Annotated in this window: 41 protein-coding genes (2 of these 41 running past the window's edge); 13 read left to right on the top strand and 28 right to left on the bottom strand. The window is 74.9% G+C overall.

Going from position 1 to position 57671, the window contains the following annotated elements:
• The 4 genes from AB0A69_RS23485 to AB0A69_RS23470 form a co-directional block, all read left to right on the top strand.
• Window positions 1-459, top strand: the 3' portion of a protein-coding gene (locus AB0A69_RS23485; RefSeq protein ID WP_361425245.1) for a polysaccharide deacetylase family protein. 330 nt of this gene lie to the left of the window's left edge; 459 of the gene's 789 nt are visible here — the last part of the coding sequence; the start codon falls outside the window, past its left edge; the stop codon is at window positions 457-459.
• A gap of 525 nt (window positions 460-984) precedes the next feature.
• Complete coding sequence (locus AB0A69_RS23480; protein WP_361425242.1) at window positions 985-2094, top strand: methyltransferase domain-containing protein; 1110 nt, start codon at window positions 985-987, stop codon at window positions 2092-2094.
• Between the two features lie 47 nt (window positions 2095-2141).
• The gene (locus AB0A69_RS23475) at window positions 2142-2567 is read left to right on the top strand and encodes a DUF6153 family protein (RefSeq protein WP_361425239.1); all 426 of its coding nucleotides are present in this window, start codon (window positions 2142-2144) and stop codon (window positions 2565-2567) included.
• Between the two features lie 86 nt (window positions 2568-2653).
• A complete protein-coding gene (locus AB0A69_RS23470) occupies window positions 2654-3295 on the top strand; it encodes a DUF305 domain-containing protein (protein ID WP_361425236.1) in 642 nt (213 codons plus the stop codon).
• Between the two features lie 65 nt (window positions 3296-3360).
• On the opposite strand, the gene AB0A69_RS23465 is transcribed toward AB0A69_RS23470, so the two are convergent.
• The 7 genes from AB0A69_RS23465 to AB0A69_RS23435 all read right to left on the bottom strand — a co-directional run bounded on the left by AB0A69_RS23465 (window position 3361) and on the right by AB0A69_RS23435 (window position 13149).
• Window positions 3361-4431 (bottom strand): serine protease, encoded by a 1071-nt coding sequence (locus tag AB0A69_RS23465; RefSeq protein ID WP_361425233.1) that lies wholly within the window; start codon window positions 4429-4431, stop codon window positions 3361-3363.
• 10 nt (window positions 4432-4441) lie between these two features.
• The gene (locus AB0A69_RS23460) at window positions 4442-5575 is read right to left on the bottom strand and encodes a trypsin-like peptidase domain-containing protein (RefSeq protein ID WP_361425230.1); all 1134 of its coding nucleotides are present in this window, start codon (window positions 5573-5575) and stop codon (window positions 4442-4444) included.
• Entirely contained in the window at window positions 5572-8643 is a 3072-nt protein-coding gene (locus AB0A69_RS23455) for an AAA family ATPase (protein ID WP_361425227.1), read from the bottom strand. The genes AB0A69_RS23460 and AB0A69_RS23455 overlap by 4 nt, the downstream gene beginning before the upstream one ends.
• Window positions 8624-9757: a hypothetical protein gene (locus AB0A69_RS23450; RefSeq protein WP_361425224.1), complete on the bottom strand. Its 1134-nt coding sequence runs from the start codon at window positions 9755-9757 to the stop codon at window positions 8624-8626. The genes AB0A69_RS23455 and AB0A69_RS23450 overlap by 20 nt, the downstream gene beginning before the upstream one ends.
• A gap of 64 nt (window positions 9758-9821) precedes the next feature.
• Complete coding sequence (locus AB0A69_RS23445) at window positions 9822-10757, bottom strand: hypothetical protein (protein ID WP_361425221.1); 936 nt, start codon at window positions 10755-10757, stop codon at window positions 9822-9824.
• Window positions 10758-10884: 127 nt separating this feature from the next.
• Complete coding sequence (locus tag AB0A69_RS23440; RefSeq protein WP_361425218.1) at window positions 10885-11976, bottom strand: ABC transporter permease; 1092 nt, start codon at window positions 11974-11976, stop codon at window positions 10885-10887.
• Window positions 11977-11991: 15 nt separating this feature from the next.
• Entirely contained in the window at window positions 11992-13149 is a 1158-nt protein-coding gene (locus tag AB0A69_RS23435) for a DUF6777 domain-containing protein (RefSeq protein WP_361425215.1), read from the bottom strand.
• A gap of 133 nt (window positions 13150-13282) precedes the next feature.
• Between AB0A69_RS23435 and AB0A69_RS23430 the strand changes: the two genes are divergently transcribed.
• Window positions 13283-14614 (top strand): streptophobe family protein, encoded by a 1332-nt coding sequence (locus AB0A69_RS23430; RefSeq protein ID WP_361425212.1) that lies wholly within the window; start codon window positions 13283-13285, stop codon window positions 14612-14614.
• Here the strand turns inward: AB0A69_RS23430 and AB0A69_RS23425 are convergent.
• Genes AB0A69_RS23425 through AB0A69_RS23410 form a run of 4 tightly spaced genes read right to left on the bottom strand, consistent with a single transcriptional unit; the run spans window position 14591 to window position 19450 of the window.
• Window positions 14591-15595, bottom strand: a complete 1005-nt coding sequence (locus AB0A69_RS23425; RefSeq protein WP_361425209.1) for a serine/threonine-protein kinase — start codon at window positions 15593-15595, stop codon at window positions 14591-14593. The two genes, AB0A69_RS23430 and AB0A69_RS23425, sit on opposite strands and share 24 nt — an antisense overlap.
• Window positions 15595-16458 (bottom strand): hypothetical protein, encoded by an 864-nt coding sequence (locus tag AB0A69_RS23420; protein WP_361425206.1) that lies wholly within the window; start codon window positions 16456-16458, stop codon window positions 15595-15597. Before AB0A69_RS23420 ends, AB0A69_RS23425 begins: the two co-directional genes overlap by 1 nt.
• 7 nt (window positions 16459-16465) lie before the next feature.
• A complete protein-coding gene (locus AB0A69_RS23415) occupies window positions 16466-18862 on the bottom strand; it encodes an FHA domain-containing protein (protein WP_361425203.1) in 2397 nt (798 codons plus the stop codon).
• Window positions 18863-18871: 9 nt separating this feature from the next.
• The gene (locus tag AB0A69_RS23410) at window positions 18872-19450 is read right to left on the bottom strand and encodes a TetR/AcrR family transcriptional regulator (protein WP_361425200.1); all 579 of its coding nucleotides are present in this window, start codon (window positions 19448-19450) and stop codon (window positions 18872-18874) included.
• 105 nt (window positions 19451-19555) lie between these two features.
• On the opposite strand from AB0A69_RS23410, the gene AB0A69_RS23405 reads away from it, so the two are divergent.
• From AB0A69_RS23405 to AB0A69_RS23390, 4 genes are all read left to right on the top strand, one after another.
• On the top strand, window positions 19556-19975 hold the full coding sequence (locus AB0A69_RS23405; protein ID WP_361425197.1) for a nuclear transport factor 2 family protein: 420 nt from the start codon (window positions 19556-19558) through the stop codon (window positions 19973-19975).
• 90 nt (window positions 19976-20065) lie between these two features.
• Window positions 20066-20956: an SDR family oxidoreductase gene (locus tag AB0A69_RS23400; RefSeq protein WP_361425194.1), complete on the top strand. Its 891-nt coding sequence runs from the start codon at window positions 20066-20068 to the stop codon at window positions 20954-20956.
• 134 nt (window positions 20957-21090) lie between these two features.
• Complete coding sequence (locus AB0A69_RS23395; RefSeq protein WP_361425191.1) at window positions 21091-22194, top strand: aromatic acid exporter family protein; 1104 nt, start codon at window positions 21091-21093, stop codon at window positions 22192-22194.
• Window positions 22195-22315: 121 nt separating this feature from the next.
• The gene (locus AB0A69_RS23390; protein ID WP_361425188.1) at window positions 22316-23710 is read left to right on the top strand and encodes an NADP-dependent succinic semialdehyde dehydrogenase; all 1395 of its coding nucleotides are present in this window, start codon (window positions 22316-22318) and stop codon (window positions 23708-23710) included.
• Between the two features lie 6 nt (window positions 23711-23716).
• Here the strand turns inward: AB0A69_RS23390 and AB0A69_RS23385 are convergent, their stop codons facing one another.
• Window positions 23717-24700 carry a glutathione S-transferase C-terminal domain-containing protein gene (locus tag AB0A69_RS23385; RefSeq protein ID WP_361425185.1) on the bottom strand — a complete coding sequence of 328 codons (984 nt, stop codon included), beginning with the start codon at window positions 24698-24700 and terminating at the stop codon, window positions 23717-23719.
• A 290-nt stretch (window positions 24701-24990) separates the two neighbouring features.
• The gene (locus AB0A69_RS23380) at window positions 24991-25851 is read right to left on the bottom strand and encodes a helix-turn-helix domain-containing protein (RefSeq protein WP_361425182.1); all 861 of its coding nucleotides are present in this window, start codon (window positions 25849-25851) and stop codon (window positions 24991-24993) included.
• Between the two features lie 346 nt (window positions 25852-26197).
• On the opposite strand from AB0A69_RS23380, the gene AB0A69_RS23375 reads away from it, so the two are divergent.
• Window positions 26198-27313 carry a hypothetical protein gene (locus AB0A69_RS23375; protein ID WP_361425179.1) on the top strand — a complete coding sequence of 372 codons (1116 nt, stop codon included), beginning with the start codon at window positions 26198-26200 and terminating at the stop codon, window positions 27311-27313.
• Window positions 27314-27586: 273 nt separating this feature from the next.
• On the opposite strand, the gene AB0A69_RS23370 is transcribed toward AB0A69_RS23375, so the two are convergent.
• From AB0A69_RS23370 to AB0A69_RS23335, 8 genes are all read right to left on the bottom strand, one after another.
• The gene (locus tag AB0A69_RS23370) at window positions 27587-30898 is read right to left on the bottom strand and encodes an SAV_2336 N-terminal domain-related protein (protein WP_361425176.1); all 3312 of its coding nucleotides are present in this window, start codon (window positions 30896-30898) and stop codon (window positions 27587-27589) included.
• A 3-nt stretch (window positions 30899-30901) separates the two neighbouring features.
• On the bottom strand, window positions 30902-31939 hold the full coding sequence (locus AB0A69_RS23365; RefSeq protein WP_361425173.1) for an AAA family ATPase: 1038 nt from the start codon (window positions 31937-31939) through the stop codon (window positions 30902-30904).
• Window positions 31940-31967: 28 nt separating this feature from the next.
• Window positions 31968-34190 carry a trypsin-like peptidase domain-containing protein gene (locus AB0A69_RS23360; RefSeq protein WP_361425170.1) on the bottom strand — a complete coding sequence of 741 codons (2223 nt, stop codon included), beginning with the start codon at window positions 34188-34190 and terminating at the stop codon, window positions 31968-31970.
• Window positions 34187-34642 (bottom strand): CU044_2847 family protein, encoded by a 456-nt coding sequence (locus tag AB0A69_RS23355; protein WP_361425167.1) that lies wholly within the window; start codon window positions 34640-34642, stop codon window positions 34187-34189. The genes AB0A69_RS23360 and AB0A69_RS23355 overlap by 4 nt, the downstream gene beginning before the upstream one ends.
• Window positions 34643-34849: 207 nt before the next feature.
• Entirely contained in the window at window positions 34850-36988 is a 2139-nt protein-coding gene (locus AB0A69_RS23350; protein ID WP_361425164.1) for an FG-GAP-like repeat-containing protein, read from the bottom strand.
• Window positions 36989-37168: 180 nt separating this feature from the next.
• Window positions 37169-37648: a hypothetical protein gene (locus AB0A69_RS23345; RefSeq protein ID WP_361425161.1), complete on the bottom strand. Its 480-nt coding sequence runs from the start codon at window positions 37646-37648 to the stop codon at window positions 37169-37171.
• 34 nt (window positions 37649-37682) lie between these two features.
• Window positions 37683-38708 carry a PHP domain-containing protein gene (locus tag AB0A69_RS23340; protein WP_361425158.1) on the bottom strand — a complete coding sequence of 342 codons (1026 nt, stop codon included), beginning with the start codon at window positions 38706-38708 and terminating at the stop codon, window positions 37683-37685.
• A complete protein-coding gene (locus tag AB0A69_RS23335) occupies window positions 38708-40777 on the bottom strand; it encodes a SpoIIE family protein phosphatase (RefSeq protein ID WP_361425155.1) in 2070 nt (689 codons plus the stop codon). Before AB0A69_RS23335 ends, AB0A69_RS23340 begins: the two co-directional genes overlap by 1 nt.
• Window positions 40778-40937: 160 nt before the next feature.
• Between AB0A69_RS23335 and AB0A69_RS23330 the strand changes: the two genes are divergently transcribed.
• Both AB0A69_RS23330 and AB0A69_RS23325 read left to right on the top strand, forming a co-directional pair.
• The gene (locus tag AB0A69_RS23330; RefSeq protein WP_361425152.1) at window positions 40938-43508 is read left to right on the top strand and encodes an alpha-L-arabinofuranosidase C-terminal domain-containing protein; all 2571 of its coding nucleotides are present in this window, start codon (window positions 40938-40940) and stop codon (window positions 43506-43508) included.
• Window positions 43509-43596: 88 nt separating this feature from the next.
• Entirely contained in the window at window positions 43597-44694 is a 1098-nt protein-coding gene (locus tag AB0A69_RS23325) for a LacI family DNA-binding transcriptional regulator (RefSeq protein ID WP_361425350.1), read from the top strand.
• Here the strand turns inward: AB0A69_RS23325 and AB0A69_RS23320 are convergent.
• From AB0A69_RS23320 to AB0A69_RS23300, 5 genes are read right to left on the bottom strand one after another with little or no spacing between them, the layout of a single operon-like run.
• Window positions 44681-46906, bottom strand: a complete 2226-nt coding sequence (locus AB0A69_RS23320; protein ID WP_361425149.1) for a glycoside hydrolase N-terminal domain-containing protein — start codon at window positions 46904-46906, stop codon at window positions 44681-44683. The genes AB0A69_RS23325 and AB0A69_RS23320 overlap by 14 nt on opposite strands.
• A 50-nt stretch (window positions 46907-46956) precedes the next feature.
• Window positions 46957-48930, bottom strand: a complete 1974-nt coding sequence (locus AB0A69_RS23315; protein WP_361425146.1) for a beta-galactosidase — start codon at window positions 48928-48930, stop codon at window positions 46957-46959.
• A 33-nt stretch (window positions 48931-48963) separates the two neighbouring features.
• The gene (locus AB0A69_RS23310) at window positions 48964-49890 is read right to left on the bottom strand and encodes a carbohydrate ABC transporter permease (RefSeq protein ID WP_361425143.1); all 927 of its coding nucleotides are present in this window, start codon (window positions 49888-49890) and stop codon (window positions 48964-48966) included.
• Entirely contained in the window at window positions 49887-50852 is a 966-nt protein-coding gene (locus tag AB0A69_RS23305) for an ABC transporter permease subunit (protein ID WP_361425140.1), read from the bottom strand. The genes AB0A69_RS23310 and AB0A69_RS23305 overlap by 4 nt, the downstream gene beginning before the upstream one ends.
• The gene (locus AB0A69_RS23300) at window positions 50849-52525 is read right to left on the bottom strand and encodes an extracellular solute-binding protein (RefSeq protein ID WP_361425137.1); all 1677 of its coding nucleotides are present in this window, start codon (window positions 52523-52525) and stop codon (window positions 50849-50851) included. The genes AB0A69_RS23305 and AB0A69_RS23300 overlap by 4 nt, the downstream gene beginning before the upstream one ends.
• A gap of 216 nt (window positions 52526-52741) precedes the next feature.
• On the opposite strand from AB0A69_RS23300, the gene AB0A69_RS23295 reads away from it, so the two are divergent.
• Window positions 52742-55681, top strand: coding sequence for a glycoside hydrolase family 3 C-terminal domain-containing protein (locus tag AB0A69_RS23295; RefSeq protein WP_361425134.1), 2940 nt, complete (start codon window positions 52742-52744; stop codon window positions 55679-55681).
• On the opposite strand, the gene AB0A69_RS23290 is transcribed toward AB0A69_RS23295, so the two are convergent.
• Both AB0A69_RS23290 and AB0A69_RS23285 read right to left on the bottom strand, forming a co-directional pair.
• On the bottom strand, window positions 55675-56136 hold the full coding sequence (locus AB0A69_RS23290; RefSeq protein ID WP_361425132.1) for a hypothetical protein: 462 nt from the start codon (window positions 56134-56136) through the stop codon (window positions 55675-55677). The two genes, AB0A69_RS23295 and AB0A69_RS23290, sit on opposite strands and share 7 nt — an antisense overlap.
• 45 nt (window positions 56137-56181) lie before the next feature.
• Window positions 56182-57671 carry the 3' portion of a hypothetical protein gene (locus AB0A69_RS23285; protein WP_361425129.1) on the bottom strand. Its footprint extends 43 nt past the window's final position, so only the last 1490 of its 1533 coding nucleotides appear in the window; the start codon falls outside the window, past its right edge; its stop codon occupies window positions 56182-56184.

Here is a 57671-nt window from a genome sequence, read left to right as displayed (position 1 = left end):
CCCAGGCCGCTGCGCGACGCGCGGGACCTGGCGCGCACCACGGAGCTCGTCACCGAGGCCGCCGGTCAGCGGCCCCTGTGGTACCGGCCCCCGTACGGCGTCCTCACCGGCGGGCGGTGGGCCGCGGCGCGCGCCGCCGGGCTGCGCCCGGTGCTGTGGTCGGCGTGGGGCCGCGACTGGACCGCCGACGCCACCCCCGCCGACGTCCTCGCCGAGGTGACGAGGACCCTGCGCGGCGGGGGCACGGTCCTGCTCCACGACTCCGACGTGACGAGCGCGCCCGAGTCGTGGCGGGCCGCCCTCGGCGCCCTGCCCGCGCTCGTCGCCGCGTGCCGGGCGCGCGGCCTGACGGTCGGACGGCTCGCCGACCACGGCCTCGCCGACCACGGCCTGGGCCCTTCGGGTCAGGAGCGGCAGACCTCCGGCGCCCGGTCCTCCAGGCCGAGCAGCCGGAAGTAGTTCTGGCCGAGCGCGATCCCGCGGAACGCCGCGTCACCGAGCTAGCTTCTGGCCGATGCCGAACACATTGGCGTAGCGCACCCCGCTCTTCCGCAGGTACGCGGTGACTTCGTCGAGCCGCGGCGGAACCGGCGCCCGCCGGGGAGGCGGCCACGGAAGCGGCGGCCAGGGCGGCGACGGCGGCGCGCCTGCCGACGCGCAGCCGCCGTACGGTGTGGGGGGTGTTCATGGGTGACCAGGGGTCCTCTCTCGGGCGGTGACCTTGCCAGGCATAACCGGCCCGGCCGGACGCGGGCGGCTCCGCCGCGCCGGGACACCCGACCGGATGCGGGCAGGCCCCCGGGCCGGACGGGTGACGCCGCCGCGCGTCCGGCCGCGCATCCCGTCCCGTGGCCGGCCCGGCCTGGCAGGGTGGAGCCGTTAACTCCCAAGCGCCCCCGCCACAGGGGGCTGCTGGGCCGGGCCCCCGGGGCGGCCGTCGTCGCGCCGGGGGCCTTGCCTTGCCCGAGGAGAGGCATGACGCGAATGGAATCAGAGCCCGGCGCATCGGGTCCGGCGGAGCCGTCGGGATCCACGGAAGCGTCGGGTTCCGCGGAAGCGGGGGCGTTCGCGGCCCGGGTGGCCGACGTCCTCAACGACGCGTGCCTGGCCCTGCTCACCAGCGTCGGCCACCAGACCGGCCTCTTCGACACCATGAGCACCCTGCCGCCGGCCACCAGCCGGGCCATCGCCGACGCGGCCGGGCTGCACGAGCGGTACGTACGCGAATGGCTGGGCGGCATGGTCGTGGGCGGCTTCGTCACGTACGACCCCGACGGCGGGACCTACCGACTGCCGCCCGAGCGCGCCGCCTGCCTCACCACGGCGGCGGGTCCCGACAACCTGGCCGGCATGATGCAGTACATCGCGCTGCTCGGCGAGGTCGAGCAGCAGGTCGTCCACTGCTTCCGCGAGGGCGGCGGCGTACCGTACTCCGCCTACCCGCGCTTCCAGGCCCTCCAGGCCGAGGAGAGCGCCCGCGTGTACGACCGGGCGCTGGTGGACACGATCCTCCCGCTCGCCCCCGGCGTCCTCGACCGGCTCCGGGACGGCATCGACGTCCTCGACGTCGGCACGGGGCAGGGCCACGTGCCCGTGATCCTGGCCCGCGCCTTCCCGCGCAGCCGCGTCCACGGCCTGGACCGCTCGGAGGAGGGCATCGCCGCGGGACGCGCGGAGGCCGGCCGCCTCGGTCTGGACAACGTCCGCCTGACCGTCGGCGACGCCGCGGACCTCCCCGGCACGTACGACCTCGTCACCGCCTTCGACGTCATCCACGACCTGGCCGAACCCGCCCCCGCGCTGGCGGCGGTCGCCGGGGCGCTGCGCGAGGGCGGCACGTTCCTGATGGGCGACATCGCCGCCTCCAGCAGGCTGGAGGAGAACATCGGCCACCCCTTCGGCCCCGCCCTCTTCGGCTTCAGCCTCTTCTACTGCATGACCACCTCCCTCTCCACCGGCGGGGCCGGCCTCGGCACGGTGTGGGGCGAGCAGACCGCCCGCCGCATGCTGCGCGAGGCGGGCTTCACCGAGGTGGAGGTCCGGTCGGTCGAGGGCGACCCGATGAACGTCTACTACGTCGCCCGCGCGCGGTGACGGACCCCGGCGCCCCGGGCGCCGCACGGCCGCCTACGATGGCGCACGTGAGTCCCGCGCAGCACCGCCGACCCGTACGCCCCACGGCGTACCGGCGGATGCTGCTCATCCTCGCCGTGCTCGCCGGGGTGTTCGCGATGCACGGGCTGGCCGCCGGTACGGCGGCGCCGCAGGCCCACGCGCCGCACGGCGGGCACGGGGCACACGCCGTCGCGTACACCGTCCACGTCGCGGGCGACGCCTGCGAGCACCTGGACGAGGCCGGGGCCGGACGCGGCGGGGCCGGTCACCTCGACCACGCGGACGCCACGTGCGCCGCCGGCGGCGTCTCCACCGCGCCCGCCCCCGTGCCCCTCGCCCCCAGCGGCGTCGAGCCGGAGCCGGACCTCACGCCGCCGGGCCGCCCGGCCGCCGGCGCGGCCACCGACCGGGCCCCGCCGGACCTGGCACAGCTGCAACTCCTGCGCATATAGCGGCGCCCGCGCGGCGCGCGGCCCTGACGGGCCGACGCCGTGCCCCGAGCCGTAGCCACGTTCACGCGCAAGGAGTGCACCACCCCATGTTCACGACCACACGCCCCTCCCGTGCCCGCCGGGCGGCCGCTTCCGCCGCCGCCGTCGTCACCGCCGCGCTCGTCCTCGCCGCCTGCGGCGGCGAAGACGGCGACACCCCGTCCGGCCACACCGGCCACGCCACCGAGTCCACGGCCCCGGCCTCGCCCGGGCAGGACGCGCACAACGCCGCCGACGTGGCCTTCGCGCAGGGCATGATCCCGCACCACCGGCAGGCCGTGCAGATGTCCGAGATGGCCGCCGACCGGGCCGCCGCCCCGGAGGTCAAGGCGCTCGCCGAGAAGATCAAGAAGGCGCAGGACCCGGAGATCCGGACGCTGTCCGGCTGGCTCACCTCCTGGGGCGAGCAGGTGCCCGGCGAGGACGCCGGGATGGACCACGGCGGCCACGACGGCACAGCCGGCATGATGACCGAGGAGGAGATGGACCGGCTGGCGAAGTCCTCCGGCAAGGCCTTCGACACCGCGTTCATGGAGATGATGATCAAGCACCACGAGGGTGCGGTGGAGATGGCGAAGACGGAGCAGGCCAAGGGCTCCTACGCGCCCGCCAAGAAGATGGCCGGCGACATCGTCGCCGCGCAGTCCGCCGAGATCGCCGAGATGAACAAGCTGCTCGGCAAGGGCTGAGCCGACGGGTGCGGCCGGGCGGCACCGTCACAAGGCGTCGCCCGGCCGTACCCGGGGCCGTACCGTCATACGAAGTTCACCCCGGCCCCCTCCAACAGCGGGTCCTCCACCATCTGCCACAGCGGCACCGCGTAGTTGCCGAAGCCGTACCGGCCGCCGAAGTGGAGGCCGAGGACGCGGTGGTCGGTGAGGTCGAAGACGGGCGAGCCGCTGTTGCCGCCGAGCGTCGAACAGTCGTGCTTCATGACGTTCTGCTCCGGCGCGAGCTCCGTGGCCGTCCCCGGCTGGAGGCGCTTGACGTTGTAGACGTCCATGAAGATCCGGCGCATCGACTCCGGTTCGTTGCGCCGGCCGTCCCAGGCCGGATAGCCCACGCAGTACACCGGGTGCCCCGGCAGGTCGGCCGGCGCGTCCGCCGCCACGGCCAGCGGTGTCGGCAGCCCCTCACCCGCGCCGCCGTCGTCGGGGGCGATCCGCAGCAGCGCCATGTCCACCTCCGGGTGGATGCCCAGCACCTCCTCGACCGCGTACGACGGGCCCTCGGCGCCGGGCGGCGCGCCGTACTCCTCCGCCGTGTCCAGCCGGGCCGCCATGCCCTGCTGGAAGCTCCAGCCGTCGCCGTCGGCCCGCGCGAACTCCACGGCGACATGGCGGTTGGTCATGATCACGTCCGTGCCGACGAGGAAGCCGGTGCCGACCCAGTCCAGGCTCAGGTGGCCCGTGACCTCCACCCGGCCCACGCGCGCGATCGAGTCGCGGATCGCGGGCCGGTGGCCGTCGAGCACCGCCCAGTCGCCCGGCTGGGACGGGAAGTCGCAGCCCTGGACGAGGAGGGCGGGCCTGCCCTCCAGCAGGACGATCGCCTCCATCCCGAAGGACTCGTCGTCGGTGATGTCGTCCCCGCGCCCCTCGGAGAGCTTCTCCAGACCGTCGGCCCCCGCCGACAGCACCCTGGCCCGCTCCTGTCCGGCGAAGTCCGCGATGTGCCCGGCGGGCCGCTCCTCCGGTGTGAGCTCCCGCTCCGACTCCGGCACCTCGCGCGCCAGCCCTTCCCGTACGCGCGCGGCGACCTCGGCCAGGTCGGTGAAGACCCGCTCGGGTTCCGTGGCCACCGGGGACCTGTTCCGTTCTCGCATCCGTCTCTCCTCACGCGTTTTGAGCCGCTTCGATCTCGGCGTGGACGGCGGGACCGGCTGCCGCCAGGTGGCTCAGCACGGCGGCCAGCTGGGTCCCGACGTTCACGAACGCCGTCGCTCTGCCCTGGAAGTTCACGTTCTCCACCCGTTTCGACCCCCGGTGCAGCGCCACCACCCGCCAGTCGTCGGTGAGGACGGGCGAGCCGGAGGACCCGCCGCGGGTGTCCGTGAAGTAGCGCAGATCGCGCGCGTCGGCCTCGTACACGATGTTGTTGCGCAGAGCCACGCGCTTGGGCAGGCCGCCCGGGTGCTGGATGATGTTGACGGCCACGGAGTCGCCGGGCACGACCGTCAGCGGGCGCCGGGCGAGCCGCAGCACGGGGCGGTCGGGGGCCTCGGCCAGGCGCAGCACCGCGTAGTCCAGGTCCGGGTCGGCGGCGACGAGCTCGGCGACGGCCACCTCCTCCGCCTCGCCGTCCTCCTCCGTGTCGTAGCCGAACCGTGCGCGGGTGTGCCGCGCCTGCAGGAGCAGGTCCTCGGGCGCGGCCCGCGCGGGACCGGCGCCGCCGCCGGTGCGGGCGTTGACCACATGGTGGTTGGTGACCAGCAGGTCCGGCGTGACGAGCCAGCCCGTACCGGAGTGCGGGAAGCCGTTCGGCTGGAGCGGCGCGCCCCCTTCGAACGGCGGGACCCTGACGCGCGCGACCGCCGCCCCCGCCCGGTCACCGCCCCGCAGGAAACCGAAGGGCACCGTGTCGTCCCGGTGGACGATCTGTTCCTTCACCTCGGGGAGGTGGCGCCCGGCCAGGACGTCCGGCTCGCCCGCCGCCGCCCGCGCCACGTCGTCCAGGGCGCGCTGGAGGACGGCGAGCGGCGCGGCCTCGGTGGTCTGCGCGACGGCGTTCCGCAGCCAGGTCTCCAGCGGTACGGAGCCGTCCACCAACCGCTCCACCCGGTTCATCTCGTTGAGGTCCGAGTGCAGTTGCCGCCCGGGCGCCGGCAGCAGCGGCAGGGTGCCGCGGTAGCGGGGCATGACGCCGTCGAAGAGCAGCGGCCGCACCGACGGGTCGGCGAGCCCCGACTCCAGGGCGGCGTCCCGCACTTCGAGGATCCGGTCGGGCGGGAGATACGGGGTCGGGGTCATGGCGGTCCTGTCCTACGGGTGGGGGAGGCCATGGGGGTGGTGGAGGCCGCGGGGGGCGTACGGGTGGTGGGGGTCGTGCGGGTGGTGGGGGCCGTGCGGGCGGCGGGGGCCGCGGGTTCGCCGTTGCCCGGGGCGTCCAGCCCCATCGCCGCCGCCACCCCGACGGCGATCTCTCCGCTGTCGTCCGGCACGTCGAGCAGCCGCCGCGCGAGCGCGTCCAGCGTGCCGTGGTCACGCGCCAGGCGCAGGATCCCGACGACGCTGGACGGCGGCGGCGCGTCCGGCCGCCGCGCCGGGCCCGCCGCGTCGACCAGCAGCTCCATCACGTCGCCCAGGAGCCCGGGCCGGTGCGCCACCGCCCGGCGGATCGCCGCTCCCAGCACATCCGGTACGGCGTCGTCGGCGGGCAGGCCCACCGCCTCCAGCGCGTGGCCCAGCGCCTGCGGATCCCGCGCGTGGACCTGCGACGCGGCCGCCCGTACGAGCTCGGGCTGACCGGCCAGCACCGCCTCCGGCAGCCGGCGCAGCCGCCGCGCCAGCCGGTCGTCGGCGTCCCCGTCCCGCGGCGCCCCGCCCCCGCCGGTCAGGCGCGTACGGGCCAGCAGGGCGCCGATCGCCTCCAGCTCGTGCCCGAGGCGCACCGCGATGTCCTCCGCCAGGCACAGGTCGCGGTCGGCGGCCTCCAGGTCGCCGTCCTCCTCGGCGAGCCGCGCCGCCAGCAACAGCAGCTCCAACTGCCGCTCGCCGCACACCCGGGCCCGGCGTGTCCCGCCCACCCCGGCCCCGGTGGCCACCGCCTCCGCCGCCTCGATCGCCTCCGCCAGGGCCGCGCGGGCCTCCGCGCGGCGGCCCAGCCGGTCGAGCGTCTCGGCGTGGAGCGCGTGCAGCGCGCTGCAGGGCCTCCACGGGCGGCGCTCGGCGAGCCGGGCGGCCGCGTCCCCGGTGAGGCCCTGGGCGAGCAGGTCCTCGACCTCGCGGGCGGCCAGCCGCTCCCAGTCCTCCTGTTCGGCACCCGCCATCACCGGCTCCGGGGCCGCCCGGCCGGACTTCGCGGCCAGCAGGGCGGCCGCCCGCGGGCTCAGGTCACGCTCCGCGCCCGCCAGGAACCGCTCCACGCCGGGCAGCCACCGCTCCTCCACGGACCGGGGGTTGTCGCCGAGCCGCAGCCGGTGGTAGATCTCCTCGGCCCGCGCCTCCGGGCCGGGCCGGGCCGCGTAGAACTCCACGGCGCGCCGTTCGACCTCCCGGGTGGTCTCGGTTCGGTCCTGGGCCAGGAGCCGCAGCATGATGCAGCGGACGTCGGGGCGGTGGCGTACCGCCGAGGGGCCGGCCGGTTCGACCAGGTCCAGCCGGGCCAGCTCGTCGAAGAGCCGCCGGGCGTCGCCCATGGTCTCCACGCGCAGGCCGCAGGGGCCGGCGAGCACCTCCTTGATGATCTCGGGGGTGATCACGCGCAGCACCAGCCCCGGGTGCGCGAGGCGCCGGACCTCGTCGTCCGCGATGTGGTGGAGGATGCGGTCGTACAGGATGCCCTGGACCAGCATCCGGTCCACCCGCTGGAAGAAGTCCCGGCGCGGCTCCGGCAGGCTGCCGATCAGGTCGCCCGTGCCGTGACCGGCGACACCGGCGAGCAGGGCGGCGCGGGCGGCGAGCCGCAGGCTCAGCGGGTGCCCGCCCACCCGGTCCGCGAGCAGCCGCGCCACCTCCGGATCGTCCACCCCGCACGACTCCAGGAGGCCCACCGCCGCCTCCCGGTCGAGCTCGGCGAGCTCCAGGTCCCGGGACGCCACGGTCTGCGCCGGGTGGCCGACGGGCGCCCGCCCGGAGATCAGCACGCGCAACCGCGGATGCACGGAGTGGAACGCCGTGAAGGCCGCCCACAGCCTGCCGACGGCAGGCGACCCGCGGTACTGCGCCTCCTCGAACGAGTCCATGACGACGACGAACGGCGCCTCCGCCTGCCCCGCGCCGGCCGCCGCCCGCACGAGCACCTCGGCGACCGCGCGGACGAGAGCGGTCTCCCGCTCGATGGACACGAGCTGGAACTCCTGCGACGACGTACGCCCCAGCACGGCCCGGGTGGTGGACAGCCGGTGCAGCCGGGCCACCCGCTCCAGGTCCTCGCGCTCGCCGCGGGCCGCCTCCTGGCAGTCGCCCGTCAGCGCGTCGAGCTCGGCGTGGTGTTCCGGGTACTGGACGGCCAGTTGCCGGGCGACCTCGGCGATGACCGTGGCCGGCTCGTGCACCGACAGGGTGGGCCGCTCGAAGTCGACGTACGCGAACGGAAAGCCGGCCGTCCCCCGCTCGGCGCCCTCGACGCCGTCCAGCAGGAACTTCGCGAGCAGCGTGGACTTCCCCATGCCGCCCGGCCCGTGGATGACGAGCGGCCCGACGGGGAGGGACCCGGGGCCGTCACCCGGCAGGGCGGTGTAGGCGCGCAGCTCCCTCAGCTCGGCGGCACGGCCCTGGAAGGGCTCGCGTACGAGACGCCTCAGCGGCTCCAGGAGCCGGGCCCGGTCCAGGGCGCGCCGGACCTGGTCCGCCTCGGGCAGTCCGGTGACGCCCGGCACCCGGGAGAGCCACAGCACCGCCTGCAGGGCGTCGGTCAGCTCGTCGGCGGAGCGCCCGCGCAGGTCGGGCGGGCGGCCGGACAGATAGGCCAGGGCGGACCGCTCGGGCCCGGGCTCGTCCGCGAACTGGTGGGCGTTGCACTCCAGCAGGCGCCGTGCGGCCCCGGGTCCGGCCAGGGAGGCGAGCGTCTCCTCCCGGACCCGGCGCTTGAGGGTCCAGCGGCCGGTGCCCGTCCCGCCGTCGCCGGTGCAGTCGTCGAGCAGCTCCAGGATCGCCTCGCCGCCGGCCCCGTCGTCGTCGGGCAGCCGCAGCCGCTGGGGGTCGAAGGAGCCGAGCAGGCAGGCCGCCTCGCGGTACGCCCGGTGGGGGGCCGAGACGGCGGGCGGCGGCTCCTCGCCCGTCCGCAGCTCCCGGCGCAGCCGGGCGGTGAACAGCTCCCGCAGCGCCTCGGGGCCGGACCGGCCGGGCCCGCCGGTGTCAGAGGGTCCGGTAGACATGGATGGCTTCCTCCGCCGCCGTACAGAGCCTGCGCATGTAGCTGTCGCCGTCGCCCTTCCCGGCGGCGCGCAGCACCTCCTCGACGGCCACGTCCACGAGCGCGGCGACCGCCGACTCCCTGGAGTCACCCGGGGCGAGGGCGGCGACGGACGCGGGCGGGGCCTCGTGGAAGTACTGGTCGAAGAAGGCGCGCAGGTCGGCGCCGTCCGCGACCCTCGCGGTGTCCCGGCAGACGCTGCCGCGCACGTCGTACGGCAGTTGGCGCATCGTCGGCCCGTAACCGAGGAGGACCAGCCGGGGCGCCTGCTCGCCCCGTACGGCGGCGTGCTCGTAGACGGCGAGGGCCAGCTGGCCGATGAGGTCCCACACGTCGGAGGTGGCGTCGAGCTTGTCGCACTCGTCGAGGACCAGCCAGAAGGTGTCCTCCCCGGTGGCGGCCCGGCGCACCACCCAGTGGACGGCGTCCTCGAGCGACGCCAGCGGGTCGTCCCGCCCGGCGGGGTCCGGCGGCGAGGGCCCGGCGGCGTGCGGTTCGCCGACGAACTCCGCCAGCCGCCGCAGCACCCGGGCCGCGGTGGCGGCGGGGGAGAGGGTGACGCGGGCGGGGCGGAAACCGCTGTGCTGCCCGACGTGCCGGATGAGTTTGTACGTGTACGAGCGGCCGCTGTCCGGGTCGCCGTCCACCACGAGCACCGACTTCTCCGGGTCGTCGACGAAACGGCGCAGCGTCTCCCGCAGGTTCTGGCGGTCGATGAACGCCTCGGTGCCGTTCTTGAGGACCAGGGTGCGGAAGCTGTCCTGGGAGGCGTGGACGTTCCGGTCCTCCCGCAGCCGCTCCAGGAACTCGTGCGCCTTGGCGACCTCCGGTCGTACGGCCAGCCGGTCGGACGCGGCGACGGCCTCGACCAGCCGCAGCTGGCGGTCGATGTCCCGGCGGGAGGAGCGGACGAGCGTGAGGGCGTTCTCGCCGCTGACGGCGGTCAGCGGCAGCGCGGCGACGAAGTCCGGCGGGAAGCCGGCCTGGAGCAGCCCGGTGTGCGGATCGGTGGTGTCCAGGAGGTACTCGCGCACCCACAGGGTCACGAGGTCCCATTCCGTTTCGGCCAGGGGCATGGGCCACCTACCAGGGCTGACGCCCCCCTTCTCGCCCCCCTCTTTTGTCATATTCACACCCGGTTCACGGGCCCGCAAGGCGGTCGAGGACCTCCTGGCACGCGCCTCTGACCTGCGCGTCCGCCAGGTACGGGGCGATCCCGTGGTGGTTGGGGCTGTCGTTCACCACCAACAGGTCCGTGATCCGTTCCTGCGGCGCGTACTCGGGGCGCAGCGTGTGGTCCAGGGCCACCAGGTCCCGCAGGTCGGACGCGTTGCGCCAGACCCGTACGCCGGCGGGCACGGCGGGCGGCGCGGCCAGGTGGTCCTGCACCTCCTTGACGGCCAGCGGGGAGCCGACGGTCACGAAGAGTTCGGTCTCCCGCCGCGTCTCGGCCAGTACCTCGTACGCGACGATGGAGCCGAGGCTGTGGCCGACGACGAGGAGCGGCGCGTCGCCGACCGCGTCGAGCTCGGCGCGCAGCACGTCGCGGATGGCGGGGCCCGCGCCGCCGAAGAAGTAGGCGTGCACGTCCTTGAAGGTGTGCTTGACCAGGATCCGGAACACCGCCTTGCGGGCCGGAGCCGGCAGCGGCAGCGCCTCCAGGCCGGGTTCCGGGCCCGGCCCCTGGGCCGGAGGGCCCTCGGCCAGCGTGTCCGCCAGGTACGTCATGTCGCGCAGCCAGCGGCCCAGCGGGTCCCCGGCCTCGCCCGTCCACGGCCCTTCCGGGGCGGCGCCGCCCGACTCGAACCACGACTCCCCGAGCGTGCGCGCCACGAACTCCTCCGGCGCCTCGACGGCCGCCGGCCCCGGCAGCTCCTGGAAGGCCTCGGGCGCCCCGTCCAGCGGATCGGGCTCGGAGTCGGGCAGCGGCGTGTCGTACCGCAGGGGCGCCCAGTAGGCCATGCGGGACACCTCGCCCATGTCGCGGCCGAAGAGCGCACGGTCCCACTGCGACTTCAGCAGCTCGGCGCGGACCTTGTTGCCGTTGCCGTGGACGTAGATCACCCTGGGTCCCATGGCGGCTCCCGTCCCCCCTGGAGAGGGACTCCCAGTATCCCAGCCGCTCCGGGGGAGTGTCTTGCCGATCTTGCCCGGCTGCCGGGCTGCCGGGCTGTCGGGCTGTCGGGCTGCGGTCTTGCCGGGCTCAGGCCGCCGCGTGCGCCGGGACCCGGTCGCGGCCGCCCGGGTGGCGGTGGCGCCAGACCCAGAAGACGCCGCAGGACAGCAGCGCCCAGCCGGCCAGCACCGCGAAGGGGAACAGATGTTGGTGGTCGCCGAAGTACACCGCCGTGTGCTGCGCGTTCACCGAGGCGCCCGGCGGGAGCCAGCGCCCGATGTGGCCCAGCACCGACGGCAGCAGCGGCCAGGACACGGCGCCGCCGGACGACGGGTTGCCCAGCAGGACCATCAGGCCCCAGGTGGGCAGCATCGCCCACCGCCCCATCAGGGCGTTGAACATCGAGAAGACCATGCCCGAGGTGAACATCGTCAGGGCGAGGATCAGCCATGACTCCACGAACGGCAGGTCCAGCGCGCCCAGCAGCCAGTCGGCGGTCGCCGCAATGGCGAAACCGCCCAGCAGCGCGTACGCCGCGGTGAAGGCGATCCGCTCGCCCGGGTTGAGCGCGCGGGCGTGGACGCTCAGCTGGATGGCCCCGACGAAGCCGATGATCACGGCGGCGAGCGAGATGTAGAACAGGGCCAGCCCGCGCGGGTCGCCCGGCTGGAGCGGTGTGACGTCCCGCACCCGGACCGGCACGCCCGTCGCCCTGCCGGCCGCCGGACCGGCCTCGGCCAGCACCTGCGCCACGGTCGCGCCCGCCGCCCCGGCCACGTCCAGCTCCACGCCGCGCTGCCGCACCGTCAGGACGGCGAAGACCTCCTGCTCCTCCATGGCCCGCCGGGCCCCGGCCTCATCGGCGTACCGGCGCACCTCCAGCGAGGCGTTGAGGGCCTCGTCCATGCCCGCGAGGAACCGGCGGCCGTGCGGCGCGTCGGCCGGTCCCACGAGCGCGGTCGGGATCTGACGCGGTGTCGGGTTCGCCATGGTGTACGTGTACGAGCCGGCGAAGAGCGCCGCGGCGGCGGCCAGGATCAGCACCAGGACGGAGGCGGGCAGGAAGGGCGACCTCCGGACCGACGCCCACCGGTCGGCCCGGGTCGGGGGCCTGCCGTGGGCGCCGTGCTCAGGACGTTCCGGGCGGTCTTCCCGTTCCTCGGCTGCGGTCTCGGCCATGGGACGGCGAGGGGGTCAGGCTGCCGGAGGCGGGGGGTCCACCGGCTCCGGCGGCACCTCGGGCGGTGCCTCCGCGGACGACGTGTCGGTGTCCGGGTCCTGCGGGCTCGGGGTCGAGGTGTCGGGCGCGGGCTCCGACGTCGGAGGCGACGGTGTCGAGGGCCCCGGCGACTTGGGCCCCGGCGACTTGGGCTCCGGCGACTTGGGCGAGGCGGGCGGCGACGAGGTGTGGCCGGGGGAGGGCGTCGTGGTCTCGTCGTCCTTGCGGTGACCCTCCTCGCCCGGCGGGCGCTCGATGTAGCCGCCGTTCCTCACGTCGACGATGACGAACTCCTTCACCACCGAGCGCGACGGCTTGACGACCGCCGTCTTCGACGCGTCGTACCCGGGCCACGGGTCGCCGACGGGGCGGTACGTGCCCCGGCGCACCGGCTCCTGGAGGGGGTTGCCGCAGGCGCAGCGGACCCTCGGCACGCCGTGCGCGTCGACCATGACGGCCGTACCGGCCTGGAGGATCGCCTGATAGGGGGCGGCCTTGCCGTCGCGGAAGGTGTGGTTGGTGACCCAGGTGTCCTTCGTCAGCCGCATCGGGGTCAGCCCGCGCAGGTACGCCGGGACCGCGGACGGTGCCAGGCGCAGCGCGGAGGCGAAGGCCGCGTTCTTGTCGGGCGCCTCGCCGAGGAAGCGGATCTGGCGTTCCACGTCGCAACTGGCCACGTTCTTGGTGCCGCCGTAGAGGCCGTCCCACGAACCCTCGTACACCGTGGGCGTGTTCTCCCGCGGCGGCGGGGTCGTCGGCGCGGGCGGGGTGGTCGGGGGCGCGGTCGGTTCGTCGTCCTCGACCTCCGTGGAGTCGGTGAACGGGTCGGGGCCGGCCGCCGAGGCGTTCTGGAGGGAGATGGTGCCCCCTCCCGCCGTACCGCCGCCGTCCCCGTCCCCGTCGCCGCCGAGGCGCGGCAGGACCACGGCGAGCACCACGGCCAGCACGACCACGCCCGCGAGGACCGCGACCTTGGGGGCGGACCGCCACCAGGGGCCGCCGCCGCGACCACCGCGACCACCGCCGTCCCCCGGCGGCTGGGACGCCGGACCGGACAGGGGCCCGGAGGGCGGGCCGGTCGGCGGACCCGACGGAGGGCCGGTGGGGCGATCGGGAGGCGGCTGGGAAGTCACGGTTTTTCCCTTTCTTCCGTTCCGGCTCATTGTGTGTTCCGTACGGGCGGGCCTCGCAAGCCGAGGCGCCGGCGCAGCGCCGAACGGCCCCGTCCCGCGGGCGAGGGCCCCGCCGCCCGCTTACCGTGACACCGTGAGTCGTCAGGCCCGTCAGGTCCGCCAGGCCCCCGGGGGCACCCCGCACAGCGGCGCGGGGCGCGCCGCCCGCGACTGGGGCCACGCCCTGCTCGCGGTGGTCGCGGGGGTCGCCGCCATGGCCGTCACGGCCGCGCTCGGCCTCTGGGCCGCGGGCGCCGCCGGACTGCCCGAGGGCGCGTTCCCCAGCGTCGTGGCCGCCGTCGTCGTCATGGCGGCGGGCGGTTCCGTCGGACTCGCCGGAGACGCCGGGGCCTTCGCCGGGACGGACGCCGAACTGACCGCGATGCCGCTCTCGGTGACCCTCGCCGGAGCGCTCGCCACCGGCGCCGTCTTCCTGCGGCCGCTGCGCCACCACGCCGTCACCGGCACCGGTGAACTCCTCGCCCGCATCGCCAGGACGGCCGTCCTCTGGCTGGCGGCGCTCGCCGCACTCACCGCCCTGGCGCGCCACAGCTTCACCCTCGACCCGGGGGACACGGCGGGCGACATCCTCGACTTCCTGGGCGCCACCCCCACGCTCGGCTTCCGCGCCGACCTCGGGCCCACGCTGGGCTTCGGCCTGCTGTGGGTGCTCGGGGTGCTCCTCGCCGCCCTGCTCGTCTCGCGGACGGCCGCGCTGCCCGCCCGGCTCCTGCGCCACCAGGAGGCCGTCCGTCCCGCCGCCTCCGCGATGCTGCTGCTGGTCCTCGCGTACGCCGTGATCGGGCTGGTCGTCGGGCTCGTCGTGGCGGCCACCCGGGGGCACCCCGCCGACACGTTCGCGGTCATCCTCCTCGGTCTGCCGAACGTCGTCTGGCTCGCCCTCGGCGTCGGTATCGGCGGCGCCTGGGACGGCCGGGCGGAAGGGCCCTTCGGGCTGCCGATGCCGCAGGTCCTCGACGCGGTGATGCGCCGCGGGTCGCCGGACGCCACCGTGGATGTGGCCTCCCTCGCCGAACAGGACCCGCGCGCCTGGTGGCTCATCCCGGTCGCCGCCGTCCTGCTGCTGGCCGCCGCCTTCGTCATGGCGGTCCGCTCACCGGCCCGCACGCGGCTGTGGCAGCACGCCGTGCACCTGGGCGCCGCCTTCGCGCTCACCATGCTGGTGATCATCCCCGTCACCCGCGTCTCCGCGCGGTACGGCCTTTCGATGATCATCATCGGTGACGTCGACGCCTTCAGCGGCCAGGTCGCGCTGCGGCCCCACCTGTGGACGATGGTCGGCCTCGCCCTGGCCTGGGGCCTGGTCGCGGGCCTCCTCGGCGGACTCCTCGCCTCGCGGGTACGCCGCCGGGGCGAGGTCCAGGTCACGCCCGCGGCGCCGCTACAGGCCCCGGAAGACCGGTAGCGCCCAGCGCGGCGGCTCCGGCGGCCGGCCGGTCTCCGGCGGGGCGGGCGGCGGCCCGGGCTCGGGCGGGTGCCGGCGGTCGTCCACCAGCAGCGCCTCCCGCAACTCCGCCACGAACCGCAGACACGTGTCGTACCGCTCCTCCGGCGTCTTCGCGAGCGCCTTCGCCATGACCCCGTCCACGGCGGAGGGCAGCCCCGGCCGTTCACTCGTCAGCGCGGGCGGCGGGTCGTACTGATGGGCCCACAGCAGCGCCATGTCGTCGTCCCGCCGGAACGGGGGCGCGCCCGCCAGGGTCTCGAAGACGACGCACCCCAGGCTGTAGAGGTCGCACCGCCCGTCCACCGGGCGCCCCGAGATCTGCTCCGGCGCCACGTAGTCGAGCGTCCCCACGAACTGGCCGACCGTCGTGAACCCGGTCAGCGACAGCGACTTCTTCGTGAGCCCGAAGTCGGTGAGGTACGCGTACTCGGGGCGGTCGCTGTCCGTGCCCTCCGCGACCAGGATGTTGCCCGGCTTGACGTCCCGGTGCACCAGGTCGTGCGCGTGCGCCGCGTCCAGCGCCGACGCCACCTGTACGGCGATCCGCGCCGCCTTCTCGGGCGGCAGGGGCCCCTCGCGGTCGAGCAGCGCGCGCAGGTCGTGCCCGGCGACGTACCGCATGGCGATGTACAGCACGCCGTCGGTCTCGCCGGCCTCGAACACCGGCACGATGTGCGGGTGGTCGATCGCCGCGGCCGCCCGCGACTCGTGGACGAACCGCTTGCGGAAGGTGTCGTTGCGCGCCAGCTCCGGCGCCAGCAGCTTGAGCGCCACCGGGCGGTCGAGCCGCAGGTCGCGGGCGAGGTACACCACGGCCATGCCGCCCCGGCCGATCTCCCGCTCCACCCGGTAGTCCGCGATCCGCGTCCCGGTCAGCCCGGAGGGCCGCCCGGCCGGCAGCTCGGTGCTCCCGGTGCCGCCGCTCCCGCCGCCGCCCATCAGCGCTCACGCCCGGCGCCGGTGCCGCCGCCGTCACCGTCGCCGGGCCACTCCACGACCCGCGTCGGCTCGTGGGCGACGGCCGCCTCGCGCGCCGGCGGTCCGGCCGGCTCCACCGGCTCCGCCGGGGTCTCCGGCGCTTCCGGCACCTCCGGCGCAGCGACGACACGCGTGGCCTCCGGGGCGCCGTCCCGGTCACCGGCGGGGCTCGGCGCCTGTACCGCGCGGGTGGCGTCCGCGGCACCCGCGGCACCCGCGGCACCCGCGGCACCGGTCGTACCGGCCGTGCCCGTCGTACCGGCCGTGCCCGTCGTACCGGCCGTGCCGGAGCCGTCGGTGGCCCCGGGGGCGGGGGCCGCGCTCGCCGAGGGGCCCGACGACGCCGCGTACGTGCTCATCCTGCGCCCGTCGCAGTACACCCAGCGCTCGTGCTCGGCGTCGTACAGCCAGAGCGCCTCCCCGTCGACGACCACGCCGGCCCGCAGGCCGCGCGTGCGGCGGCGGAAGTCCTCGCCGTCCGTCCGGCCCGACACGAGCTCCTCCGCCGCCCGCCGGTAGCGGCCCAGCGACTCCTCGACCCGGCCGAGCAGGGGCCGCGGATCGGCCGCCCGGCTCGTCGGCTGCCCGGCGGCCGGCGGATCGGCCGGTACGGCGACCAGCAGGCGGCCGTCCACCCAGGCGGTCCAGCCGTTGGAGCACCGGATTCGCCCCCAGTCGCCGACCCGGTCGACCAGCTGCACGGGCAGGAACGGGTCCAGCGGCTCCGTCGGCCGCGCCGGGTCGGGCGCCTCCCAGGCGGGCAGGCCCCCGCGCGGGACGACGTGCGTCGGCCGGAAGTCCGGGCTCGTGGGGTGGGCGACCATGAAGCGCCTACTTTCGCATGATCACGGGCTCGTGCCGGCGCAGCAGCCGGGCGACCAGGATCCCGAGGACGAGGCTCAGCACCACCAGCATCCCCACGTCCAGCAGCCACGTGCCCAGGGAGTGCTCGAACAGCGGGTCCGCCGTCTTCTCGCCCGGCACGATCCGCCCGATGCCGATGGTCGATCCCATCGCCCCGAACGCCCACCGGGACGGCACCAGCCACGCCAGCTGCTCGATGACGAGCGAGCCGCTGATCGTCAGCAGCCCGCCGCAGAAGACCACCTGGACGATCGCGAGGAGCACCAGCAGCGGCATGGTGACCTCCTCCTTGCGCACCAGCGCGGACACGAACAGACCGAGCATCATCGCGGTGAAGGCCAGCAGCGCCACGGCGACCACGATCTCCACGAGCGGCGGCATCAGCACGCCCTCGCCGCGCGGTGCGTTCAGCGGGACGCCGACGAGCGCCACCAGGGTGAGCACCACCGCCTGGACGACCGTGATCGTGCCGAGCACCACCACCTTGGACATCAGGTACGCCGATCTGGAGAGGCCGACGGCTCTCTCCCGGCGGTAGATGGTGCGTTCCTTGACCAGCTCCCGCACCGCGTTGGCGGCGCCCGTCAGGACCCCGCCGACGCAGAGGATGAGCAGGACGTTCATCGTCGACTCGGGCCCGAGGCGGCCCTCCGACAGGGCCCGGGCCATCGCGCCCATCACGAACGGCAGCGCGATCATGATGGCGAGGAAGGTCCGGTCCGCGCCGAGCGCGGCCGCGTACCGCCGTACGAGCGTACGCAGCTGGGCGCCCCAGCTCTGCGCCTTCGGCGGCGGCAGCGGCGCGGGCTCCGCCGCTTCGGAGGCCATGTCCGCGTCCGACGGCTGCGGCGGCGGCCGCATGGCCCCCGCGATGTACCGCTGGTGGTAGAAGGAGCCTTGGTACTGGGCCGCCCAGTCGCGGTCGCGGTCGTTCTCGAACGCCTCGAACGCCTCGGGCCACTGCGCGAACCCGAAGAAGCCGAGCGCGTCCCCGGGCGGTCCGTAGTAGGCGATCCGCCCGCCGGGCGCGAGGACCAGCAGCCGGTCGCACACGTCGAGGCTCAGCACGCTGTGGGTGACGACGATGACCGTGCGGCCGTCGTCGGCGAGCCCGCGCAGCATGTGCATCACCGACCGGTCCATGCCCGGGTCGAGGCCGGAGGTCGGCTCGTCGAGGAAGAGCAGCGACGGCTTCGTCAGCAGCTCCAGCGCGACGCTGACCCGCTTGCGCTGCCCGCCGGAGAGGCTGTGGATCGGCTGCCCCGCCCGCTCCTCCAGGCCCAGCTCGCGGATGACCTCCTCCACGCGCGCCCGCCGCTCGCGCCTCACCGTGTCCTCCGGGAAGCGCAGCTCGGCGGCGTACGACAGGGCGCGGCGCACGGTCAGCTGGAGGTGCAGGATGTCGTCCTGCGGTACGAGCCCGATGCGCTGGCGCAGCTCGGCGTAGTCGCGGTACAGGTCGCGCCCGTCGTACAGGACGGTCCCGTGCTCGGCGGGCCGCTGTCCGGTCAGCGCGTTGAGGAGGGTGGACTTGCCGGCGCCGCTCGGCCCGACGACGGCGAGCAGGGCCTTCTCGCCGACGGGGAAGCTCACCCCGTCGAGGAGCGTCTTGCGGCCGTGGTCGACCGTGACGGAGAGGTCCTGGACGTCGAGCGAGACCTCACCGGTGTCGGTGAACTCCACGAGCCGGTCGCCGATCAGGCAGAACGCCGCGTGCCCGATGCCGACGATGTCGTCGGGCGACACCCGGGCGCGGGTCACCCGCCGCCCGTTGAGGAACGTGCCGTTGTGGCTGCCGGTGTCGTGGATCCAGTAGGTGCCGTCCGGGTGGGCCTCCAGCTCGGCGTGGCGGCGCGAGACCGTCAGGTCGTCGACCACCAGGTCGTTGTCGGCGGCGCGCCCGATGCGCAGGGTCCGGGCGGTGGGCAGCGGGCGGACGGAGGTGGGCTGCCGGAAGGTGCCGGTCGCGGCGGGCATCGAGACGGAGGACGGTCGGGGCGGGGCCGTCGGCTCCCCCTGTGCCGCCGCGCCCTGCGTGGCCCGCCCGTGCGGTGACAGCACGGCGCACGGCCCTTCGGTGGGGTGCCCGAACCGGATGACGCTGCCGGGCCCCACCTCCCAGGCCCGTACGCGTCCGCCCTCGGTGAAGGTGCCGTTGGTGCTGCCGTCGTCGTGGACGGTCCAGTGGCCGCCGTCGGCGCGCAGGTCCGCGTGGTGCCACGAGATCCGGGCATCGGTGAGCACGATGTCGCTGGTGGGGTCGCGCCCGACGCGGTAGACCCGGTCCGGGGTGAGGACGGTGCTGTCCCCGTCGATGTCGAGGACCAGCTCGGGTGCGCTGGGCGCGAACGGCCGCTCTCCCATAGGGGAATTTTATCGGTCTGCCCCGGTATGCGCAGATCGGTGGGCCGTCAGCAGCAGCCGCGCCGCCTCGCGCGCCTGGCGAGCGGGCTCGGACGAGCCCGTGAGGGCGGCCGTGGTGATCGCCCCCTCGGCGAGGAGCGCGATCTGCGCGCCGGCCGCCGGGGCGGCCCCCGCCTCCGCCACCAGGTCGTCGACCTGCCGCCGGAACGCCTCCTTGTGGGCGCGCGCCGCCCGGGCGACCTCGGGCGAGGAGCCCAGCTCACCGAAGGCGTTGACGAACGCGCAGCCCCGGAAGCCCGGTTCCTCGAACCACCGCCCGAGCCAGTCGAAGACCGCGAGCACCCGCGCGGCGGGCGTACCGTCCACGCCGTCCACGTACGCCGCGAGCGCGTCCCGCCAGCGGGTGTCGCGCCGCAGCAGGTACGCCTCCACGAGCGTGGCCTTCGAGGGGAAGAGCTGGTACAGCCGCCGCAGGGTCACGCCGGACGCGGAGCGGACGGCGTCCATCCCGACCGCCCGGACGCCCCGGCCGTAGAAGAGCTCCTCGGCCGCGTCGAGGATGCGCTCGCGGGTGGCTTCTCCGTCCATCGCTCCACTCCCCGGGGCGCCCTGGGCCCCTTGTGTGAGAACCATCGTTCTCGTAGGGTACCCAACGAGGTGAGAACGATCGTTCTCGCGCGAGAGGAGACCACCGTGCGCCCGCCCCTGCCGCCGTTCACCGAGGAGTCCGCCCGCCTGAAGGTGCAGCTCGCCGAGGACGCCTGGAACACGCGCGACCCGGAGAAGGTGGCCCTCGCCTACACGCCGGACTCCGAGTGGCGCAACCGCGACCGGTTCCTCCACGGCCGCGAGGAGATCGTCGCCTTCCTGACCGACAAGTGGCGGCGCGAGCTCGGCTACCGGCTCCGCAAGGAGCTCTGGGCCTACACCGGCGACCGGATCGCCGTCCGCTTCGAGTACGAGTACCACGACGCCGACAGCCGGTGGTTCCGCGCGTACGGCAACGAGAACTGGGAGTTCGACGGGCAGGGCCTGATGCGCAAGCGCTACGCGAGCATCAACGAGCTTCCCATCACCGCCGCCGAGCGCCGGATCGCGCACACCCCCGAATGACCCGTCCGGCGTGATTCGGCCCGCCGCTCCTGGGAACGCGAACACCGCGCGCACCCCGCGCCACCGCGACGTTCAGGAGTAAGGACCGACATGACCGATGACCGCCGGCACCCCGACGACCCCGTCACCCGCCACCCCCGGCCCGACTTCCCCGACCAGGAGCAGCCCCACCCCGGGTACACCGAGGCGATGACGCCGCGGCCGGACCACGGCGAGGACTCGTACCGCGGCAGCGGCCAGCTGGCGGACCGGGCCGCCGTCGTCACCGGCGGCGACTCCGGCATCGGCCGGGCCGTCTGCCTGGCGTACGCCCGGGAAGGCGCCGACGTCCTCTTCACCCACCTGCCCGAGGAACTCGACGAGGCCCGCGAGACCACGCGCCTGATCGAGGCGGCGGGGCGCAAGGCCGTCGCCGTGGAGTGCGACATCAGGGACGAGAGCCAGTGCCGCTACCTGATCGACCGCGCCGCCGCCGAGTTCGGCCGCATCGACATCCTGGTGAACAACGCCGCCTTCCAGATGGCCCAGCCCGACGGCATCGAGGCCATCACGACGGAGCAGTTCGACCGGGTGATGAAGACCAACCTCTACGGCATGTTCTGGCTCACCAAGATGGCGCTCCCGCACATCCCCAAGGGCGGCTGCGTCATCAACACCACCTCCGTGCAGGCCTACCAGCCGAGCCCGCCCCTGCTCGACTACGCCATGACCAAGGGCGCCATCGTCACCTTCACGCAGGGGCTCGCCCAGATGCTCGCCCCGCGCGGCATCCGCGTCAACGCCGTGGCCCCCGGACCCGTCTGGACGCCGCTGATCCCCGCGACCATGCCGGACACCGCCGAGTTCGGGAAGCAGGCACCCCTCGGACGCGCGGCCCAGCCCGTCGAGATGGCACCCGCGTACGTCTTCCTCGCCTCGCCGAACGCGAGCTACATCACCGCGGAGATCGTCAACGCCACCGGGGGTACGCCCCTGCCGTGATACGCCCGGCCGCGAAGAACCGCCATCCGACGACGCGACGAACGGAGCGACGAACAGATCGACGAACAGAGCGGTGGGCATGGCGGCGGGCAGGGCGGCGCGTCGCGTGGGAGGCGACCACCGTCGGGCGCTCCGTGCGGCGCGCGCTGACCGGCCCCGGACCGGAGCGGGACAAGGCCGTCCAGTCCCTCAAGGCCGCCGGGGCCGCCATCCTCGCCTGGGCGGTGGCCGGCTGGTGGTGGCAGGCCCCGCTCGCCCTGATGGCCCCCTGGACCGCCGTCGCCCTCGTCCAGTCCACCGTCTACCGCTCCCTGCGCACCGGACTCCAGCAGGTGGTCCTCATCGCCGCCGGCACGGTCCTGGCCGCCGCCGCGGTCGGCCTCACCGGGAACACCATGGCGGCGATGGCACTCGCCCTGCCGGCGACCGTGCTGCTCGGCAACTACGGCCGCTTCGGCGACCAGGGCCTCTACGCCTCCACCACCGCGCTCTTCGTGCTCGTCTACGGCTCCTGGAGCGGGACGGACATCCTGCACCGGCTGCTGGAGACGCTCCTCGGCGCGGCCATCGGCATCGCCGTGAACGCGCTGATCCTGCCGCCCGTGCACCTGCGCGACGCGCACCACGCGCTGTGCAGGCTGCCGGGGGACAGCGCCGGACTGCTGCGCGCCATGGCCGACGAGATGCGGTCCGGCCACGACCGGAGCCAGGCCGTCGAGTGGCACCGCCGCGCCCGCAGGCTCACCGGCCGTCTCGCCGCGCTGCGCGACGCCCGCACCTGGACCCGCGAGAGCTACCGCCTCAACCCCGCCCACCGCATCCGCCGGCTGCCCGGCCCCGCGCTGCCCTCCACCGAGTGGGACGCCGCGTGGGAGCGGGTCGTCGACCACCTGACCTCCCTCACCGCGCTGCTCGCCGAGGCGGCGGGCGAGCGGCCGCGGTTCGCCCCGCCGCCGGACCACGTCCTCGCCGACGTACCGCCGCTGCTGGACGCCCTGGCGGACGCCTGTGAGGCCGACTGCGCCGCCCTCACCCGGGCGGATGAGGACGAGGGACGGACCGACGCGGCGCGGGAGCGCCGGCAGGCGCTGGACCGCGCCTGGGAGGCGCACCGACGGCTCAAGGCCCGGCTCGCCGGGCAGGCCGGACGCGACGACGAGACCGCCACCTCGGTCGGCGGCCTCGCCGCCGAGACCCGCCAGTTGCTGCACGACCTGGAGAACGCACGCGTGACCTGACCCCTGGCCCCTGCCACCCCGGCCCCTCCCGCTCGCGTTGCGGCGTACCCCGCCGCGCGGGAGGGTCGGGTCAGCGCCCGCGAGGAATGCGACCGCGACCGCGAGGAAGAGGAAGAGACCCATGCCCATCGCGACGGTGAACCCCGCCACCGGCGAGACGCTGAAGACCTTCGACGCACTCGACGACGCCGGCATCGACCGGCGCGTGGCCGCCGCCGAGGCGGCCTTCCGCGACTACCGCACCACCTCCTTCGCCGACCGCGCCCGCCTGCTCCGGCGCGCCGCCGACCTCCTCGAGGAGGACCAGGCGGACATCGCCCGCACCCTCACCACCGAGATGGGCAAGCCCATCGGCGCCGCCCGCGCCGAGGCCGCCAAGTGCGTCAAGGCCATGCGCTGGTACGCCGACCACGCCGAGCGCCTCCTCGCCGACGAACACCCGCCCGAGGCGGACGTCCGGGACGCGGGCGCCGCCACCGCCCGCGTCCACTACCGGCCCCTCGGGCCCGTACTGGCCGTCATGCCGTGGAACTTCCCGCTCTGGCAGGTCGTACGGTTCGCCGCGCCCGCCCTCATGGCCGGCAACACCGGCCTCCTGAAGCACGCCTCCAACGTGCCGCAGACCGCCCTCTACCTGGAGGACCTCTTCCGCCGCGCCGGCTACCCGGAGGGCTGCTTCCAGACCCTGCTGATCGGCTCGCGCGCCGTCGAACGCGTCCTGCGCGACCCGCGCGTCGCCGCCGCCACCCTCACCGGCAGCGAACCGGCCGGCCGCTCCGTGGCCTCCATCGCGGGCGACGAGATCAAGAAGACCGTCCTGGAGCTCGGGGGCAGCGACCCGTACCTCGTGATGCCCTCCGCCGACGTCGAGCGGGCCGCCACCGTCGCCGTCACCGCCCGCGCCCAGAACAACGGCCAGTCCTGCATCGCCGCCAAGCGGTTCATCGTCCACACGGACGTCTACGACGCCTTCGCCGAGCGCTTCACGGCCGGCATGGCGGCGCTCCGCGTCGGCGACCCGATGGACGAGTCCACCGACGTCGGTCCGCTCGCCAGCGAAGCCGGCCGCGACGGCCTGGCGGAGCTCGTCGACGACGCCGTACGCGCCGGGGCCACCGTCCTGTGCGGCGGCGGGCGCCCCGAGGGCCTGGCCGACCGGGGCTGGTTCTACGCCCCGACCGTGCTCACCGACATCACCCCGGAGATGCGCATCCACCAGGAGGAGACCTTCGGCCCCGTCGCCACCCTCTACCGCGCCGCCGACCTCGACGAGGCGGTGCGCCTCGCCAACGACACGTACTTCGGGCTCAGCTCCAACGTCTGGACCCGCGACGAGGAGGAGCTGCGGCGCTTCGTCCGCGACCTGGAGGCGGGCGGCGTGTACGTCAACGGCATGACCGCCTCGCACCCCGCGCTGCCGTTCGGCGGCGTCAAGCGCTCCGGATACGGCCGCGAGCTGTCCGGCCACGGCATCAAGGAGTTCTGCAACGCCACCACCGTCTGGCAGGCCGCCTGACGGCCCCTACAGCGGCTGGACGACCTCGTCCCCGGGCGGCGGCCCCGGCGGCGTGCCGTCGCCGAAGGGCCGGCCGCCCAGCTCCTCGCGGTGGTGCGGGGCGCGCCAGCCGCGCAGGTCCGGCCCGCGCGGGACGATCCGCGTCGGGTTGATGTCCTGGTGGACCTGGTAGTAGTGCCGCTTGATGTGGTCGAAGTCGACCGTGTCGCCGAACCCCGGCGTCTGGAACAGGTCCCGCGCGTACGCCCACAGCACCCGGTCCTCGGTCAGCTTGTTGCGGTTGCACTTGAAGTGGCCGTGGTACACCGCGTCGAACCGCACCAGCGTGGTGAACAGCCGGACGTCCGCCTCCGTGATGGTGTCGCCCACCAGGTACCGCTGCCCGGCCAGGTGCTCCGACACCTGGTCGAGCCGGGCGAACAGCCGGGCGTACGCCGCGTCGTACTTCTCCTGGTGCTTGGCGAAACCCGCCTCGTACACGCCGTTGTTGACGTCCCGGTAGATGCCGTCCATCCGCTCGTCGATCTCGTCGCGCAGCGCCTCCGGGTACAGGTCGGGCGCGCCGGGGCGGTGCAGGGCGCGCCACTCGGTCGCCAGGTCCAGCGTGATGCGCTGGTAGTCGTTGGTCACCAGCGCGCCGCTGTGCGTGTCGACGATCGCCGGGACGCTGACCGGGCCGTCGTACCCCTCCTCCCGTGCCCGGTACGCCTCGCTCAGGAAGCGGATTCCGAGCACCGGGTCGCGGCCGTCCGGGTCCAGGGTGAACCGCCAGCTCCGCTCGTCCTGGACCGGGTCCGTCACCCCCAGCGACAGGGCGCCCTCCAGCCCCAGCAGCCGCCGGGCCACCAGGGCGCGGCTCGCCCAGGGGCAGGCGCGGCTGACGACCAGCCGGTAGCGGCCGGCCTCGACGCGCCGGCCGTCCCGCCCGTCGGCGGTGATCCGGTCCGTGAAGCGGCTCGCGGAACGCGTCCACTCGGCGGATTGCTGCACGGTCGCCCACCCTTCCTCGCCCTGACGGCGTACGCGGGAATGCGCGCCGCACGCGAAGGGACGGGTACCCGCGCCGCGCCGCCGACTATCGCCGCGTCACCCCTGCGGGGCTGGGGCCCGTCTTCCGGATCTTGCCGGGCTCGCGTGCCCTGGCACCGCACCCCCAGAGCTTCGCCTGGGGGTGCCCCCAGCCGCGTTGTCGTCGGTCGCCAATGGCCCCCGTAGCCCTGCGGGCAACGGGGGAGGCTCCCTCCTCCGCCTTGCGATGTACGGCACCAGACCCCGCTCCCTTATCCGGCCTGATCCGAAAGACGGGCCCCAGCCGTCCCGTCGGCGGGCGCCCGCAGCGCCGGCACCGGGGCGACGCGGCGCTCACCGGGCTGGAAGTGCAGGATGATCAGGCGGGCGCCCGGCGCGGCCAGCGGCTGCGCGGCGCACAGGGTCACCCATCCGGGGCCGAGCTCGGCGTGGCGCAGGGGCCGCTCGTCGCCGTCCAGCCGGATGCGGCTGCTCGCCGACTCGTAGATCGGCGCGGCCACCGGGTCGGCCAGCACATCGCGCACGATGCCGCGCAGCGTCCGGTTGCCCGGGTCCGCGGCGAGCGCCACCCGCAGCTGCGGCAGCACCATCGGCGCCCACGCCTTCTCCCAGTCCGCCAGCACGGTCCGGGCCTCCGGCTCGACCGCCAGCCACCGCATGGTGTTGGCGGGGACCTCGCGCCGGGGGAACAGCGCTGCCATGAGGGCGTTGTGGGCGACCATGTTCCACGACCGGTCGCTGATGTACGCCATGTGGGAGAAGCCGTCCAGCACCGTCTGCCACACGCCCGGGATCTCCTCGCCGGAGCGGGAGTTGAGCGGATGCGGCGGGTCCTGGCCGAGGGCGTACCGCCACAGCGCGACCCACTCCTGCTCGGTCATGTTGAACAGCCGGGCCACGTCGTGCAGCAGGCCCACCGGCGGGTTGGCGTAGCGGCCCGACTCCAGCCGTCCGTACGTGTCCGGCGCGCGGTGCAGGAGCTGGTCGATCTGCGCCTGGGACAGGCCCGGGGCACGCCGTCCCTGCCGGGTCGGGCGGGACAGCCCGTGGCTCTCCGGTTTGATCATCGCGCGGCGCTCGCGCAGCAGGCAGCGCAGTGCCACCTTGTCCATGCGGTTCTTCCCCCAAGGTTCCCGACGTTCCTGGTCAGCCTGTACGAAGCGGGGCGGTCCGGTCACCGCGTCCCGGGCACGGGCGGCGGCCGGAAACGGGGTCGGCCCGGTGAGGGCACGGCGTACGGGCTGCTGCATGGGGTGTGTCCGTTCATGGGCATACGGTGGTTCTGCGGCTCGGCGAAGGCCCGCGCCCGCGCGGCGGGAGCGGGGAGGGACGCACGGGTACGCTGACCCGTCGAACGCCGACGATCAAGCGCCTGGGGAGTGCGTACCTGCGCACGGCGCACACACGCAGCCGCAGCGGGCCGCCACAGGGGCCCTCGACGGGGGCAGGGAGACACGGGTGGGAGAAAGATCCGGGCACGGACACGGGCACGGGGCCGGGGGCGCGGGCGGGCGGGGGAGCGGGCGCACGACCGGGTCCGGGGGCGGGGACGGGGGCGCGGTGGCGGCCGGGGCGACGGTGCTGTCGGCCGCAGCCAGGGAGCTGTACGCCCGCGTCACCCGCGGCGAGCGGGTGGAGGAGGCGGACGCCGACGCGCTGCGGGAGTTGACCGACTGGCGGCTGGTCGCCGTCGACCCGGAGGGCGCGCGGGCGCCGATCGCCCTGGACCCGCAGGAGGCGGGCCGCAGGCTCCTCGACGACGAGCTGCGCGCCATGGCCCTGCGGGCGGCGCGGATGGCCGAGATACCCGGTCTCGCCGACGACCTCGGCGTCCACTTCGAGCGCGCCAAGTGGCGCTCGGGCTCCAGCAGCGAGTTCCTCGCGGAACCGGAGCAGATGGACGCCCGCATCGCGCAGGCCATCGGCCGCGCCGAGACCGAACTGCTGATCGCCCGGCCCTGCGGCCCGCACAGCCCCGAGCTCGTCGAGAGCACCATGGCCTGCGAGTCCGTCGCGCTCGCCCGCGGTGTGCGCGTGCACACGCTGTACCACGACAGCGAGCGCGACGATCCGGCGACCCGTGGGTGGGTGACCGCCATGACCGCGAAGGGGGCGCGGTTCCGTACCCTCGCCGCCCCTTTCCAGCAGTGCGTCGTCGTCGACCGCCGCCAGGCCTTCATCCCCGACCACGTCGACAACTGCAGCCCCAGCCACGCGGCCTGGCACGTCGGTGACCGGGCCCTGGTCGCCTTCCTCGCGGAGGGCTTCACCGACGCCTGGCGCCGTGCCGACGTCTGGCACGGCGACCCCGGGGGAGCGGACGCCGAGGACGGGGGTACGGGCGGGGGGCTCACCCCGCGCCAGCGCGAGATCCTGAACGACACGGCCGCCGGCATCGACCAGCGCATCACCGCCCGCCGCCTGGGCATCGGCCTGCGCACCCTCAGCAAGGAGCTCGGACACCTCCGGGACCGCTGGGGCGTGCCGACGCTCGCCGCCCTCGCCTACCAGTGGGCCCTCTCCGACGAGCGTCGGCGGACGTGCCGCGAAGGCGGCCGCCGTTCCGGGTCGTGATCGCTTTTTCACCGAAGAACCGTCAGAAGAAATATCCGCGGACGTACGGCATCCTGAGCGGGGTCGGCCGGGCCGCCCGCACTGGGGCGTCACCGGTCCGCGACAGCCGCTATTACGGGGGGCGTTACCCGCGCCTCATGCCGGAACCGGGCAGCGCAGGGCACGGGCAGCGTGCCCTGCCGGGCATCGCGTGGGTACCGCAAGGTCGCTGCCAGGGCCTTGGCGGAACGCAGAGAGAGCCCCTCGTCTCGTTACACCCCCCGTGATAGGGCGTCACCCCTCGACAGTCCCCAGGGTCTCCCGTGCGTCCCCCGGCGCCGGCTCGAACCACACCTCCTCGGGCCACGAGGCGTGCGCGAGACGCCCGCCGTCCGGTACGTCATGGGGAGCGGGCAGCCCCACCCGGCGCGTGCGCAGCGTGACGCGCGTGGGGATGTACTCCAGGAACGACCGGGCGAACCACGGGTGCACCTCGTTGCGCGTGGCGAGCAGCAGGTGAATCCCGAGCCGCCCGCCCGTCCGCGCCACCCGCAGCAGCACGCTGCTCAGCTCCGGCTGCCGGGGGAGGATCTCCGTCACCTCGTCGACCGCGACCACCAGCCGCGGCAGGGCGGGCACCCCCGGCTCGGCACTCCGCCGCGCCTCGTACGCCGCGATGTCCGGGCACTCCGCCGACGCCAGCGCGCCCTCGCGCAGACCCAGCTCGGCGACGAGCCGCTCCCGCAGGTCCAGCGCCCGGGACGGCACGCCGGACAGCCCCAGGGCGGCGCCGCTCATCGCCCGGTCGGCGTACCGCTCGAGGCCGCTGCGGCCGGTGAAGTCGGCGAGCAGCAGGCGCAGCCCGTCCGCCGGGTTGCGCCCGGTCAGCTGGCGCAGCACGGTGTCGAGGAACTCCCGGCGGCCCACGTCCAGAGCGCCCTGGCAGAGCATGTGCGGGCCGCTGCCGCCTGACTCGGGGCCGGCCAGGTCCACGCGTACCGGCCGGCCCGTAGCGCCCCGGCCGAGCACGACGCGCAGCCGGTGCCGCTGCGAGCCCCTGCGGTGGGCGATGTCGTTCAGGGTGTGCAGGACCTCCTCGGCGGTCGGGCGCCGCTCGGGCGCGGGATCGACGCAGTCGAGCAGGGCCTCGGCGAGCCGCGCGCCGGCGATCGGCTCCGCCTCCCGCCCGCCCTCGCGCCGGGCGTCCGCCCATTCACCGGAGGCGGCCGCGAGCAGGATGGCGCCCATCGCGTAGACATCGGAGGCCGGGGTCGGCGCCACCGCCGGGTCCGCCAGCTCGGGTGCCTGGTAGGGCTGCTCCCGCGCGAACACCTTCCGGTGCCTGCTCGGCCGGTCCGCCACGGTGGCGGTCAGCCAGCCGGTGATCCGCACCTCGTGGCCGGCGATCAGCACGTTCCCCGGCACCAGCGAGCCATGGACCAGGCCCTTGCGATGTGCCCGGACCAGGCCGTTCGCGAACTGGCGGGCGATGGCCAGCAGGCCGTCCTCGTGCAGGGGCCCGTAGCGGCTCACGAACCGCCGCAGACCGGGCGCCGGCCCGGGCTCCTCCTCGTCGTCCCGGGCGCACTCGACGGCCACCCAGGGCTGGACCGCACCGGCGTCGTGGGCGAGCAACCGGGGCGCGTGGACGCCTGCCATCCGGTTCAGCGCGACGACCTCCCGGGCGACCAGGTCGGTACCGCGCAGCGCGGGTCCCTCGATGCGCCGGATGACCACGGGGGTGCCGTCGCCGTCGAGCGCGAGGAACAGCCCGAGGCCCGTCCACCCCCGCCGGTGCTCGGCGAAGACCGTGTACGGCAGCTCGTGGGCCCCGGTGAAACGCGGGTCACCGGGGCGTACGGGCGCCCAGTCGGATCCGGTCAGGCGCAGCGGTACGTCCGGCCGGTCCCACGGCCCCTCGGGACCGGCGGTCGGCGGGGCCGGCGGCGCGGGGACGGCCGCTGTCCTCCCGGCCGCCGGGGCGGGCGCCGCGACACCGAGCCGGCGCATCACCCGCTCGTCCACCCAGCCGAAGGGACGCGGCCCGTCCACGGCCACCCGCTCCGGCCCCTCCGGGTGCGGCAGCCAGGCGGGGAAGTCGGGGGACGCCCCGGCCAGTCGGGCCAGCCGGGCCGTCACCGCCCTGGTGGTCCGCACCAGTTCGGCGGGTGGAACGGTGCCGAGCAGGATCCGGCGCGTGTCCTCGCGGAAGTCGAACTCACGGTGGTGCGGCAGACCGCGCGCCCCCCGCTCGTCCCGGTGCATGAGCCCGCCGAGGAAGACCTCCGCCAGGTGGCTCGTGTCCACCGCCGGGGACATGGCGCCCTGCACCAGCCGCATCACCGGCACCGGCAGCGGCGCCACCGCCGCCAGGTGCGCGGCCAGCCGGTACGCCTCCGGGGACGCCGCCTCCCGGAACCGCAGCACCGCCTCGGGAGTACCTTCCCCACCCGCGCGTACGGGCGTGCCGTCGGCCCCCGGCGGCGTAGCCCCGGCGTCCGTCCCGGGGCGGGCCAGCAGCGGCAGGACGGCACTGCCCCCGGGTGATCCGATCAGCGCCGCCCAGGCGCCGACCGACGCGGGCGTCGCCTCCAGCACCGGCACCGGGATCCCGTCGAACGGGGCCAGTTCGGGCGGCAGCACCGGATCCGCGACCTGCCAGGAGCCGCCCGCCGCGCCCCGGCGGCGCGTGGTGACCTTCCACCGCTCGGCGCGGATGCCCGAGCCGCCCCACAGCCGCGGCGGCAGCACCTGGAGCACCGCGGCCGGACCGGTCGCCGCCGCCCGCTCCAGCGCGGCGTGCATCCGGCCGTCGCGCCACGCCGCGCCCACGCCGTCGCTCACCACGAGCAGCAGCGTGTTCCCGGACGGGTCGCCGACGGTGGACAGCGACAGCGTGGCGGGCCCGTCGCCGAAGGGGCGGTGGCGCAGCCGCGGGCCGCCCGGGCTCCGGCTGTCCAGCCCGAAGACGCGGATGTCCCGGAACGCCCCGCTGCGCTCCATCAGCACCCGTACCTCGGCCGCCAGCCGCTGCCACAGCAGCATGGACACGCCGTCGTCGACGAGCATCACCAGGTCGAGCCAGCGCGTCACGGCCGGCCGGACCACCGCGTCCGGCAGCCCCGTCTCGGCCATCACGGCGACCGTGGCCGGCACGTCCAGTTCCCACCGCAGCGCGTCCGGGCGCCGGTGCCGCAGCGGCCGCAGCGCCCGGCCCAGCCGCAACTCGGCACCGCCCAGCGCCTTCTCGCCCGGAGCGCGTACCGGCATCGCCGGGACCTCGGCGGCGGAGCGCTCCCGCCGCGCCACCGGAACGGGCGCGGCGTGCAGGGCCCCGGACCCGCCCGGCGGCGCATCGGACGGCTCCGACGGCCCGGGAGCCTCCGGCGGCTCGCCCGAAGGTCCGGTCCGGTCCGGGCCCGGGTCCCGGGGCTCCGGGCCGTGCGGGGGTTCACCGGTGGACGCCGGCCCGGCCGCGCCGGGGAGCGGACCCGCGGACGCCGCCGCCGACGGCAGCCGCGTCGCCAGCCACAGCGCGTCCAGCAGCTCCTCGGCCGACAGCTCCGCCCCGCAGTCCGCCAGGACGTCCCGCACCCGCTCCAGCACCGGTCACACCGTCCCGCCGAGCCGGTGGAGCACGGCGTCCAGCAGCCCGTCGGCGTCGAGGTCCACACCGCCCCGGCGCAGGAAGACCGCGTTGAGCAGCTGGTCGGTGGCGAGTTCGCCGCGGGCCCGGCGGGCGAGGAAGGCGCGCATGAGGTCGTCGACGCCGTCCAGCCCGGCGCCGCCGCCGTCCCCGGCGCCCGCCGCGTCCAGGTGCGCCCGGACGATCGCGCGCAGCCGCTCCTCGTCGGGCTCCGGCAGGTCGAGCCGTACGCAGCGGCGCAGGAAGGCGGGCGGGAAGTCCCGCTCGCCGTTGCTGGTGATGACGACGACGGGGAACTCCGCGCAGCACACCCGGCCCCGTACGACCTCGGTCCAGGAGTGCGGATCGGCCGTCATCACCCGTACCCGGGCCTGTTCCTCGGGGAGCCGGGCCAGCTCGGGAATCTCGAACTCGCCCTCCTCGAAGACGTTCAGCAGGTCGTTGGGCAGGTCGACGTCGCCCTTGTCGAGCTCGTCGACGAGCAGGACCCGCGGCCGTTCCGACGGCACGAGCGCCGTGCCGAGCGGGCCGAGGCGCACGTACGAGCCGATGCCGGGGTCCTCGTCCGGCGCGCCGTCCCCGTCGAGGTCGCGGTCGCGCCGCAGGTTCGTCTCGCGCAGCCGGCCGATCGCGTCGTACCGGTAGAGCGCGTCCTGCAGCGTCGTACGGCTGTTGACCGGCCAGTGCAGGACGCGCCCGAGCGACAGCTCGTGGGAGAGGGCGTGCGCCAGCGAGGACTTGCCCGTGCCGGGCTGCCCGGTGACCAGCAGCGGCCGCCGCAGCAGCAGGGCGGCGTTGACCACGTCCGCCTCGGCCGGACCGATCAGGTACGGGCGCGGGCGGCGCGGCCCGCCGTCCGCCGAGCCCCTGAACCGCCGCCACGGGGGCGCCTCGGGGAACACGGGCGTACGGGGCCGCCCGTCACCCCGGAACAGCCGCCACGCCCCGGCGCCGCCGCCGTCACCGTCTTCGCGTCCCGCGCCGGGACCGTTCACCGTCATCAGCCGTTCGCTTCCGTTCCGTTCCGAGTCACGAGGGGTCGAGCAGTTCGAGGGAGTCCGGCACCGGCAGTCCGTCGTCCTCCCAGACCAGCGCGGGCCGCGCCGCCGAGGCGACCGAGGAGCCGAAGACCCCTTCCCGGAACTCCCGCACCCGCTCCGGCAACTGGTGCAGCGGCCCGGCGGGCGCGAGCGCGTCGAGCCGGGCCGCGTCCGCGTGGCCGTCCGCCTCGCGGTCCCAGAGCACCACCGGCACGCCCAGCGCCAGGCACAGGTCCAGCAGCCGGTCCCGCTCCTCGCGCGGTCCGTGCAGCACCACCCCGGCGACGTCCTTGTGGCTCGTCTCCAGCCGCTGGTACAGCTGCTGCAGGGTCGCCGAGGTCTCGTCGACGACCAGCACGCCGGGGTGCCCGGCCGCCCAGCGGCGCCGCATCTCGGCGTCGCGGCGCGGGGAGCGGCGGCTCATCTCCGGGCAGCGCAGCGCCACCTGGTACTTGGCGCCGAGCGCCAGCCGCAGGCCCCCGAGGTCGGGGAAGAGGTCACCGAGGGCGTTGCCCGTGTCCCAGCCGTCGACCGGCAGTTGCAGCCCGTCGCGCCCCACGACGACGTCCACCCGCGTGACGGGGTACGGGTCGTCGCCCTGGCCGCCCTCCGCCGCCTCGCGCACCAGGCGGCCGATCTCCTCCGGGGCGCACGCGCCCTCCGGTGCCGCGACGGTCGACGCCGTACCGTCCTGGCGCACCAGGCCCACCCGGCACCGGTAGCGGCCCGCGCCGCCCAGGTGTTCCGCAGCCGAGCCCTCGGGGGTCAGCCGGAGCACGATCCGGCTGACCGGCGACGAGCGGTGCGCGGCCCAGCCCGCCGCGTCGGCGCGGCGCTCCGCCAGGGCGACCGGGCTGATGCCGAGCCGCTGCGCGACCCGGTCGCACCAGCCGTGCAGGGAGCCGCCGGTCTGCCGGTCCGGCGCCGCCGACGCCACGAACGCGGCGAGCCTCAACAGCGCCGGCACCGGTGGCGCGCCCCCGTCGGGCGCCGGGCCGTCCGGGTACCCCTCCAGGCTCAGCACCACGGCGTCGAGGTCGGCCTCCGTCAGGCGGCCCGAGGCCGCCAGCGGCTCCGGCAGCACCATGTAGCGCAGGGCTTCCCGGGCGGCGCGCGGCACCAGCGTGGCGTCGGCGGCGGTGACCCGGCGCAGGTCCTCCAGCAGGCTGCGGTGTTCCCCGACGGACAGCAGCCGGACGTTCTCCTCCAGCCGCCCCAGCGCGAGCAGGCTGTCGAGCGCCTCACGGTCGGCCGGGCCGCGGACCGCGGGCGCCAGCGACTCGGTGAGCGTCGCCAGGGCCCGCTCCTCGGTGGCCAGGAACTCCGCGAGCTCCTCGACCGTGGGCGCCGCGCGTTCCTCGGGCGGCGGCACCGGGCGGCCCAGCCCGGCCGCCAGTGTCCGGGCGTGGTCCGCGCGCCGCCCGGGATCGTCCAGCAGCGCCCGCAGCACGGGAGCGAGCCCCGCCGCCGCACGCGCCACGTCCGGTCCGGCGAACCACGGGCCCCGGTCGGCGGGACCCGTGACGGCGCACTCGTCGAGGACGTCGGCCGCCCCGGCGCGGGCCAGTTCCTCGCGCACCGCCTGCCACGGCACCGCCCAGCTGCGCCGTACGGCCTGCTGGGCCCGTAACGGCTGGGTCTCGTCGGGCATGAGGTGCGCCACCACGAGCCCGGCGACCGAGGAGGCGTCCCGTGTCCACAGCGGACCGCCGCTGTAGCCCGGCCCGATGGCCGCCCCCGACAGGCGCCCGTCGAGGTAGCCGTACCGGCCCTCCTTCAGGCGGACGACGATGTCGGCGAAGGTGATCGCCTCACCGCCGCCGTGCCAGGCACGCAGTTCCTGGCCCTCCTCCATGTCCCGCCACACCACCGGCCGCAGCCAGGAGGGCGCCGGCTCGTCGAGGTCCAGGACGGCGAGGTCGCCCTCCCACTCCAGCGCCGAGGGCCGCCGCTGCGGGGGCACCCACACCGATACGGTCGCCGTGCGGTGGCCCGTCGCGCCGGAGCCGCGGAAGGCGACGGTGAGCGGCCCGGCGGAGGCCGGGCGCTCGGCGGCGTACAGGTCTTTGCCGAGCGCGTCGTTGACGACATGGGCGCAGGTCAGGACGCGGCGGGGGGAGAGGAGCGCGGCGGCGCCCGCGGCCTTGGCGCTCCCCTCGTAGAGCAGGGAGACGCGGGTGCCGGCGGCGGCCGGCCGGCGGAACCACGTCATCCGTGCCGGTCCTGCGGGTGCTGAGGGTGTTGCGGGTGGCGCGGGTGCTCGGCTCCGGCGGGCAGTCCGGCACCGTGCTGCCAGGTCGCCGACACCGTCATCGTCGCGTTGCCGTTGGCGCCGACGATGCCCAGCTTGAGGTCCTGCCCGATCTGGACGCCGAACTCCACCGTCAGCTCCTGGGGCGGGTTCGGCGCGCTCACCACCGCCGTGTGCACCTCTTCGAGGAGCGGGCCCAGCGGACGCAACGCCGTGCGCAGGGCGTCGACCGCGAGCGCCGCCGTGCGGCCCCCGCCGCGGGCCACGGGCCTGGCGGTGCCGAACCCACCGGGCAGGTCCGGCCCGTCACCCGGTTCCGGGGCCGGGCCGCCGCCGGCCGGCGGTGTTCCGGTGTCGGACAGCTCCACCCGCAGTGCGGCACCGGCGAGATCGAGTTCTGCGTATTCGGGCATGCCGCCATTGTGTCCGATCATGGACGCGGGCTGGTCGGGGTTTCCGCAAGCACGCGCAACTCCGCTACAAAACCAGCCAGTTCCGGTACGCCGCGGCGCCGGTCGGCGGACGGCCGGACGCTGTGAGGCGCCCGACCGCCCAACCACCCCGTATCACCGGCTCGTTCGGACCGGTCGGCCAATCCGGCTCCCGGCCGGCTCCGGGTACTAGCGGATGCCGGTGAAGGACTTCCAGCCGGTGCCGATCTTGGTGCCGTCGCCGATGGCGCCCTTGCCCGTGCCGTTGTAGCGGTAGAGGTCACCGGTGGTGTGGCGCCCCAGGATGTCGGCGTTCCCGTCCCCGCTGAGGTCGCCGATGCCGACGAAGTCGACGATGGCGCCCCAGCGGGACCCGATCTTGGCGCCGTCGCCGATGGTGCCCTTGCCGGTGCCGTTGTAGCGGTAGAGGTCTCCCGTGGCGGTCCGCGCGAGGAGGTCGGCGTTCTTGTCGTTGTTGAGGTCGCCCGCGCCGACGATGGTGAGCCCCTTCCACTTGGTGCCGATGCGGACGCCCGCGGAGAGGGTGCCGTGCGCGGTACCGGTGTAGAGGAGCAGGTCGCCGGTGGCGGTCTGACGGGCGACCAGGTCGGGGAGGGCGTCGCCGTTGAAGTCACCGGAGTACGTCAGGGCGTCGACATCGGTGAAGCCGGTCCCGATCCGCGTGTGCGGCAGTTCCGGCGTGACGGCCTGCCCCCGCGGCGGGCTGTACTGGAGGAGGTCGCCCGCGGCGGTGCGCACCAGGGTGTCGTTGGCGCCGTCGGCGTCCAGGTCCCCGAAGGGGACGAAGGTCGTGTCGGCGGGCCAGGTGCCGGCGCCCACACGGGTGGAGACGGTACCGGCGGTGGTGCCCCGGTAGACGGTGAGCGCGCCCGTGGCGCTCTGGGCGTAGAGATCGGGAAGGCCGTCGCCGCCGACGTGGTCGCGGTGCTTGGCGGCGGTCGGCGGCTTGGGGGCGGGCGGCAGCGTGGCCGCGCCCCACACCTGGTGGATCTCCGCGCCCTTGTCCGTCGTCCCGGTCGTGCGGTTCCACAGGACGACGGCCCGGCCGTCGGTACCGGTCGCGCTGTGGCCGCGACCGGCGGCCGCGTCGATCCGGCCCAGGATCAGCGGCCGTCCCCAGGCGCCGCCCGTGCGCTGGGCGACCGTCAGCTCTCCGTCGCCGCCCGTCCACAGGGCGGTGACCGTCCCGTCGCCGCCGACGCTCGGGGACCAGATCCCACCGACGTACGACTCCGTCAGAGTGTGCGGCGCCGACCAGGCACCGGCCGCCGAACGGGTCGCCGTACGCAGCGCGGAGAAGTCCTTCCACAGGGCCGTCACCGCGCCGTCCGGGCCGAGCTGAGGCGTGCCGGAAGCGTACGGACGCCCGTCGGAGGGGGCCGTCTCCGAGGCGCCCCACGGCGCGCCCGCCGCGGGGCGGTAGGCGAAGCGGTGCGTGTCGCGGCCTTCGGACCAGCTCAGGAGGGTGGCGCCCGACGCGGACGACTGCAGGGTCAGGTCGCCGACGAGCGCGGAATCGGTCCCCTCGACGCCCCGGGGCGTCTCCCACGCGGTCGCGCCCGGGGCCAGCGAGGTGATCCGCACGCGGAGGCGGTCGTCGGCGAAGTCGTCCGCCCAGGCCACCGTGACGGTGCCGTCGGGTCCGACCGTCGCGGCAGGCGTGAGGGCGAGGACGTCCGACAGCTTGACGGGCGCGGACCAGGCCGCGCCGGGCGCCGGGCGCTCGGAGACGTACAGCCCCCTGGTCGCGTCGCCCTGGGCGGGGTCGCCGAAGCTGCCCCACACCGCCACGAGGCGTCCGCCGGGGCCGCTCGCGAGGGCGTACCCGGCCGGATGCGCCACGGTCGACACCTGCGCGGCGGGCGTCCACGACGCCGCCCCGGCGAGCAGGGTGGACGAGCTCAGGGTGTAGCCGGAACCACCCCAGTGGTGCCAGGCGACCGTCGCCGAACCGTCGGTGCCGGCGGTCAGTTCGGCGGAGTACACCTCGCCCTTCGTGGCGGCCACGAGGACCGGGGCGCTCCACGCGGTGGCCTGCGCCGGGCGGGTGGCGGACCAGAGCTCCTGGTCGCCGTGGCCCGCGTCCCGGCTCCACACCGCGACGGCGGTGCCGTTGGCGGTGATGCGCACGTCGTGCACGGAGTGGTGCACGCCCGCCTCCGTCAGCGCCGCGGGTCCGCCCCACGCGCTCGGCGTGGCGGCGCCGGCCGGCGCCGCCGCCACCACGGTCACGGCGGCCCCCGTGCCGACGATCCCCAGGGTCAGCGTGGACGCCACGGCCGCGCTGATGAGCCTGCTTCTGCCCATGTGGAAAATCTCTCCATACCGGTGGTCAAGGCATGGCGAGGCGACGGCCCGCGCGGTTCGCGTGCCGCCTTGGTGTGTGAAGTCCCCCGGTTCCCGGCTGCTTCTTCTCCCCATGCACATCCAGTGATCAAGGAGCCTAACAGCAGACAGAGCGGTCACTCGAACCGGTTTTCGGAGCTTTCAGTCGTAGAAGAACTGCTGCAGATCGTCCATGGACCCCGGTCCGTGCAGGAAGCACTCGGCCGCCGCGATGTCGGCTTCCGCGGGCGGCCCGCCGCCGCTCAGGAGCTGCTTCGACCACACCTCGCCCTGCCGGCCGACCGCGTAGATGCCGGACAACAGCTCCGCCATGCCCGCCGGCTGGGGCGGGGTGCGCCCGGCGATCGGCTGGAGCTCCCAGCCGCCCGCCCGGGCGGCCAGCCGGAGCGCGCCGGCCCAGTTGGCGACCCGCCCGATCCGCACGTGCCAGCTGTCCTCGGGGAAGGGAGGGAGCCGTCCGTCGTGCAGGGGATTGGTCGCGGCCGTGATGTCCGCCAGCACCTCGCGTTCGACGGCGTCGCGTACCCAGCGGCCCTCCTGCGACTCCTCGATGGCGGCGCCCCACCACTCCCACGCGTCCTCGACCCGCTTCTTGAAATCGTCCGCGTCCGTCTCATCCATGCCGCGCAGCCTTCCACACCGGGCAGAGGGCGGTTCACCCCGCCCTCTGCGGTGCCCGACGGGTGCGGGTCCAGGTGAGCAGGTCGTCGGCCGACCAGGTGTTGATCACGCGGTCGGCCGGTACGCCGCACTCCTCGGCGCGGGCGCAGCCGATGATCTGCCAGTCCAGCTGGCCGGGAGCGTGGGCGTCGGTGTCGACGGCGAAGAACACCCCGGCCGCCACCGCCTGGCGCAGCAGCCGCCGGGGCGGGTCCAGGCGCTCGGGGCGGCTGTTGATCTCCACCGCCGTGCCCGACTCGGCGCACGCCGCGAAGACCGCGTCCGCGTCGAAGGCCGACTCCGGCCGCTTGCCGCCGACGAGCCGGCCGGTGCAGTGGCCCAGCACGTCCACCAGCGGGTTGCGGACGGCCCTGACCATCCGCCGCGTCATGGCGGGCCCCTCCATCCGCAGCTTGGAGTGGACGGAGGCCACCACCACGTCGAGCCGGTCGAGGAGTTCGGGCTCCTGGTCGAGAGTGCCGTCCAGCAGGATGTCGCACTCGATGCCGGTCAGCAGCCGGAACGGCGCCCACCGCTCGTTCAGCTCCGCCACCACGTCCAGTTGCTCCCGCAACCGTTCGGCCGACAGACCCCGGGCCACCGTCAGCCGGGGCGAGTGGTCCGTGAGCACCGCCCACTCGTGGCCGAGCGCCGCCGCGGCCCGGCCCATCGCCTCGATCGGGCTGCCGCCGTCGGACCAGTCCGAGTGCAGGTGGCAGTCGCCGCGCAGCGCCGCCCGCAGTTCCGTCCCGAGCGTGGCCGCCTCACCCGCCTCCTCCTCCAGCCGCTTCAGGTACGCCGGGACCTCGCCGGTCAGCGCCTCGCGCACCACCTGCGCCGTCTTCGGCCCGACGCCCTTGACCCGCTCCAGCGTCCCGGCCGCCGCGCGTTCGGCCACCTCGCCGTCGCCCAGGGCGGACAGCGCCGCCGACGCCGTACGGAAGGCCCGCACCCGGTACGTCGGTGCCTGCGACCGCTCCAGCAGGAACGCGATCCGGTCCAGCGCCTCGACGGGGTCCATCACGCGGCTCCCGGGCCGCGCCGGGCCGACGGGCCGATCTCGCACCACACGGCCTTGCCCTCACCGCGCGGCTCCACGCCCCAGCGCAGCGCCAGCGCGTCCAGGAGCAGCAGCCCGCGCCCGCCCGTCGCCGCCTCGCCCGGCGAACGCCGCCGGGGCCACGCGCTGGAGCGGTCCTGCACCGCCAGCCGCACCCGGCGCACCGGCTCCGGCAGCACCTCCAGGGTCAGCACCGCGCCGCCCTCCGTGTGCAGCAGCACATTGCCCAGCAGCTCGCCGGTGACGAGCTCCGCGTCGTCCGCGAACTCCCGCATCCCCCAGTCGCGCAGCGCCCGCCGCACCACCGCCCGCGCCTCCGACAGGCCCTGCGGGTCCGCCTGGTGGATGTACTGGTGGATGCGCGGCGCCCGGGTCGTGCCGGGATCCGGGCTGCGCCGCAGCACCAGCAGCGCCACGTCGTCGCCGGCGCCCCACCGCTCCCAGAACCGCTCCGAGAGGTGGTCGGCCAGCGCCTCCGCGCCCGGCGGGCCGCTGCTCACCGCCCGTTCCAGCGCGGCCAGGCCCTCGCCGATGTCCACGCCGGGCTGCTCGACCAGGCCGTCGGTGCACATCACCAGCGTCTCGCCGGGCACCAGGTCGAGCCGTGTCTCCGGGAACTCCTCGTCCCCGAAGACGGACGCCACCCCGAGCGGCAGCCCGCCCGGCACCTTCGGCGCCCCGACCCGTCCGTCGGTGTGCCGGATCAGCGGCCCCAGATGGCCGGCGCGCACCACCCGGACCGTGCCCGTGCCCAGGTCGGCCTGCGCGTAGGTACAGGTGGCGAACCGTTCGGTGTCCAGCTCGGCGAGGAACCGGGAGGCCCGCGCCAGCACCGTGGAGGGAGCATGCCCCTCACCGGCGTACGCGCGCAGGGCGATGCGCAGCTGGCCCATGATCGCGGCCGCGTGCGTGTCGTGGCCCTGGACGTCGCCGACGACGACCCCGACCCTGCTCCGGGGCAGCGGGATCACGTCGTACCAGTCCCCGCCGACCTGGCGACCGCTCCACGCCGAGTGGTAGCGCACGGCGATCTCGCCGCCCTCCACGGCGGGGATGCGGCGCGGCAGCATGGCGGCCTGGAGGCTGGTGGCGACCTCCCGCTCCTCGTCGAAGAGGATCGCGCGCTGGAGCGACTGCGCCACGATCGCCGCCAGCCCCAGGGTGAGGTTGCGCTCGTCCGCGCTGAAGGCGGTGCGGCTGCGGTAGAACAGCGCCATCCCGCCGAGCGTGCGGGCCTGCGCCACCAGCGGCAGGTAGGCCGCGGCCCGGAAGCGGAGCTGTCCGGCGTACGGGGCGAGGGCGGGGTAGCCGCGGATCAGGTTCTGGAAGCAGCTGGAGAACAGCGGGCGCCCGCTGAGCACCGTCTCGGCCAGCGGCAGGCCGCGCTCCAGCCGCTGCACCCGGAGCTCCTCCAGCGCGTCCAGCGACTCGCCGCTCAGCGCGATGATGTTGAGTGAGCCGTTCTCGACCAGGCCCAGCGCGAACCCGTCGGCGCCGAGCCGTGCGAGACCGCCGGGGCCGGTCAGCGCGGCGGTGACGTCGTCGACGGTCACCGCGCGGGACAGCGCCTGTGTGGTGCGCTCCACCATGTTCGTCTGGCGCTCCCGGCGCCTCTCCAGCTCCACGACGAACGCCGAGTGGGTGACCTCGAACGTCGTGTCCCGGACGATCCCCACGATCCGGTGGGCCCGGCCGTCGGCGCCCCGCAGGATGCGCGCCTGGACGTGCGTCCACTGCGGTGACCCGTCGTCCAGCGGGATCTGGAAGTGGGCGGCGTACGAAGGACGGCCGCTGCTCAGCGCCTCCCGGATCACGGACTCCAGCCGCGACCGCTCCTCCGGCTCCAGCCGGCGCACCAGGGAGGCGGGCCGGGAGTCGAACGTGCCCGGGGCTACGCCGAACACCAGCAGACCCGCCTCGTCGACGTCGATCGTCCCGGCGTCGAGATCCCAGTCGAAGCTGCCGGTGCGGTTCATGGCGAGGCGCTCCGGCGTGCCGATCTCGCCGCTGTGTGCCCGGTTGTCCGTCATCACCCTCATTGTCGAGTGCGTCACGCGGGAACGCCAAGGCATCGGAGCCGGGCGTTCGTGTCCAGCCCGTTGACGCGTTCACGCCCCCTGCCTAAGGTCTGTTCGAAGTCCTGGTCAATGTCCGATATCTCGAACAATCGAAGCTTCCAGGAGCACACCCATGGCACGCACACGGCCGAGGCACCGCCTTGCGCTGGCGGCTCTCCTCCCGGCCCTCCTCGCCGGCACGGTGCTGACCGCGCCCGCCACCCACGCCGACGACGCCCGGGCCCAGAACCCCGCGGCGGCCGAGCCGGCCGACTACTCGCTCACGGTCGACCCCGACCGCGCGGGCCCGGAGATCGACCGCACCCTGTACGGCGTCTTCTACGAGGACATCAACAACGCCGCCGACGGCGGGCTGTACGCCGAACTCGTACAGAACCGCTCCTTCGAGTACGGCCCCGCCGACAACCCCGCCTACACCCCGCTGACCGCCTGGCAGCGCACCGCCGCCGGCGGCGCCGACGGCGAGCTCCGGGTCGCCGACGACGCCCACCGGCTCCACGAGCGCAACCGCCATCACCTGCGCCTCGACCTCGCCCCGGCGAACACCGCCACCGGCCGCCTCGGCATCGTCAACAGCGGCTACGGCGCCGGCATGGCCCTCACCGAGGGCCGCCGCTACGACTTCTCCGTCTGGGCCCGCACCGACCGCCCCTCCGGCACCCGCCTCGCCGCCGAACTGCGCGCCGCCGACGGCACCGTCCTGTCCGCGCCCCTGAACCTCACCGCGCGCGGCGACCGCTGGGCGAAGTACACCGGCACGCTCGTCCCCAAGGTGACCACCACCGGCGGGCGCCTCGCCGTCACGGCCGCCGGCACCGGCACCGTACGCCTCGACATGGTCTCGCTCTTCCCCCGCGACACCTACAAGGGCCGCCCGAACGGCCTGCGCAAGGACCTCGCCGAGAAGATCGCCGCCCTGAAGCCCGGCTTCCTGCGCTTCCCGGGCGGCTGCCTCGTCAACACCGGCAGCCACCAGGCGTACGAGGCCCCGCACTGGGAGCGCAAGCGGTCCTACCAGTGGAAGGACACCATCGGACCCGTCGAGCAGCGCGCCGTCAACGCCAACTTCTGGGGTTACCACCAGAGTTACGGGCTCGGTTACTACGAGTACTTCCAGTTCGCCGAGGACCTCGGCGCCATGCCGCTGCCGGTCGTCCCCGCCCTCGTCACCGGCTGCGGCCAGAACCAGGCCACCGACGATCCGGCCCTCCTCAAGCGGCACATCCAGGACACCCTCGACCTGATCGAGTTCGCCAACGGCCCGGTCACCAGCGAATGGGGCCGCAAGCGCGCCGCGATGGGCCACCCCAGGCCCTTCGGCCTGACCCACCTGGCGGTCGGCAACGAGGAGAACCTCCCCGACGCCTTCTTCGCCCGCTTCACCGAGTTCCGCAAGGCCATCGCGGCGAAGTACCCGGCCATCACCGTCATCTCCAACTCCGGCCCCGACGACGCCGGCGCCGTCTTCGACCGCCACTGGCAGCTCAACCGCGAGGCCGGCGTCGCGATGGTCGACGAGCACTACTACAACAGCCCCCAGTGGTTCCTGGAGAACAACGACCGCTACGACTCCTACGACCGCCAGGGCCCCAAGGTCTTCCTCGGCGAGTACGCGTCCCTCGACAACCGTTTCTCCAACGCCCTCGCCGAAGCCGCCTACATGACCGGCCTGGAACGCAACGCCGACGTCGTCAAACTCGCCTCCTACGCCCCGCTCCTCGCCGACGTGCAGCAGAACCAGTGGCGGCCGGACATGATCTGGTTCGACAACCACCGCTCCTGGGGCTCGACCAGCTACGAGGTGCAGAAGCTCTTCATGAACAACACCGGCGACCGGGTGGTCCCGAGCCGCGCCTCCACCACGCCCGCCGTCTCCGGCCCGATCTCCGGCGCCGTCGGCCTGTCGACGTGGGCGACGAGCGCCGCGTACGACGACGTCGAGGTCACCGGCGCGGACGGCACCACGCTGCTGAAGGACGACTTCTCCGCCGGGGACGCCCGGTGGACCCGCGCCGCCGGGCGCGGCGACTGGGCCGTGGCGGACGGCGCGTTCGTGCAGTCCGACGCGGCCGCCGAGAACACCCTGGTGACCGCGGGCGACCCCGGCTGGCACGACTACGACCTGCGGGTGAAGGCCACCAAGAAGTCCGGCAGGGAGGGCTTCCTCGTCGCCTTCGGTGTCCGCGACACCGGCAACCACTACTGGTGGAACCTCGGCGGCTGGGGCAACACCCGCTCCGCCGTGGAGGAGTCCGTGGACGGCGGCAAGCAGACGCTGCTGGAGGACGCCACCACCATCGAGACCGGCCGGACGTACGACCTCCACGTCCAGGTGCGGGGCCGCCAGGTCACCCTCTACCTGGACGGGAGGAAGTGGGGCTCCTTCACCGACGACAAGACCGCCGAACCCTTCCGCCAGGTGGTGACGCGGGACAAGGGCGACCTCGTCGTCAAGGTGGTCAACGCGCAGGCCACGCCCGCCCGGACCCGCGTCGACCTCGGCACCGACAAGGTCGCCCCGACGGCCCGGCTGACCACGCTCCAGGGCGCGCCGGACGCCGTCAACACCGCCGACGCACGGCCCATCCAGCCGCGCGAGTCCACCCTGCGCGGCATCGGACGGCAGTTCACCCACACCTTCCCGGCCCACTCGGTCACCTTCCTGAGGATCAAGACCGGATAGGGGAGGGGGAGTTCACTACCCTGGCCGGGGAGCACCGCCGTGCTCCCCGGCCTTTTCGCCGCCGTGCGTCGAAGCGCTTCGATCCAGGCTGCCGAACAGCCCCTGGACAGCTCTCCGTAGCCGCCCTAAGGTCGGAGCCCAACGAGTCGAAGCGCTTCACCTCCGGGAGAGCCGCATGGTCACCCTCGCCGACGTCGCTCAGCACGCCGGAGTCTCCGCCTCCACCGTGAGCTACGTCCTCAGCGGCAAGCGGTCCATCTCCGCCTCCACCCGCGCCCGCGTCGAGCGCAGCATCGCCCAGCTCGGCTACCACCCCAACGCCGGCGCCCGCGCCCTCGCCAGCAGCCGGTCCAACATCATCGCGCTGATGATCCCGCTCCGCACCGACATGTACGTCCCGGTCATGATGGAGATCGCCATCGCCGTCGCCACCACCGCCCGCGCCCACGGCTACGACGTCCTGCTCCTCACCGGCGAGGAAGGCCCCGCCGCCGTCCGCCGCATCGAGGGCAGCGCCCTCGCCGACGCGATGATCCTCATGGACGTGGAGCTCGACGACGACCGGCTGCCGCTGCTGCGCGAGGCCGCACGCCCCGGCGTCCTCATCGGCCTGCCCGCCGACACCACCGGACTGAGCTGCGTCGACCTCGACTTCGAGGCCGCCGGCGCCCTGTGCGCCGACCACCTCGCCTCCCTCGGCCACCGCGAGATCGCCGTCATCGGCGAGGCCCCGGCCGTGTACGAACGCCACACCGGCTTCGCCGAACGCACCCTCACCGGGCTGCGCCGCCGCAGCGACGAGCTCGGCCTGCGCCTCCTGCACCGCCCCTGCGAGGGCGGCTACGCCGCCGTCGCCGCCACCCTCGCCCGCGTCCACGACGAACGGCCCGGTACCACCGCCTTCGTCGTCCAGAACGAGGCCGCCACCGACCCGCTCCTCGCCCTGCTGCGCCAGCAGGGCCGCGCCGTGCCCGAGGACGTCTCCGTGATGGCGATCTGCCCCGACCAGGTCGCCGCACACGCCTCCGTACCGCTCACCTCCGTCGCCGTACCGGCGCAGAACATGGGCCGGTACGCCGTCGAGCAGGTCGTCGCCAAACTGGAGGGCCGCGGCACGGACGAGGTCGTGCTGCTCGCCCCTGAACTGACCGTCCGCGCGAGCACGGGCCCGGCTAGCGCACGCTGAACGACACGACGCGCTCCTCGCCGGCCGTCAGCGCCAGCCGCGCCGGCGAGCCGTCGGGCGTCCGCAGCTCGACCCGCACCGTGCGCGACGGCCGCACCGTGGCCGTGGCCCCGCCGTCGCCCCACACCAGGTCCACCTCGGCGCCGAAGCGGGTCCGCACCCCGCGCAGCGCGCCCCGCGGGTACGCCGCCGGGAGCGCGGGCAGCAGCACCAGACGGCCGGGCGTGGACTGGACGAGCAGCTCGATCAGCAGGGCGGGCAGGGCGTGCGCGGCGTCGGCGTTGTACACCTCGCGCCCCGGGTAGTGCGCGCTCATCAGCGAGGCGTGGAAGAAGTCGCCGTGCAGGACCCGGCCGAGCGCGCCCGCCGCCCGCTCGCCGTCCCGCAGCCGCGCCGCGACCAGGCCGTGGTGGAGGTGCCCGTGGGCGGAGCCGTTCTCCGCGCCGCGCAGCTCCAGCGCGCGGCGGGCGGCGCGGGCGAGCTCCGGCGTGTCGTACGGGTTGATCGCGCCGAGCGGCCACACCGGGTACAGGTGGCTCAGGTGGCGGTGGTCGTAGCGGTCCTCCAGCCCGGGCCAGGCCCATTCGGCCAGGGCACCGTCCGCGTTGACCCGGTAGTCCGGCAGCCGGTCCGCGAGCGCGCGCAGCCGTGCCGCCTCGGCTTCGGCGGGGGAGTGCGCCGCGGCCGCGGTCAGGGCGTGGCGGGCCGCAGCCAGGTCCATCGTCGCGTTGAGCGCGCCCCAACTACCGCCCACGGGGCGGTTCTCGGGCGAGTACGACGGCACGATCACGAGCCGCCCGTCCGGCCCGGTGCGTGTCAGGAAGTCCTCGTAGAACAGGGCGACCTCGGCCAGCGCCGGGCCCAGCCGCGGATCGGCGGCGCCGGTCTCCGTGCCGGCCTCCGTCTCCGCGTGCTCGACGAGCGGGTGCAGCAGCCAGTCGGCGCCCGCCGTCCACAGATGCAGCGGGTAGGACCGCTGGAAGTGGTACGCGTGACCCGACACGCCGTCCGTGTGGGCCGGGGCGACCACCCCCCGCGCCCCGAAGATCGCGCGCGCGTTGTCCCGCCAGTCCGCCCACTGCCCGTACACCAGCGCCGCGAGCGCCTCGCTCACCTCCGGCAGGGCGGCAGCGGCGGCGGACGCCGTCTGGAGGCCCAGGTTGGCGTCCGTGGTGAACGCCCCGGACCAGGCGGTGTTCCAGTCACCGGTCCACAGGCCGGTCAGACGCGGCGGCAGCATCCCGCTCGCCGACAGCAGGTGGTAACGGCCCGCCGCGAACAGCCGCTCCACCAGCGCGGGACTATCGGGCAGGGCAAGGAGCTCGCCGCCGGGCAGGGCGCGGTCGGCGCCGCCGCCGAGGTCGAGCGTGACGCGCTCGTACGCGGCCCGGTGCAGCGCCTCGTGGCGGGCCAGCAGCCACGCGTACGCCTCCGCGGGCGATGCGCCCTCCGGGACGAGCGCGCGCAGGGACGCCGCCTCGTCCTCGACCGGAGCCTCGCCGCGGTGGCGGCGCACCCGCGTGAGCAGCAGCAGCGCCCCGGCGTCCGACACCCGCAGCCCGTCCCGGCCGATCGCGGTGCGTCCGCCCGCCGCGAGCGCCAGGGTCACGCCCGTGAAGGCCGCCTCGCCGTCCGCCTCCGGGTAGCGGGCCCGCAGCGTCAGCAGCGCGCCGCGCGGGTGCAGCACGGTGCCCCGGCCGATGGCGAGGTCCTCCGGAGCGCCGGGGAGCCGGGGGTCGAGGACGACGGCGGCGGTGAGCGGCGTCCCGGTCACGTACTGCACGAGCACGTCGTCGGCGCGCGAGACGAAGACCCGGCTCGCGCGGCCCGCGCGCACGGAGGCGGCCACACCGGTGGCGAAGTCCACCTCCCGCCGGAAGCCCCCGGGCCCGGCCGCCGGGTCCTCGCGCCGGACGCGTACCTGGAACCCCGGGTGGAAGGCCCCCACCCAGCGCAGCGCACGCCCGTCGGTGAAGCGCTCCGCCGCGTCCAGCTCGCCGCTCAGCAACCGGTCCTGGAGACCCGGCAGCCGGTGCGCCAGCCGGGGCGGCAGCGTGTCGGCCGGGGGCACCGGCCGCACCAGGGTGTGGTGCGTGACGACGACCCGCTCGTCGTCGGGGTCCCCGAACACCAGCGCGCCATGGCGGCCGTTGCCGCTCAGGAAGGCGTCCTCCCAGCGGTGCGCGGGCGCGGGCTCCCACGTTCCGTGCACCGGCCCGCCGCTCCTCACGCGCCCGCCGCCCCTCTCACGCCCGCCGCCCGTCACGCCCCCGCCTTCCGCAGCACCGCCACGCCGTAGCGCTCCAGGTGGAGCGAGCCGCTCACCGCCGCGCCCGTCAGCACCTCGCGGAACGCCCCCGGCACGGTCACCGTCACCGGCTCGCGCCCGTGGTTGAGCACGAAGAGCAGCTCTCCGCGCCGTACGGCCTCCACACCCGCCGGCAGCCCCTCCAGCACGGGCCGTACGCCCGCCCCGGCGGCCACGGCCGCGAGGAGGTCGCGCAGCGCCGGGGGAGCGGGCAGCGTGGAGACGTACCAGGCGGTGGCGCGGCGCAGCACCGCCGGGAGTCCGTCGAGCTCGCCGCCCCGGTAGGCGCTGACCACCTCACCGCCGTCCGCCGTCAGCTCCTCGGACCACAGCGTGCCGTCGAAGCCGTCGCACACGACGGTCTCGCCCCGGTCCAGGGGCCACCACTCGTGCACCGTCCCGATGCCGAAGAGCGCCCGCAACCGCGCGTCCATGCCCCCCTCCCGTACGCGGTCGTCCTCGTCCGCCACCCCGGTGAGGAAGCCGGAGACGAGGGTGCCGCCGTCGCGCGCGTACGCCACCAGGTTGTCGACCGCCGCGTCCGTCAGCAGGTACAGGTGCGGGACGACGACCATCGGGAAGCCGGCGAGGTCGTGCTCGGGGTGGGCGAAGGAGACCGGCAGGTGCGCCTCCCACAGCGCCCGGTGCCAGGCGCGGACGACCTCGGCGTAGTCGACCTCCGACGAGGGGCGGCCGCCCTGCTGCCCCGCCCACCAGGAGTTCCAGTCGTGCAGGACCGCGACGCCCGGTTCCGTGCGGCTCCCCGTCACCTCGCCCAGCCGGGACAGTTCGGCCCCGATCCGCCGCACCTCCTGGAAGGCGCGGCCCCGCTCACCGGCGTGGGACACCATCCCGGAGTGGAACTTCTCGGCGCCCTGGCGGGACTGGCGCCACTGGAAGTAGCAGACCGCGTCGGCGCCGTGGGCGACGGACTGCAGCGACAGGAGCCGGTTCAGTCCGCGTGGGTTGGGCTGGTTGACGGCCCGCCAGTTGACCGGCCCGGCCGCCTGCTCCATCACCATCCAGGGGCCGCCGCCCGCCTGCGAACGGGTCAGGTCGCCGATCATGGCGTTGTACTGCCCGCCGTACGGGTCCTTCGGGTCGGGGTAGACGTCCACCGACACCACGTCCTCCCGCCCGGCCCACGTCCAGCCGTCCAGCCCGGACCAGAAGGGCATGAGGTTGGTGGTCACCGGGATGTGCGGCGTGTGGCGGGCGACGATGTCGCGTTCGGCGGTGAAGCACTCCAGCAGTGCGTCCGAGGTGAACCGCTTGAAGTCCAGCTCCTGGGCGGGATTGCGCAGGTACGGGGCGCGGCGCGGCGGGATGATCTCCTCCCAGGAGTCGTAGCGCTGGCTCCAGAAGGCGGTGCCCCACGCCTCGTTGAGCGCGTCGAGGGTGCGGTGGCGGGCGCGCAGCCAGCGGCGGAAGTGGCGGGCGGTCCCGTCGCACCAGCAGTGCGTGCCGTACTCGTTGTTGACGTGCCACATCGTCAGCGCCGGGTGCGCGCCGTACCGCTGGGCGAGGTCCTCGGTGATCGCGGCGGCGTACCGGCGGTAGACGGGCGAGCTGGGGCAGAACTGCTGGCGCGAGCCCCACCACACCGTCCGGCCGTCCTCGTCGCGCGGCAGCGTCTCGGGGTGGCGCGCCCCCATCCAGGGCGGCGGCGACGCGGTCGGCGTGGCGAGCACCACCCCGACGGAGTGCGCGTGCATCAGGTCCATCACCCGGTCCAGCCAGCCGAAGTCCCGCGCCCCGGGTCGGGGTTCGAGCCGGGCCCAGGAGAAGACGCCGACCGTCACGGAGTTCACCCCGGCGGCCCGCATCAGGCGGACGTCGTCGGCCCAGGTCTCCTCCGGCCACTGCTCGGGGTTGTAGTCGCCGCCGAAGAGCAGCCGGCCACGGGTGGCGTCGTCGAGGCGGGGCATCGGACACGGTCTCCCTCCGGGTGCGCACGCGGCTCAGCCCTTGACGGCGCCGGTGAGCATCCCCTTCTTGAAGTGCTTCTGGACGAACGGCGAGACGACCGCGACCGGCAGCAGCGCCAGCACCATGACTGCCATCTGCACGGAGAGCGGGGAGAGCTGCCGGGTCTTGATCAGCTGCCCGAGTCCGGTCGGCGGCTCCTGCTTCTGCACGATCTGGATCATGACGTTCTGCAGCGGCATCATGTCCTGGTCGGTCAGGTAGAGGGAGGCGTTGAACCAGGCGCTCCAGTAGCCGACCGCGTAGAACAGCGCGATCACCGCGAGCACGGCGCGGGACAGCGGCAGGACGATTCGCCACAGGATGCGGAAGTCCCCGGCCCCGTCGATCCGTGCGCTGTCGATCAGCTCCTGGGAGATGTTCATGAAGAACGCCCGCAGGACCAGGATGTTGAAGACGCTCACCGCGCTCGGCAGGATCAGCGCCAGATAGGTGTCGGTCAGCCCCAGTGCCTGCACCAGCAGATAGGTCGGGATCAGGCCCGCGCCGAAGAACATCGTCGCGAGCAGCGTCATCAGCACCCAGCGGTGGCCCGGCGACCCGGGACGCGACAGGCCGTACGCGCACAGCACCGACACCGTCATGCTGAACAGCGTGCCGACCGCCGTGACCCCGAGGCTGACCAGCGCCGCCCGCTGCACCTGACCGCCGCCGAGCAGCTCCTCGTACGCCACGAGGGTGAGGTCCCTCGGGACGACCACCAGGCCGCCCGCCCTGCTGATGGTCTCGGGCGTGGACAGGCTCGTGACGATCACGATCCACAGCGGGAAGAGGACCGCCAGGCACGCGGCCGCCAGGACGACGCCCTTGGCCGCCACCCCCGCGCCGCTGGGTCTCCCCTCCCACGCCGGGCGGGGCGGCGCCGCCCACCACCGGTTCCGCGCGCCCGCGTCGGAGCTCATTTCCGGTACACCCCCTGCTCGCCCATGAGGTGGGCCACCTTGTTCGCGACGAGGACCAGCCCCACCCCGACGACGCCCTTGACGAGCCCGGCGGCCGCCGCATAACCGAAGTCCTGGTTGCGGATGCCGTTCCACCACACGTAGGTGTCGAGCACCTCGGCGGCGTCCGGGCCCACCGCGTCCCGCTGCAGCAGCAGCTGCTCGAAGCCGACGGTCAGCGCGTCGCCCACCCGCAGCACCAGCAGCAGCGCGATCACCGGGCGCAGCGCCGGGAGCGTGACGTGCCACATGCGGCGCCGGCGGCCCGCGCCGTCCATCGCCGCCGCCTCGTACAGCTCGTCGCTGACGGAGGAGAGCGCGGCGAGGAAGACGATGACGCCCCAGCCGGCGTCCTTCCAGACGCCCTCGGCCGTCACCAGGAACGCGAAGGCGCCGGGGTCGGTCATCAGGTCGAAGCCCTCGACGCCGTGGAGCCGCAGGGTCTGCGCGATGATTCCGGCGCCGCCGAAGATCTGCTGGAAGACGGCGATGACCAGCACCCAGGAGAAGAAGTGCGGCAGGTACAGGATCGCCTGGGCGACGGCGCGGACGCGCGGCCGGACGACGCTGTTGATGAGCAGGGCCAGGGCGATCGGCACGGGGAAGAACAGCACCAGCTGGAGGAGGAACAGCACCAGAGTGTTCTCGACCGCCCGCCAGAACGCCGGGTCGGTGAAGATCCGCTCGAACTGGTCCAGCCCGGTCCACGGACTCTCCAGGATGGCGACGAAGCCGTTCTCGCTGAGGTAGGGGTCGTAGTCCTGGAACGCCACCACGTTGCCGAGGACCGGTACGTAGTGGAAGACCAGGACGAGCAGCAGCGCCGGGAGGGTCATCAGGACGAGCGTCCGGTCCCGCCGCCACCGCGACCGCAGGCCGCGCTTGCCGGTGACACGCGTACGGCCGTCGGCGGTCTTCCTCATGCCGCCGGGCCGGTCTCGTCGAGCAGCTTGCGGTACCAGTCGCGCAGCGCGTCGCCGCCCGCCCGCTTCCACTCCGACACCGCCTGCCGCACGTCGCCGATCTTCTTGCGGCCGCGTACGACGTCGTCCTCCAACTGCTCGAAGTCGTCGGCCAGATTGGCCCAGCGGTTCGGCTCGGTGACGGTCAGCCCGTAGAACGCGGTCTTCTTGGTGAAGGCGCCCATCCGCTGCTGCCACTCCACCTGGAGCCGGGTGATGTCGGCGCGGTCCGGGTGGGCGAGGTAGGGGGCGGGGTCGCCCAGGTAGTCGAAGGCGCCCGTGACCTGGAGGTGGCCGGTGTCGGTCTTCACCGGGACCCCCTTCCGGATCGTGTAGTGCACGCCCTCGACGCCGTAGTCCGTGAGCATGCGCTCCTTCGTGCCGTACGGTGCCGCGCAGAAGTCGGCCACCGCCAGCACGTCCTCGACCACGGACTTCGGGGCCTTGGCGCTGACGAAGGCCCAGATGTTCGCCGGCTGGGTGGCGTAGAGCCGGGGCGCCGAGCCGTCGTGGCCGGGGATGTCGAAGGCGCCCATCCGGAAGTCCGGGTTCTGCACCGCCTGTTCGGCGCTCTTGCTGTACCAGTGGGAGAGGTCCTGGTTGTAGACGAGCACCTGGCCCGAGGTGAACCGGTTGCCCCCGTCGCCCTGCGCCGCCTTCGCGTCCGGGTGCACCACGCCCGCCGCGTACAGCGAGCGCGTCCACTCCAGCGCCTCCAGGTACTCCTCGGTCTCCACGCGGTTCACAAGAGAGGTGCCCTGCCGGTCCCACCACAGGGCCCTGTCGCTGCCGGGGAGCACGCCGAACATGTTGAAGGCCGTCCACTTCAGGTCGTCGCACGCCCACACCTTCGCCCTGGCGCTGGTGGCCTCCTTCGCCCAGGCGAGGAACTCGACGGCGTTCTTCGGCGGCCGGTAGCCCCGCTCCTCGAAGACGTCCCGCCGGTAGAAGGGCGCGATGTTGACGACGGACGACGCGGGCATCGGGATGCCGCGCAGCGCGCCGCCGAAGATCGACCGCTGCCAGGCGTCCGTGGGCACGGCCGCCAGATTCGGGTACGCCTTCACCTTCTCGCCGGAGAGGTACGGGCCGAGGTCGGCGAACTTGGCGTTGACCGCGCTCGGGATCCTCCCGGTGAGGTTCCAGGCGGGCACGACCACCACGTCCGGGATGTCGCTGGAGGCCAGGACGGCGCCGAGCTTCTCGTCGTACGTGTTGCCGTCCTGGTTCTGCCACACGGTGCGGACGCCGATCGCCTCGTCCATCGCCCGGTAGTACGGGTTGTCGCTCTTCGGCGGGGAGCCCCACAGCGGCGCCATGATCCGTACGGTGCCGCCCCCGCCCGCCTTCGCCGTCACCGAGGACTTCAGCCCCTCCGTGGCGATGCCGATGGTGAAACCGGCCGCGGAGCCGTTCTTCGACGGGATGTCCGGTGCCACGACCGTCCGCGCGGCGAAGGCCGGCAGGAGCTTCTCCGCGTCCTTGCCGGAGGTGGCGCCGTCCTTCTTCTCGTTCCGCCCGCCGCCGCAGGCGGTGAGCAGCGGCGCTCCGCCGGCCAGCGCGACCGCGGCGACCGCCGTCGAGGCCAGGAAGGTTCTCCGACTCGGGGAGGCGGAGGGGGAGTTCGGCGTCATGGCGTCAACCCTTCAGGGCGCGTGAGCGGGGAGTCGAAGCGCTTCGATGTGGGTGCGAGGTTAGGTGACCGCCAGGGCCCACACAAGAGTCGGTTCGATGATTGACGCCCCATGAACTCCCGTGGGTGCTCGGTCCCTTGACACCCGTCCGTGCGTCGCATCAGCATCGAAGCGCTTCGAAGAACTCCTGGACCAGCCGGACAAGGGGAACCTCACGTGACCGTCGAGCCGCCCGCCGCGCCGACCCCCGAGCGAGCCGCCGCACCGCCCCCGCCCCCGCCCTTCCGCGACCCCCGGCTGCCGTTCGGCGAGCGCGTCGACGATCTGCTCCGGCGCCTCACGTCCGACGAACGGATCGCGATGCTCCACCAGTTCGCGCCCGCCGTCGACCGCCTTGGCGTCGCCGCCTTCCGCACCGGCCAGGAAGCCCTGCACGGCGTCGCCTGGATGGGCCCCGCCACCGTCTTCCCGCAGGCCGTCGGCCTCGGCGCCACCTGGAACGACGACCTCGTCCGCCGCGTCGGCGAGGCCGTCTCCACCGAGGCCCGCGCGCTCCGCGCCCGCGACGACCGCGTCGGCCTCAACGTCTGGGCCCCGACCGTCAACCTGCTGCGCCACCCCCTGTGGGGCCGTGGAGAGGAGGGCTACTCCGAGGACCCGGCCCTCACCTCCGCCCTCGCCACCGCCTACACCCGCGGCCTGCGCGGCGACCACCCCACGTACTGGCGCACCGCGCCCGTCCTCAAGCACTGGCTCGCGCACAACAACGAGACCGACCGCTCCACCACCTCCTCCTCCGTACGGCCCCGCGTCCTGCGCGAGTACGACCTGCGCGCCTTCCGCCCCGCCGTCGAGGCGGGCGCCGTGGCCGGGGTCATGCCCGCGTACAACCTGGTCAACGGCCGCCCCAACCACGTCTCGCCCTACCTCGCCGAGCACCTGCGCACCTGGACCGACCAGGAGCTCCTGGTCTGCTCCGACGCGGGCGCGCCCAGCAACCTGGTCGACTCCGAGCACTACTTCGACACCCACGAGGAGGCCCTCGCCGCCTCCCTGCGCGCCGGCGTGGACAGCTTCACCGACCACGGCACCGACAGCTCGCCCACCGTCGCCCGCCTGCGCCGCGCACGGGAGGCGGGCCTGATCGACGAGGCCGCCGTCGACACCGCCGTACGCCGCCAGCTCCACGTCCGCTTCCGGCTCGGCGAGTTCGACCCGGAGCTCGACCCGTACGCGCACCACACCCCCGAGACCGCCCTCGACACCGCCGGGCACCGGGCGCTGGCCCGGGAGGCGGCCGAGCAGGCCGTGGTGCTGCTCACCAACGACGGCCTCCTGCCGCTCGACCCGGCCGCCGGTCAGCGCGTCGCGGTGGTGGGACCGCTCGCCGACGCGTGCAAGCTCGACTGGTACAGCGGCACCCTCATCCGCCGCTCCACGCCCCTGGACGGCCTGCGCGAGCGCTTCGGCGCCGAGCGCGTCGGCCACGCCGAGGGCGCCGACCTCGTCCGGCTGCGCTGCGCCGCCGGGGCGCTGCGGGTGCCCGAGGCCCCGGCCGGCGCGGCGGCACCCGGCACCGCCGAGGGGGCGCTCGACCCGGCGCTGCTCTCCGGACGTACGGACCTGCCGCCGCTGACCGCCGACCCGCACGGCGACGGCACGGTCCTCGCCCTGACCGACTGGGGCGGCGGCGTGTTGACCCTGCGCGCCCCGGACGGCCGCCACCTCTCCGTCGCCGATGATGGTTTCGTACGCGCGTCGGCCGAGGAACCCGGCGGGTGGGTCGTCCAGGAGACGTTCCGGCTCGAACCGCACGGCGACGGCCACCTCCTGAGGCACCTGGGGACGGGCGGGCACGTCTCCGTCGCCGCCGACGGCGTGAAGGTTGCCGCCGGGCCGGCACACGGGCCCGGACGGGCCGAGGTCTTCACGGTGGAGACCGTCGAGCGCGGCACGGACGCGGTGGCGCGCGCCGCCGCCGGCGCGGACGTCGTGATCGTCGTCGCGGGCAACGACCCCCACATCAACGGCCGCGAGACCGAGGACCGCACCACCCTCGCCCTCCCCGAGGCGCAGGACCGCCTCTGGCGCGCGGCGCACGCCGCCAACCCCCGTACCGTCCTCGTCCTCACCTCGTCCTACCCGTACGCCGTCGGTGACGCCGCCGCGCGCCTGCCCGCCCTGCTCTGGACGGCCCACGGCGGCCAGGCGGCCGGGACGGCCCTCGCGCGCATCCTCACCGGCGAGGTCTCACCGGCCGGACGGCTGCCGCAGACCTGGTACGCCGCCGACGCCGACCTGCCGGACCTGCTGGACTACGACGTCATCGGCAGCCGCCAGACGTACCTCTACTTCGACGGCCGCCCCCTCTTCCCCTTCGGCCACGGCCTGTCGTACGCCTCCTTCGCCTACGACGGCCTGACCGCCACCCGCGCCGGCGACACGCTCCGCGTCGCGTTCACCGTCACCCACACGGGCGCCGCCCCCGCAGACGAGGTCGCCCAGCTGTACGTCCGGGCCGCCGCACCCTCGGTGCCCCGGCCGCTGCGCGAGCTCGCCGCCCACCGCCGCCTCCACCTCACCCCCGGCGCGTCGCGGCGCCTGGAGTTCGTCCTGCCCCTCTCCGTCCTCGCCTTCTGGGACGTCGCCCACGGCCGCTGGACCGTCGAGCCCGGCCCGTACGAACTCCTCGCGGGCGCCTCCAGCGCCGACATCCGCCTCACCACCACGCTCACCCTCGACGGCCCCGCCCCCGGCCCGCGCCCCGTCCTCGCCCGGCCCCTCACCGCCGCCGACTACGACGAACAGCACGCCACCGTCCTCGCCGACCGCACCAAGGAGCGCGGCGACTGCGTCACCCCCGCCGACCCCGCCCACACGGGCCACCTGCTCCACCGCGCCTGCGACTTCGGCCCCGGGGGCGCCGCCTCCGCCGACCTCGAGGTCTCCGGCACCGGCACGGTCACCCTCGCCATCGGCGCCTTCCGCACCACCCTCACCGTCACCACCAGCGCCGGCCCGTACGACTACACCACGCTCACGACACCCGTCTCGGCCCACGGCGTTCAGGACGTCCGCACCGAACTCACCGGCTCCGTACGGCTGGCGTCCGTCCGCTTCACCCCGGTGGCGGGACGCGGCCCATCAGGTCAGTAGTACCAGCAGTAGAGCCGCAGGCCGCCACCGTCGGGGCCGCCGGCCGTGGCAGCGAGTCGAGCCACGCCCTCCAGGACCGTCAGGGGGTCGTCGTCGGTCATGTCCTCCCCGTCCGCGAGCCTGAGCCCCTCGCACCAGCGCGCGGCGAGTTCGCGCAGCTCGCCGGGGGTGGCACCGGCGAGCGCGGCGGTGAGCTTCTTCGGCAGGGCGAACACCACGATGCCGTCGTTGAGAAGAGGCGCGGCGTAGCGGGGCCATTTCGCCGCGCGGAGCTGCTTCCAGAGCGGGAAGTGACCGGCCGGCGCGGCGAAGTACGTCTGCCACTCGACGACGGCTTCCTCGGGGTCGAAGTCGTGGCAGATCACCGCCGCGAGCCCGCTCCCGGGGCCGTTGGGGCGCGTCGCGGCGGCGATCTTGTCGTCAGGGGCGAGGAAGAACGCTATGTCCGTGGGCACCTCGGTAGGGTGGCAGGCCGTCAGGCCCGCAGGCGAGGCGCGGGCTCAGGAGGGCCGGCCGTCCGGCCCCGCCACATAGGCGCGGTAGCGCGTCAGCCGCCCCAGGTCCGGGAGCCGGTGTTCGCGCCAGGCGCGGGCGTACGACGGGGGTCTGGCCCCGCCGGAGACCAGGACCGCGACCGGGCGGTGGCGGGACAGGGCGGTGAGGCCCTCGGGGGTGATGCTGCCGTCGTGGCCGCCGGGCTGGCGCGAGGCGCAGCCGGTGCGGTAGGCGACGCGGATCGCGTCCTCGCCGCTGACCACGCACGGCGGGCGGACCCCCTGGGCGTGGAGCGCGGCGGCGATCCGCGTCAGGTCCCGGGTGTCACGGCGCACCCGGTCGGCGACACCGTCGAGGACCCGGTACTGGACCGCCAGGTGGGCGAGGAGCGCGACCGCGAGGAGCGCGGCCACGGTGCGGCGCCGTCCCCGCTGGGGCCGCGGCCGGCACAGCCACAGCAGGCAGCGGGCCACGGGCAGCGCCAGCAGCGCGTACGCGGGCAGCAGGAAGCGCGGCGCCGCGTAGCCGACGGTGAAGAGGTACGGCAGGGCCAGCGCCACCCCGACCGCGCCCGCCACCGCCAGCTCGGTGCGGTGGAGCCGGGCCCGGGCCGCCGCCGCGACACCGCCCGCCACCAGCAGCGGCAGCGCGAAGAACCACAGGGCGGCGGCCGGGTGGCGCCACGGCACGTCGCACGGGCGGCACAGCGTCCGCCCGCCCAGCGCCCGCGCGTGGTCGTCCACGGTGAGGTACCAGCCGAGGCCGCCCTGGATCTCGCTCGCCCGCTCCAGCCGGGCCGTCAGCCCGCCGTACCGGGTGTACGCCTCCATGACCCATTCGGCCCAGCCCAGCGCGAGGCCCACCGCGAGCGCCACCAGCAGCAGCGGCCACCGCCACGCGCGCGTCACCACGGCCGCCGCCGCCAGCGCCAGCACCAGCCACACCGCGTCGGCCGGCCGCATCACCCCGGCGAACGCCACCGCGGTGACCATGCCCCCCACGGCCCACCGGTCGCCCGGGTCGCGCGCCGCCCGCAGGAAGCAGCCCGTCGCGGCCAGCGCCCCGTACGCCACCCACAGGTTCGGCATCGCCTGCCCGGCGTAGAACAGGGTGATCCACAGGCTCGCGAACAGCGCACCCGCCAGGGCGAGGACCGGGGCGGGCAGCAGCCGCCGCCACACCCACAGCGCGACGAACAGCCCGATCCCGGCCAGCACGGCCAGGTAGAGGCGCAGCGCCGCGACCGACCCGGTCACCGCGGTGACCGGTGCGACGAGGTAGCTGATGCCCCGGGCGCGGGGCGCGCTGAAGAAGGCCGCCGGGGCGTGCGGGCTGACCTGGCTGACGTACACGGTCTCGTCCCAGCCGAGGCCGAGGCCCCGGGCGACCAGGACGAGGTGCGCGAGCGTGAACGCGGCGGCCACGCCCGCCAGCCACGGCAGCGCGGGGCCGCCCGCCCCGGGCCGCGGGTTCCGGCTCTCCTCCAGCGCCACAT

Origin of the sequence: Streptomyces sp. NPDC045431, from assembly GCF_040646655.1 — a bacterium.
GTDB lineage: Bacteria > Actinomycetota > Actinomycetes > Streptomycetales > Streptomycetaceae > Streptomyces.
This window is presented reverse-complemented; position numbering and strand designations above follow the sequence as displayed.

What these genes read in the sequence shown, in the direction of transcription:
- AB0A69_RS23365 (WP_361425173.1), bottom strand. Translation starts at nt 31,939, where the DNA reads ATGACGGTGAACGGTCCCGGCGCGGGACGCGAAGACGGTGACGGCGGC.
- AB0A69_RS23310 (WP_361425143.1), bottom strand. Translation starts at nt 49,890, where the DNA reads ATGAGCTCCGACGCGGGCGCGCGGAACCGGTGGTGGGCGGCGCCGCCC.
- AB0A69_RS23355 (WP_361425167.1), bottom strand. Translation starts at nt 34,642, where the DNA reads ATGCCCGAATACGCAGAACTCGATCTCGCCGGTGCCGCACTGCGGGTG.
- AB0A69_RS23330 (WP_361425152.1), top strand. Translation starts at nt 40,938, where the DNA reads ATGGCACGCACACGGCCGAGGCACCGCCTTGCGCTGGCGGCTCTCCTC.
- AB0A69_RS23410 (WP_361425200.1), bottom strand. Translation starts at nt 19,450, where the DNA reads ATGGACGGAGAAGCCACCCGCGAGCGCATCCTCGACGCGGCCGAGGAG.
- AB0A69_RS23340 (WP_361425158.1), bottom strand. Translation starts at nt 38,708, where the DNA reads ATGGACCCCGTCGAGGCGCTGGACCGGATCGCGTTCCTGCTGGAGCGG.
- AB0A69_RS23390 (WP_361425188.1), top strand. Translation starts at nt 22,316, where the DNA reads ATGCCCATCGCGACGGTGAACCCCGCCACCGGCGAGACGCTGAAGACC.
- AB0A69_RS23300 (WP_361425137.1), bottom strand. Translation starts at nt 52,525, where the DNA reads ATGACGCCGAACTCCCCCTCCGCCTCCCCGAGTCGGAGAACCTTCCTG.
- AB0A69_RS23345 (WP_361425161.1), bottom strand. Translation starts at nt 37,648, where the DNA reads ATGGATGAGACGGACGCGGACGATTTCAAGAAGCGGGTCGAGGACGCG.
- AB0A69_RS23445 (WP_361425221.1), bottom strand. Translation starts at nt 10,757, where the DNA reads ATGGGACCCAGGGTGATCTACGTCCACGGCAACGGCAACAAGGTCCGC.
- AB0A69_RS23350 (WP_361425164.1), bottom strand. Translation starts at nt 36,988, where the DNA reads ATGGGCAGAAGCAGGCTCATCAGCGCGGCCGTGGCGTCCACGCTGACC.
- AB0A69_RS23420 (WP_361425206.1), bottom strand. Translation starts at nt 16,458, where the DNA reads ATGGTCGCCCACCCCACGAGCCCGGACTTCCGGCCGACGCACGTCGTC.
- AB0A69_RS23470 (WP_361425236.1), top strand. Translation starts at nt 2,654, where the DNA reads ATGTTCACGACCACACGCCCCTCCCGTGCCCGCCGGGCGGCCGCTTCC.
- AB0A69_RS23465 (WP_361425233.1), bottom strand. Translation starts at nt 4,431, where the DNA reads ATGCGAGAACGGAACAGGTCCCCGGTGGCCACGGAACCCGAGCGGGTC.
- AB0A69_RS23455 (WP_361425227.1), bottom strand. Translation starts at nt 8,643, where the DNA reads ATGTCTACCGGACCCTCTGACACCGGCGGGCCCGGCCGGTCCGGCCCC.
- AB0A69_RS23425 (WP_361425209.1), bottom strand. Translation starts at nt 15,595, where the DNA reads ATGGGCGGCGGCGGGAGCGGCGGCACCGGGAGCACCGAGCTGCCGGCC.
- AB0A69_RS23415 (WP_361425203.1), bottom strand. Translation starts at nt 18,862, where the DNA reads ATGGGAGAGCGGCCGTTCGCGCCCAGCGCACCCGAGCTGGTCCTCGAC.
- AB0A69_RS23460 (WP_361425230.1), bottom strand. Translation starts at nt 5,575, where the DNA reads ATGACCCCGACCCCGTATCTCCCGCCCGACCGGATCCTCGAAGTGCGG.
- AB0A69_RS23400 (WP_361425194.1), top strand. Translation starts at nt 20,066, where the DNA reads ATGACCGATGACCGCCGGCACCCCGACGACCCCGTCACCCGCCACCCC.
- AB0A69_RS23335 (WP_361425155.1), bottom strand. Translation starts at nt 40,777, where the DNA reads ATGACGGACAACCGGGCACACAGCGGCGAGATCGGCACGCCGGAGCGC.
- AB0A69_RS23450 (WP_361425224.1), bottom strand. Translation starts at nt 9,757, where the DNA reads ATGCCCCTGGCCGAAACGGAATGGGACCTCGTGACCCTGTGGGTGCGC.
- AB0A69_RS23305 (WP_361425140.1), bottom strand. Translation starts at nt 50,852, where the DNA reads ATGAGGAAGACCGCCGACGGCCGTACGCGTGTCACCGGCAAGCGCGGC.
- AB0A69_RS23380 (WP_361425182.1), bottom strand. Translation starts at nt 25,851, where the DNA reads ATGGACAAGGTGGCACTGCGCTGCCTGCTGCGCGAGCGCCGCGCGATG.
- AB0A69_RS23440 (WP_361425218.1), bottom strand. Translation starts at nt 11,976, where the DNA reads ATGGCCGAGACCGCAGCCGAGGAACGGGAAGACCGCCCGGAACGTCCT.
- AB0A69_RS23360 (WP_361425170.1), bottom strand. Translation starts at nt 34,190, where the DNA reads ATGACGTGGTTCCGCCGGCCGGCCGCCGCCGGCACCCGCGTCTCCCTG.
- AB0A69_RS23480 (WP_361425242.1), top strand. Translation starts at nt 985, where the DNA reads ATGGAATCAGAGCCCGGCGCATCGGGTCCGGCGGAGCCGTCGGGATCC.
- AB0A69_RS23315 (WP_361425146.1), bottom strand. Translation starts at nt 48,930, where the DNA reads ATGCCCCGCCTCGACGACGCCACCCGTGGCCGGCTGCTCTTCGGCGGC.